This is a genomic window from Micromonospora rhizosphaerae (genome assembly GCF_900091465.1).
Lineage (GTDB): Bacteria > Actinomycetota > Actinomycetes > Mycobacteriales > Micromonosporaceae > Micromonospora > Micromonospora rhizosphaerae.
The window spans coordinates 2,814,493-2,869,771 of record NZ_FMHV01000002.1 but is presented as its reverse complement, the minus strand read 5'-3'; the positions used below and the strand labels follow the sequence as shown (position 1 = coordinate 2,869,771).

Sequence of the window (55,279 nt, the reverse complement as noted above, 5' to 3'; positions counted from 1 at the left end):
TAGCCGGCCAGCCTCCCGTCGCGTACCGCCCGGGCCAGGACGATCTCCTGCTCGGCCGGATGCCGGCGCGGGTCCCACCCGTTCCGGTGCGCGAAGACGTCGGCAAGTTGCCGCGCCGTCAACTCGCCCCGCCAGTGCGCCGCCATCGCGGCGTGGTGCAGCCACCGCTCCCGGGCCGCGTACTCGGCCGGGGTGCGCGGGGTACGTGGAGCGGGCAGCACGGCGGCGCCGGCGAGCCGCCGGACGGCATCCTCGGCCTCGTCGTACGCCTGCCAGGCCCGGTCGACGTCCGCCTGGACGGCCAGCCACTGCTCCCGCCGTCGACGGGCGGTCTGCGCGGCGCCGGCGGCGGCCACCGCCACCTCGTCGGCGTACCGGCGCAGGTCGGCGAGCTGTGCCTCCTCCGCCGCAGCCGGGGCGGGCTCAGCGTCGGGTGGAGCCTCCCGCTCCGGGCGGGCCACCAGCCCGGCGAGCACGGCCACGGCCAGCACGAGCAGGCCCGACCAGATGAGGGCGGCCCGCGGGACCTCGATCAGAAACTGGTAGAGAACGGTCTGCATGATCGGCACCTCACGGAAGCGGATGTGGTGGAGTGGTCCGCACGACCCGACGGGGTGGGCGCGACCGGGCGCCGCGGGGCCGCCGTCGGCCGGGTGCGGGGTGAGGTCGGTGGTGAGTTGCGGGCCGTCGCCGCGGGCAGCAGGGCCGGGACGCCGCCGACCGGCGGTGTCGGTCAGCTGGCCGGCGCGGGAGCCGAGGGTGGCCGCGGTGTCGGTCAGCCGGCCGGCGGGGCGCGGGAGCCGAGGGTGGCCGGGGCGAGACCGACGAGGGCGCGGTGCCGGGTGACCGGGACCACGACCGGGCGGGCGATCGCGGGGACGGAGCTGCCGGCCGGAGGGGCCGACGCGTCGGTGGTGGCGGCGACGTCGACGGAGGCGTCCGACCGCGGCGTGGGCGCGGCGAGCCGGGAGGCCGGCGACGCGTGGTCGGCCGGCGCGTCGGCGACGGCCGGCCTGGCAGCGGCGGCCCGCTCGGCGTGCCCGGACGCCGCCGGGCCGACGGGCAGCGCGGTGGCGCCGAGGGAACAGGCGACGGCCACAGCCAGGCTGGTGAGCATGCGGGCGGTCCAGCGCGCCATCCACCACAAGGGACAGCTGAGCGCGACCGGGAGCACGCGTCCACGCTACCCCCGATACCGCCCGCGCCGCACCGCCTCCGGGCGTGTCGCGACGAGGGGATCGGCGGAGACCGACCATCGTGGACGGTCATCGGCCGAGTCGTCTGCGGCACCGACGTCACGGGGGCGCCTCGTTCGTTGACGGGGGGTACGGGGCGGCCCAGGCTCGCTCAGGCCCGATCGCGCCGTCCGGCGTACTCGATCGGCCGGGCCGCGCCGTCGCGCTCACCGACCGGTCCGGACGGCGTCCGTTGCGACGGCAGGATCGGCGGTGTCCGCTCGCCGGCCCGGCGAGGCGGTCCCAGCCGGCGCATCATCGGCGTCTCGACGTACCGGTGCATGGCCGCGGCGAGCAGCAGGTTCACCAGCAGGAAGCCGAGCACGGCGAGCGGGCCCCACCAACCGGGCAGCCCGACGCCGCGGTGGCCGGTCAGCCGCAACACGGTGACCATCACGAAGACGTGCACCAGGTAGAACGCGAAGGAGACCTCACCGAGCCAGACCATCGGGCGCGACCGCCACGGCGTCCGCCGGCCACGCACGTCGGCGTCCGCCGCGGCCGTGATGACCAGGAGGTACGCCACCGCCAGCAGACCCGCCCAGAGCTCCGCCCGGATCCACTGCGCGGCCACCACCCAGGTGGCGACGAAGATCAGGCTGGCCGCGGTCAGGCCCGGCCCCCGCCAGCGGCCCCGACGCATGAGCTCGGCCGCGGCCACCCCCATCCAGAACTCCAGCGACCGCACGAGCGGGAAGATCTGGGTGAACCACCAGCGGCTCTCCTCGGGGACCAGGTGCTGGGCCGGCCAGAGCGCCACGATCAGCAGCGGCGCGGCGACCACCACCGTCCAGAGCGTGGCGGGCCGCAGCCGGCGCAGCACCGGCAGCGCGAAGGGCAGGCACAGGTAGAAGAACAGCTCACAGGAGAGCGACCAGCTCACCGTGTTGACGCTGTAGAAGTAGCCGGGAGTGGGGTTCCAGGCCTGGACCAGGAAGAGGTTGCCGAGCGCCGCCCAGAGGTTCACCGGGTCGGCGAACCAGAGCCCGACGAGCAGCACCACCGCCCACATCAGCAGGTGGTTCGGGTAGATCTTGGCCAGCCGTCGGCGCAGGAAGGTCCGTCGGCGCTCGCCCGACCGGTACGACCAGACCAGGACGAATCCACTGAGGATGAAGAAGAATTCCACGCCGGACAGGCCGAGGGCGAACAGCCGGTCCACGACCGCCTTGTAGTCGGGCTCGGCGACGATCCGCATGGTGGCGGCGTGGAAACCGAAGACCAGCAGGGCGGCGATCCAGCGCAGCCCGGTCAGCGAGGGCAGTCGGCTCGCCGGCACCGAGGTCCGGGCAGGGCGGGTGGTCGGGGCGCTCGTCATGCCGGGAACCCGACCGTCACCAGGGTCACCAGCATCTGCGTCTCCTCCTCGGCGGGTCGTCGACGGGCGGTCGCCGCGGCGGGCCCACGACGCGCCCCGATCACGCCGCCGCCGGGCACCCTACCGGTTGATATGCCCGGTCGCTCCCGAGCCGGAGTGGCGACCGGCAGGCGGGACCCGGGGCAAGGCAGGGTTGGCCCACGGGTGGACCTGGCTGGACCGACCATGACGTCCGCCGGACCGCGACGACGACGCTCGTACGCCTGTTCGAGGGAAAGGGTAGGATCGGTGTCGTGTCCGACGTCGCCTACCAGCCCTCGATGCTGGATTTCGCCGAGCAGGGCGCGACCCTGGGCCCGCTCGCCGGCCAGCTGCGCCGGCACGAGCTGAGCCGGGGCGCCTGGGTGGACCACCTGCCCGGCTGGGTGCGGGGCTCCGACACGGTGCTCGACACCCTGCTCCGCGACGTGCCCTGGCGGGCCGAGCGCCGCACGATGTACGACACCGAGGTCGACGTCCCGCGCCTGCTCTGCTGGTACGCCGGCGGCCGCCCGCTGCCCCACCCGGTGCTCACCGCGGCGCGCGAGGCGCTGACCCGGCACTACGCCGACGAGCTGGGCGAACCGTTCGTCACCGCCGGGATGTGCCTCTACCGGGACGGGCGGGACAGCGTCGCCTGGCACGGGGACACCCTCGGCCGCTCGGCGCACACCGACACCATGGTCGCCATCGTCTCGTTCGGCTCGCCGCGTCCGCTGCTGCTGCGCCCGCGCGGCGGCGGGGCGAGCCTGCGCTTCCCGCTCGGCCACGGCGACCTGGTGGTGATGGGCGGCTCCTGCCAGCGCACCTGGGAGCACGCCATCCCCAAGACCGCCCGGCCGGTCGGCCCCCGGGTCAGCGTCCAGTTCCGCCCCGCCGGTGTGGCCTGACCCCTCCCCCGGTCAGAGCAGGCCGGCGAGCTTGTAGAGCACCAGGGAGCCGGCGACCGCGACGTTGAGGCTGAGCCCGTGGCCGACCATCGGGATCTCCACCACCGCATGGAGAGCGTCCAGAGCCTCCGGCGGGATTCCGCTCGCCTCGTGACCGAGGACCATTACCGTCCGGCGCCGGGCGGCGGGCAGGTCACCGAGACGGATCGCCTCGTCGGCCAACTCCACGCCGAGAACCTGCGTGCCGGCCGCCCGCTCGGCAGCGAGCCAGCGCAGCGGGCTGCCGACCCGGTGCACGCAGCTTGGTCGGCGCAGCGTGTTGCCACGGGCGAGAGCCTCGTCGACCCAGCCGAACGGTGGGACGGCCAGGCAGGCGCCCACGGCGTCACAGGTACGCAGCAGGGTTCCGAGGTTGGCAGCGTGCATCGGCCAGAGCGGGGCGGCGATCAGGTGGCCCCAGCAGCGGTGAGCGCGGGTACGCCGGCTGGCGCGCAGCTCGCGACGCGGGCGCACCCGGATGGCGGGACTCACGCCGGTCCGGCGACTCCGCCGGAGAAGAGGAGGGACATGTGCGGGGGTGCTTCGCGGCGCACCCGGGCCATCGACGGTGACAAGCGGGTTGATTGTAGACCTGCCGGGGGCTCGATCGCCCCGGCCGGCGGCATGGTACAAACAACTCTCAGGGTCGATCACCGCCCCCGTCACCTGACGACGCGAAGGGCAGGCCATGACCCAGTCCCCCACCGAACCGCGTTCCCGCTGGTCGCCGTGGAGGGTGCACGGCGACGGCCGGTCGATCCGACCGGGCGACGTGGTCCACCCCGATGAGCGGCTCTCCTGGCCACGTACGGTCGGCGTCGGCGTGCAGCACGTCGTCGCGATGTTCGGCGCCACCTTCACCGTGCCGCTGATCACCGGCTTCCCGCCGGCCACCACGCTCTTCTTCTCCGGGCTGGGCACGCTGCTGTTCCTGCTGATCACCGGCAACCGGCTGCCGTCGTACCTCGGCTCGTCGTTCGCCTTCATCGCGCCGGTGCTGGCCGCGAAGGCCGGCGGCGACATCGGGCCCGCGCTCGGCGGCATCCTGGTGGCCGGCGCCGCGCTGGCGCTGGTCGGCGTGGTGGTGCAACTCGCCGGCGCCCGGTGGATCGACGCGCTGATGCCGCCGGTGGTCACCGGCGCGATCGTGGCGCTGATCGGTCTCAATCTCGCGCCGGTGGCCTGGGACGGTGGTGGCAACGGCGGGGTGCGGGCCCAGCCGCTGATCGCAGTGGTCACGCTGGTCGCGATCCTGCTCGCCACCGTGCTGTTCCGGGGCTTCCTGGCCCGGCTCTCCATCCTGCTCGGCGTCGTGGTCGGCTGGGTGCTCGCCGCCCTCCTCGGCCAGCTCGACCCCAAGGCGGTGACCGGGCTGAAGGAGGCGGACTGGTTCGGGCTGCCCGTGTTCCACACGCCCAGCTTCAGCTTCCGGGCGGTGGTGCTGGTGATCCCGGTGGTCCTGGTGCTGATCGCGGAGAACGCCGGGCACGTCAAGGCGGTGGCCGCGATGACCGGCCGCAACCTGGACAAGGACATGGGCCGGGCGTTCCTCGGCGACGGCATCGCGACCGTGCTGGCGGGCTCCGGCGGCGGCTCCGGCACCACCACGTACGCGGAGAACATCGGCGTGATGGCGGCGACCCGGGTCTACTCGACCGCGGCGTACTGGGTGGCCGGTGTGGCCGCGGTGCTGCTCGGGCTGAGCCCGAAGTTCGGCGCGCTCATCCTCACCGTGCCGGCCGGGGTGCTCGGCGGCGCGACCACGGCGCTCTACGGCCTGATCGCCGTCCTCGGCGCCCGGATCTGGATCGAGAACCGGGTCGACTTCCACGACCCGGTCAATCTGATGACCGCCGCCGTTGCAGTGATCATCGGCGCCGCCAACTACACGCTGACCGCCGGCGACCTCTCCTTCAACGGCATCGCCCTCGGCACCGGCGCAGCCCTGGTGATCTACCACGGCATGCGCCTGATCGCCCGCCTCCGCGGGACCACGCCGGAGACCCGCCGCGGCCCCGAACCCGAACTCTGACCCACCCCACCCCGAACCGCCCCGTTGATCATGAAGTTATTGCCCTGACACGCCGTGGAGGAGGGCAATAACTTCATGATCGACGCGCACGGCGCCCCGGACCGGTGGTCCGGGGCGCCGCGGGTGCGAGAGCGACCGGGGTCAGTCGCGTTGGACCAGGTGGCCGATGACCGTGGGGCCGAGCAGGACGGCGAAGCCGGAGCCGTCGCGGCGCGGATCCGCGGCCGGCAACTCCACCGGCTCGCCGTTGGCCGTGGCGCCCACCGGGCGGGGCCCCGCCCACGCGACCACCACGTCGGTCTCCCCCTTGAGGAACCGCTGCGCGCGCACCCCGCCGGTCGCCCGCCCCTTGGCCGGGTACGCGGCGAAGGGCGTCACCTTGACCGTGGCCCCGGTCGAGGTCACCACCATCGGCTCGCCGTGCCCCGGATCGTCGGTGCGGACCGCGCCGAAGAAGACCACGTGCGCCCCGGCCGGCAGGTTCATGCCGGCCATGCCGCCACCCTTGATGCCCTGCGGCCGGACCACGGACGCGGCGTAGCGCAGCAGGGACGCCTCCGAGGAGATGAAGGTCAGCGCCTCTGCGCCGTCGGTGAGCCAGGTCGCCCCGACCACCTCGTCCCCCTCGCGCAGGGAGATCACCTCGAACTCGTCGGAGCGGACCGGCCACTCGGGGGCGCAGACCTTGACCACGCCCTGCCGGGTGCCCAGCGCCAGGCCCGGGGAGCCCTCGGCGGACGGGCCGAGCGGCGCCAGGCCCACCACCGTCTCGCCCGGCTCCAGCGGCACCAGCTCGGCCGCCGACATCCCGCCGCGCAGCGAGACCGTGCCGGACTGTTCGGGCAGCACGGGCAGCGGCAGTACGTCGATCTTGAACGCCCGGCCGGCGCTGGTCACCAGAAGCACCCGGCCCCGGGCCGTCGAATGGACGACCGCGCGTACCGCGTCGTGCTTGACCCGGCCGCTGCGCCGACGCCCCTCGGCGGCCTCCTCGGACTCGGCCGCGGTCCGCGCGACCAGCCCGGTCGCGGAGAGGATCACCTGGCACGGGTCGTCGGCGACCTCCAGCGGCCCGGCCGGCGCGGAGGCGGCCAGCACCTCCTTGAGGTCGCCGTCGACCAGCGTGGTCCGGCGCGGGGTGGTGAACTGCTTGACCACGGCGGCCAGCTCGTCGGAGACCAGCTTCCGGAGCACCTTCTCGTCGTCGAGGATGGTGGAGAGTTCGGCGATCTCCTTGCGGAGCTTCTCCTGCTCGGCCTCCAACTCCAGCCGGTCGTACTTCGTCAGCCGACGCAGCGGGGTGTCCAGGATGTAGGTGGCCTGGATCTCGGAGAGCTTGAACCGCCGCATCAGGCCGTCCTTCGCGGCCTGGGCGTCCTCGCTGCCCCGGATCAGCTTGACCACCTTGTCGATGTCGAGCAGGGCGATCAGCAGGCCGTCGACCAGGTGCAGCCGCTCCTCGCGCTTGCGGCGGCGGTACGAGCTGCGCCGGGTCACCACCTCGTACCGGTGGGCGAGGAAGACCTCCAGCAGCGCCTTGAGCCCCAGGGTCTGCGGCTGGCCGTCGACCAGGACCAGGTTGTTGACGCCGAACGACTGCTCCAGCGGGGTGAGCCGGTAGAGGTCGGCCAGCAGCGCCTGCGGGTTGACCCCGACCTTGCACTCGATGACCAGCCGGGTGCCGTTCTCCCGGTCGGTCAGGTCCTTGACGTCGGCGATGCCGGTGAGCCGCTTGGTCTTGTTGACCTCGTTGGTGATCGCCGCGATCACCTTCTCCGCGCCGACGCCGTACGGCAGCTCGGTGACGGTGATGGCCTGCCGACCCCGGCTGCCCTCCAGCGGGCCGATCTCCACCCGGCCGCGCATCCGGACCACCCCGCGCCCGGTCTCGTACGCCCGGCGCACCTCGTCCAGGCCGAGCAGCAGCCCGCCGGTGGGCAGGTCCGGGCCGGGGACGAACTCCATCAGCTTGTCCAGCGTGGCGGTCGGGTGGTTGATCAGCCAGCGGGCGGCCTGGACGACCTCGCCGAGGTTGTGCGGGATCATGTTGGTCGCCATCCCGACCGCGATCCCGGACGCGCCGTTGACCAGCAGGTTGGGGAAGGCGGCCGGCAGCACGGTGGGCTGGGTCAGCGAGCCGTCGTAGTTGGGCTCGACGTCGACGGTCTCCTCGCCCAGCTCACCGACGAGCAGCATGGCCTCCCGGGACATCCGGGCCTCGGTGTAACGCGCGGCTGCCGGTCCATCGTCTGGGCTTCCAAAATTTCCATGCCCGTCGATGAGTGGCACGTTCAGCGAGAAGTCCTGAGCCATCCGGACCATCGCGTCGTAGATCGCGGCGTCGCCGTGCGGGTGGTAGCGACCCATCACGTCGCCGACCACGCGCGCCGACTTGACGTGCGACCGGTCGGGGCGGAAACCCGAGTCGTACATCGACCAGAGGATGCGCCGGTGCACCGGCTTGAGGCCGTCCCGGGCGTCGGGCAGGGCCCGGGAGTGGATGACCGAGAAGGCGTACTCCAGGTAGGAGTCGGAGACCTCGGCGACCAGCGAGTTGTCGATAACCCGAGCGCCGGCCTGGTCGAACGCGGAGTGGTCGACCTTCGTTTCCTTGCGGCGTGCCATCGCTCAGCGCTCCCCTCGAACGAACGTGTTCATGCGTCGATCGCCTCCCGGTCGACCAGGTCGGCCGAGTCGATCAGCCAGTTGCGGCGCGGCTCGACCTTCTCCCCCATCAGCAGGTCGAGGATCCGTTCCGCGGCATCGACATCGTCGAGGGTGATCCGGCGGACCGACCGGGTGGCCGGGTTCATCGTGGTCTCCCACAGCTCGTCGGCGTCCATCTCGCCGAGACCCTTGAATCGCGGGATCGGGGTGACGATCTGCTTGCCGGCCTTCTCCAGCTTGCGGACGGTCGCCGCCATCTCGGCCTGCGTGTAGGTGTAGAAGGTCTCCGGGTTGCGCCCCCTGGTGGTGATCTTGTGGAGGGGTGGCATCGCGGCGTAGAGCCGGCCGGCCTCGATCAGCGGCCGCATGTACCGGGCGAAGAGCGTGATCAGCAGCGTCCGGATGTGTGCGCCGTCCACGTCGGCGTCCGCCATGATGAGCACCCGGCCGTAGCGCATCGCCGACAGGTCGAAGGTGCGCCCCGAGCCGGCGCCGAGCACCTGCACGATCGCCGCGCACTCGGCGTTGTCCAGCACCTGCTGGAGGTTGGCTTTCTGCACGTTGAGGATCTTGCCCCGGATGGGCAGGAGCGCCTGGTACTCGGCGGACCGGGCCAGCCGCCCCGTGCCCAGGGCGCTGTCGCCCTCCACGATGAACAGCTCACTCCGGTCGATGCCGGCCGCGCGGCAGTCGACCAGCTTCGCCGGCATGGACGCCCCCTCCAGGGCGGTCTTGCGTCGGGCCGCGTCCTTCTGCTGCTTCTGGGTCAGCCGGACCCGGGCCGCGTCGACGATCTTCTGCAGCACCGTGCGGGCCTCGGCCCTGGTCTTCCGGTCCTCCAGCCAGCTCTTCAGGTGCTGCTCGACCAGACCCTGGATCACCTTGGTGATGCCGGCGGTGGAGAGCTCGTCCTTGGTCTGCGAGGTGAACTGCGGCTCCGGGATCCGCACGTGCACCACCGCGGTCATCCCCTCCAGGACGTCGTCCAGCGTGGGCGCGTCCTCCTTGGGCTTGAGCAGGCCGCGGGTGTTGCGGGCCGCCTCGGCCAGGGTGCGGACCAGGGCGCGCTCGAAGCCCTTGCGGTGGGTGCCGCCGTGCGCGTTGCGGATGGTGTTGGTGAAGCACTCCACGGTGCGCTCGTAGCCGGTGCCCCAGCGGAACGCGACCTCGACCTCGGCCCGGCGCTGCACGTTGGACTGCATCACACCGTTGGCGTCGGCGGCGTTCTCCCGGTAGGTGCCCTCGCCGGTGACCAGCAGGGTGCCGGAGACCGGTCGGTCGCCGGCCGGGGCGAGGAACTCCACCATGTCGGTGAGGCCGTTGGGGAAGTGGAAGGGCTCCTCGGTGGGCTCCTCCCCCGTCTCGTCGCGCAGCAGGTAGGCCACGCCGGGAACGAGGAACGCGGTGTTGCGGAGCTTGAGCCGGACCGCCTCGGTGTCCAGCCGGGCGCCGGTCTCGAAGTAGCGGGGGTCGTGCCACCACCGGATCGAGGTGCCGGTGCGCTGGCGGCGCTTCATCGCCCCGACGATCTGCAGGCCCGGACCGGCGGTGAAGGGCGCGTCGGGGCCGGGCCCGTCGAAGATCCCCGGTACGCCGTGCCGGAACGACATCGAGTGGATCTTGCCGCTGCGGCGGACCGTGACGTCGAACCGCCGGGAGAGCGCGTTGACCGCCGAGGCGCCCACGCCGTGCAGACCGCCGGAGGTCTTGTAGCCCGAGCCGCCGAACTTGCCGCCCGCGTGCAGCCGGGTCAGCACCAGCTCGACGCCGGAGATGCCGGACTTGGCGTGCACGTCCGTGGGGATGCCCCGACCGTCGTCGTCGACCTGCACCGAGCCGTCGGCGTGCAGAATCACCTCGATCTTGGCGGCGTGACCCGCGACACCCTCGTCCGTGGAGTTGTCGAGGATCTCGTTGACGAGGTGACCCACGCCACGGCTGTCGGTCGAGCCGATGTACATGCCGGGGCGCTTCCGGACGGCGTCCAGGCCCTCCAGGTGCGTCAGGTCGTCGGCCCCGTACAGGGTCTCAGGCTGTGCGGTCAACTGGTCGTACTCCCAGGTCTCGGCGGTGTGGTGCCGCTCACCATGATGATCACCACTCACTCGATCGCCACGCGCGCGCCGGAGCGAGCCTAGCCCGGCACTCCGACAGAGCTGTGGCACCCGGGCGGGTGTGCGTGGCGTTGCGCTGCCGGTCGTCCCGTATCCGGCCCCCGGGCGCGGAAGGGCGGACGGCGAGGGGGCGTCAGTGGACGACAACGATCCGACCCGGCGGTGTCTTCCCGATCGCTCGCCGCCGGCGACCCCACGGGGTGCTTCGAGCGGCTCCACGGGTGTCCCACCGATTGACGGTCGTCAGGCTGCCGGGCGGATCATGGCCGGACCGCGGTGCCGAGCACGTGCAGGGCGGCCGGGGCCGGGATCCGGGCCGGCGGCGGCCCGGGCGGCGGCCCGCAGCCGGGGTTCCGGCTCGACGGCCAGCACGGCGGCCAGGGTCGCCGGGTAGTGCGGGAACATCCGGCCGTTGCCGCACCTCGACCACCCGGCCACGCAGCCCCTCGACCAGGTGACGTCGGTGTTCCGCCGCGCCGGCGCGGTCCAGCGCCACGCTGGCCCGCGCGAAGAACCGCGCGAAGATCGGATGCGAGCCGGACATCGACTCCTCCCCATCCCGGGGCCAGCCCCGCAGCCTACCGACCGAAGTGGTCAGCGAGGGGCGGGCGGCGCGCCGAGGCTGAGCAGGAGGGGGCCGGCGGGGCCGTCGACCAGGTCGCCGAGGCGTACCCCGTCGAGCACGGCGAGGAAGGCGGCCTGGGCCCGGCGCAGCTCACCGCGCAGTCGGCAGCCGACGACCAGCGGGCAGGCCGGCTCCTCACAGGCGACCACCTCGTCGTCCCCCTCGAAGGCCCGGACGACGTGGCCGACGGTCAGCTCGCCGGCGTGCTCGGCGAAGGCCACCCCGCCGGAGCGACCGCGGATGGTCGCCAGGACGCCGATCCGCTGCAGCCGCTGGACGATCTTCGCCACGTGGCTGCGGGGCAGCGCGAGCCGGGTGGCCAGCTCGTCCACCGTCGTACGCACCGTGGACGCGGCGGTGAGCATGGCGATCCGCAGGGCCATGTCGGTGGACCGGTTGAGCTTCACGACACCGACCCTAAGCAGCGCGAACGCCCCGCGACACGGGCCGATGGTCCGGTGCCGGGTGTGATCCGGACGACGCCCGACCCGGGACCTTTGGCCTAGAAGAGGACTTTAAAACTCCTGTTCAGTGGAGCGCGTCCTACCCGACCTCGAAGGAGTAGTCGTGCTCTCGGAATCCTCAGCAGCAGTGGTGGCCGCGACCCTGCCCGCCGTGCAGGCCAACGGCGAGGCGATCACCGACCGGTTCTACCAGCGGATGTTCGACGCCCACCCGGAGCTGCTGAACATCTTCAACCGGAGCAACCAGGCCACCGGACAGCAGAAGGCGGCGCTGGCCGCGGCCGTGGTCGCGTACGCCGAGCAGCTGACCGGCGGCAGCAGCGTGCCCTGGGGGCCGATCCTGGACCGGATCGCGCACAAGCACGTCTCGCTGGGGATCACCGCCACCCAGTACACGATCGTCGGCCGGCACCTGATGGCCGCGGTCGGCGAGGTGCTCGGCGAGGCGGTCACCCCGGAGGTCGCGGCGGCCTGGGACGAGGTCTACTGGCTGCTGGCCTGCGAGCTGATCGCCCGCGAGGCGCGCCTCTACACCGAGGCCGGGGTACCGGAGAACGGCTCGGTGTGGCGCGACTGGCGGGTCACCGGCAAGGTGCGGGAGACCGCGGATGTGGTCTCGTTCACCCTGGTCCCGGCCGACGGTGGACCGGTGCCGGGCTTCACCCCCGGGCAGTACACCTCGGTGGCGGTGGACCTGGACGGCGGCCGCGGCCAGCAGATCCGGCAGTACAGCCTCTCCAACCGGCCCGGCGGGGACCACTGGCGGATCACCGTCAAGCGGGTACGCGGCGTCGACGGCGGGCCGGACGGGATGGTCTCCACCTTCCTGCACGAGCGGGTCGAGGTCGGCGACACGCTGCGGCTCAGCCCGCCCTTCGGCGAGGTCAGCGCGGTGCCCGGCGAGGGCCCGCTGGTGCTGGTCAGCGCCGGCATCGGGCTCACCCCGGCGATGGCGGCACTGGAGCACCTGGCCGTCACCGAGCCCGAGCGTCCGGTGGTGCTGGTGCACGCCGACCGGGCCGGCACCGCGCACGCCATGCGCGACGACCTGCCCCGGCTCCAGGAGAAGCTGCCCAACCTGCGGATGCGCCTCTGGTACGAGGACGTCACGGACAGCCAGCTGCTCGGGCTGACGGCCGAGGTCGCCAGCGGTCGGGTCGACCCGGAGCTGATCCCGGTGAACCCGGACGCGCACGTGCACCTCTGCGGGCCGGTGCCGTTCATGAACATCGTCCGGGGCGGGCTGCTGCGCCGGGGCGTGCCGAGCGAGCGGATCGCCTACGAGGTGTTCGGTCCGGGCATGCTCCGCGACGAGCGCGTCTGACCCTCCGACAGGAACCGGCGGCGCCCGATCTGGCGCCGCCGGTTCCTGCCGTTCAGGCCCAGTGCACCGCGATCGCCGCGAGCACCAGCAGCGAACCGACGATCTCGAGCACGCCCACCCGGAGCGGGCTGAGCCGCCGCCCGGGCAGCAGCGCGGCGCGGAGCAGCAGCAGCCCGAAGACCGCCGCCATCGCCGGGCCCCACGCGACGACCGCGACCAGCAGCACCGCCAGGTGGTACGCGACGGAGGCGCGCCGGTAACCGGCGCTCTCCCGCTCCCGGATCATCGTCTTGACGTAGAGAACCGTGGCGACCAGATACGCGAAGACGGCCGCCGCGACGCCGGCCAGCGCCCGGGGTGGCACCCCGGCGACGGTCGCCACGACGAACACCATCAGGGTGCTCTGCGTGACGGAGGCGAGGTCGTTGAGCACGGCCCGCTCCCGGCGACGCCGGGCGTACCAGACGTTCCCCCCGACCAGCAGGCCGTACAGCGGGGCGTAGCCGAGCACCGCCGGCCGGGCGAGCAGCACCGGGGCGGCGAGCAGCGCGGTCGCGCCCCCGTAGAGGAGAAGCTGCGGGCGTACCCGGTCGGGACGTCCGGTCTTCACCGCCTGCAGGGCGTAGTACGAAAGCAGGTAGCCGGCGAGCCAGGCGCCGAGCAGCGGCAGGTGCGGCCAGCGCGGCCCGGTGACGGTCAGCGCGGCGGCGTACGGGAGCAGCAGCATCGCCCACGCGCCGTGCTGCGGCGGCAGGAAGCGGTGTCGGCGGCCCCGCGCCGGCCGGGCTACCGTGCCGCTCGTCGGCGGGCGACCGGGCGAGGACGCGAACATGGGCACCTCCGGACGGCTCGCGAACGAGGCGGCTCCCCGCCGCGAAAGGGGAACCGCCTGCACCTCTTTGCCCAGCTTCGTCGGGCGATGGCCACGTCGCCAGGGACTTTGGTCACTCTTCGCGCCCCCGCGGCAGCCCTGCGCCGGCGATCTCCACAACCGACGATCGACTTCGTGGAGAAGTCGATGATCTACAGGTTAGGCGGCGGAGGCGGGGGTAGGAACACTGCTCATGCGCGTCCTTGGAATCAACGCGATCTTCCATGACCCCGCGGCCGCCCTGGTGGTGGACGGGAGGGTGGTGGCCGCCGCCGAGGAGGAACGGTTCAGCCGGCGCAAGCACGGCAAGCGACCCGTCCCGTTCTCCGCCTGGGAGCTGCCCGAGCTCTCCGCCGCCTGGTGTCTGGCCAGCGCGGCGATCGACGTTGACAGCCTCGACGCGGTCGCCTACTCGTTCGACCCCGGCCTGTGCCGGGACGCGGCCGGCCTCGGCCTCGCCGACCCCTGGGACTGGCTGCGCGTGGAGTACGCCCAGCGGGCCCCGCAGTTCCTCGCGGCCGCCCTGCCTGGGCTCGACCCGGAGAAGGTGCGGTTCGTGCCGCACCACGTCGCGCACGCCGCCTCGGCCGGGCTGGCCGCCCCGCCGGCCGGCGACGACTCCGCCGTGCTGGTGCTGGACGGGCGCGGAGAGGTCGCCAGCCATCTGGCCGGCGTCTACCGCGACGGTCAGTTGTCGCCCCTGTACGCGCAGGAGCTGCCGCACTCGCTCGGCCTGCTCTACGAGGACCTCACCCGGCACCTCGGCTTCCTGCACTCCAGCGACGAGTACAAGGTGATGGCCCTCGCCTCGTACGGCGAACCGAAGCACCTGGGCCTGCTCCGCGAGCTGGTCCGGGTCACGGATGACGGCGGCTTCCGCGTCGAGCGGATCGACTGGAGCGGCATGGCCAAGGCGCGCACCGCCGACGGCGAGCTGACCGACGACCACGCCGACCTCGCCGCCAGCGTGCAGACCCGGCTGGAGGAGGTCATCCTCGACCTGTCCCGCTGGCTGTACGACGCCTCCGGCGGGGCGTCCACCCTGGCCATGGCCGGCGGAGTGGCGCTGAACTGCGTGGCGAACGCCCGGATCGCCGCGGAGGGGCCGTACCGGGACGTCTGGGTTCAGCCGGCGGCCGGCGACGCGGGAACGGCGCTCGGCGCGGCCCTGCATGTAGCCGGCGCGCTGGGTGACCGATGCGCCCCGATGGCCGGGGCGGACCTGGGGCGCGGCTGGTCGGACGAGGAACTGGAGGCGGAGCTGCGTCGGGCGCGGCTGCCGTACCGCCGGCCGGCGTCGATCGCGGTCGAGGCGGCCCGGGTGCTCGCCGACAACGGCATCGTCGCCTGGTACCAGGGCCGCAGCGAGTACGGCCCGCGGGCGCTGGGCCACCGTTCGCTGCTCGCCCACCCGGGCGACCCGGCCACCACCGTTCGGATGAACGACGTCAAGGGCCGTGAGCAGTTCCGCCCGATCGCCCCGATGGTCCGGGCGGAACGCTTCGCGGAGATCTTCGAGGGGGTCTTCCCCAGCCCGTACATGCTCTTCGTGCACCACGTGAAGCCGGAGTGGCGGGACCGGATTCCGGCGGTCACCCACGTCGACGGCACCGCCCGGGTGCAGACCGTGCACACCGACACCGAGCCGCTGGTGGCCGAGCTGCTGGCCGAGTTCGAGCGGCTCACCGGCCTGCCGGTGGTGGTGAACACCTCGCTGAACACCGCCGGCCGGCCCATGGTGGACACCCCGCGCGAGGCGATGGAGCTGTTCGGCTCCGCGCCGGTGGACCTGCTCGCCATCGGCCCGTTCGCGGTGCACCGCCGGTCCCTGACCGGTGACCGGTGATCAGCATCGTGGTGCCGACGCTCGGCCGGCCGAGCGTCGCGGCACTGCTGGACGCCCTCACCGGTCAGGTCGGCGAGCTGCCCGACGTAGAGATCCTGCTGGTCGACGACCGTCGCGACGACACCGGGGAGCTGGCGGTGCCGGGCGCGCTGACCGCGTACACGAAGGTGCTGACCGGGCGCGGCGCGGGCCCGGCGGCGGCCCGCAACCTGGGGTGGCGGGCGGCCCGGGCGCCGTGGGTGGTCTTCCTGGACGACGACGTGGTGCCGGCCCCGGACTGGTGCCGGCGGCTGCGCGACGACCTGGCGGTGCCGGCGACGGTCGGCGGCGTGCAGGGCCGGGTCGAGGTGCCGCCGCCCGCCGGCCGCCGCCCGACCGACTGGGAGCGCGGCACCGCCGGCCTGGCCGAGGGGGCCTGGATCACCGCCGACATGGCCTACCGGCGGGCGGCGCTGGTCGCCGTCGGCGGGTTCGACGAGCGGTTCCCCCGGGCCTACCGGGAGGACGCCGAGCTGGCCCACCGGGTCCGGCTCACCGGCTGGGAGCTGGTCCGCGGCCGGCGGCGGGTCGCCCATCCGGTACGCCCCGAGGACCGCTGGGTCAGCCTGCGCACCCAGCGCGGCAACGCCGACGACGCGCTGCTGCGCCGACTGTACGGTCGGCGCTGGCGCAGCGATCTCGGCCTGCCCCCGGGCCGGCGGCCCCGGCACGTCGCGGTCACCGCGGCCGGCGCGCTGGCCCTGGCCGGCGCCGCGCTGGGCGCCCGGCTCCGCCCCGGTACGCCGGCCCGGCGGGCGCTCCGGCTCGCCACCGGCACCGCCGCGCTCGCCTGGGCGGCGGGCACCGCCGAGCTCGCCCGGGCCCGGATCGCACCCGGCCCGCGCACCGCCGACGAGGTCGCCACCATGCTGGTGACCAGCGCGCTGATCCCGCCGGTCGCCGTCGTCCACTGGGTACGCGGCTGGTGGCGCACCCGCCGGGTGCCCGCCGGAGCGGTGGTGGCGGCCGACCGGCCGGGGGCGAGGAGTTGATGTTTACTTCTCTTGCCCGGGGCAACTGGTCGGACATGGACCGCGTGCCGAGCCGTCATGCCCTCTTCGACGCGGTGCTGCTCGACCGGGACGGCACGCTGATCGAGGACGTGCCCTACAACGGTGACCCGGAGAAGGTGCGTCCGCTGCCCGGCGCCCGGGCGGCCCTCGACCGGCTGCGCGCCGCCGGTCTGCGGCTCGCCGTCGTGACCAACCAGTCCGGCCTGGCCCGGGGCTACTTCACGGCCGAGCAGATGCGGGCGGTCCACGACCGGGTCGAGGAGCTGCTCGGTCCCTTCGAGAGCTGGCAGATCTGCCCGCACGACGACACCGACGGCTGCGCCTGCCGCAAGCCGGCCCCGGGCCTGGTGCACGCCGCCGCCCGCGCGCTCGACACCACGCCCCGACGGTGCGTGCTGGTCGGCGACATCGGGCGGGACATGACCGCGGCGCTCGGCGCCGGCGCCACCGGAATCCTGGTGCCCACCCCGGTCACCCGGCCCGAGGATGTGGCCGCCGCGCCGACCGTGGCCCGGGACCTGCCGTCGGCGGTTGACGAGATCCTGCGCCGGGAGCGCGCGGTCCAGTCGGTCGTCCCCCGCACCGGGCGGGCCGGGACGGTCCTGGTGGCGCGCAGCGACGCGGCCGGGGACGTGCTGGTCACCGGCCCCGGCATCCGGGCGGTGGCGGCCGGCGCGCAACGGGTGGTGCTGCTCTGCGGCCCGCGTGGGCGGGCCGCCGCCGACCTGCTGCCCGGCGTCGACGAGGTCGTCGAGTGGCCGCTGCCCTGGATCGACGGCACACCCGCCCCGGTGGACCCGCACGACATGCGCCGGCTCACCGACCGCCTCGCCGAGGTCGGCGCCGACGAGGCGGTCATCTTCACCTCGTTCCACCAGTCGCCGCTGCCCCTGGCGCTGCTGCTGCGGATGGCCGGCGTGCACAGGATCAGCGCGATCAGCGACGACTACCCGGGTTCCCTGCTCGACGTCCGGCACCGCGTCCCGGCCGGCGTACCGGAACCGGAACGGGCGCTGTCGCTGGCCGCCGCCGCCGGCTTCCCGCTGCCGGCCGGCGACGAACCGGGGCTACGGCTGCGCGACGGCCTGGCCGCCACGACCAGACCGCATCGGGGGCAGGTTCCCGCCGACACCGAGCCGGCGGCCGGGGTCGCCGGATTGGCCGGCGACTACGTCGTCGTGCACCCCGGCTCGTCGGTGCCCGCGCGCGCCTGCCCGCCGGAGCGCTGCGCGGAGATCGTCGCCGCGCTGGCTGCCGACGGGCACCGGGTGGTGGTCACCGGCGGCCCCGACGAGCAGGAGCTGACCGCCCGCGTGGCCGCCGCCGGCGGGACCGACCTCGGCGGCCGGACGGACCTGGCGGGACTCGCCCGGGTGCTGTCCGGCGCCCGTTGCCTGGTGGTCGGCAACACCGGCCCCGCCCACCTGGCCGCGGCCGTCGGCACCCCGGTGGTCAGCCTCTTCGCCCCGACCGTCCCGTTCGGACAGTGGGGGCCGTACCGGGTGCCGACGGTCCGGCTCGGCGACTCCGGCGCGGCCTGCCGGGACACCCGGGCGGCGCGCTGCCCGGTCGCGGGGCACCCGTGCCTGACCGGCGTCGACCCGGCCGAGGTGGTCGCCGCCGTTCGCGTTCTCGCACCACCCCCACCCTCCTGAGCCCCTTGTCCGCCCCCGGCCAGTCGCGATTGGAGAGGCATGAAGGTTCTGCTCTGGCACGTGCACGGCTCCTGGACCACGTCGTTCGTGCACGGGAAGCACCGGTACCTGGTGCCGGTCACGCCGGACCGCGGCCCGTACGGGCTCGGTCGGGCGCGGACCTATCCGTGGCCGGAGCGCGCCGTCGAGGTGACCCCGCAGGAGCTGGGCCGCGCCGAGGTGGACCTGGTGATCCTCCAACGGCCGGAGGAGCTGGAGCTGGCCACACAGTGGCTTGGCCGCCGCCCCGGCCGGGACGTGCCGGCGATCTACGTCGAACACAACACCCCCAAGGGGGACGTGCCGAACACCCGGCACCCGATGGCCGACCGCGACGACCTGCTGATCGCCCACGTCACGCACTTCAACGAGCTGTTCTGGGACAACGGCGGCACCCGGACCGAGGTCATCGAGCACGGCATCGTGCCGCCCCGGGTGGAGTGGACCGGGGAACTCGACCGGCTGGCCGTGGTCACCAACGAACCGGTGCGCCGGTGGCGGGTCACCGGCACCGACCTGCTGCCCCGGTTCGCCGAGATCGCCCCGCTGGACATCTTCGGCATGGGCGTGGCCGGACTTCCGGAGGCCCTCGAGAGGACCGGCGTCTCCCTCGCCCACCCGATCACCGGCCACGACGACCTGCCGCAGGACCGGATGCACGAGGAGGTGGCCCGGCGACGGGCGTACCTGCACCTGTGCCGGTGGACCTCGCTCGGGCTGAGCCTGATCGAGGCCATGACTATCGGCATGCCGGTGGTGGCGCTCGCCACCACCGAGGCCGTGGACGCCGTGCCACCCGACGCGGGGGTGCTCTCCACCCGGGTGGACACGCTGGTCCAGGCGGCCCGCTGGTTGGCCGAGGACCGCGACGCGGCGCACCGGCTGGGGGCGCGGGCACGCGAGGTGACGAAGGAACGCTTCGGGCTCGACCGGTTTCTCGCCGACTGGGACCGGCTGATGGAGGAGGAAACATGCGCATCGCGATGATCTCGGAGCACGCCAGCCCGCTCGCCGTCCTCGGGGAGGAGGACGCCGGCGGGCAGAACACCCACGTGGCGGAGCTCGCGGCCGCGCTGGTCGGCGAGGGCCACGACGTCCGCGTCTACACCCGCCGCGACTCCACCAGCCTGCCCGAGTCGGTGTCCACCCCGGACGGTTACCAGGTCTGCCACGTGCCCGCCGGCCCGGCCTGCCGGGTACCGAAGGACCAACTGCTGGCGTACATGGGCGAGTTCGGCCGGTGGCTGGCGGACCGGTGGCGGCACGGCGACTGGCGGCCCGAGGTGGCGCACGCGCACTTCTGGATGAGCGGGCTGGCCACCGTGCACGCCGGTCGCCGCACCGGCGTCCCCGTGGTGCTGACGTACCACGCGCTCGGCACAGTGAAGCGGCGCCACCAGGGCGCCCGGGACACCAGCCCACCAGGGCGGGCCGGCTACGAACGCGCGCTGGGCCGCGCCGTCGACCGGGTCATCGTGCAGTGCGCGGACGAGGTCGGCGAACTGGTCCGGATGGGCGTGCCACGGTCCCGGATGGCGCTGGTTCCCTCCGGAGTCAACCAGGGGGTCTTCCGCCCGGACGGACCGGCCGCCCCGCGCGACCCGGCCCGGCCCCGCATCCTCACCGTGGGCCGGCTGGTGGAACGCAAGGGCTTCCTGGAGGTCGTCCGGGCGCTTCCGGCGGCGCCGGACGCCGAATGCGTGGTGGTCGGCGGCCCGCCGGCCGACCTGCTACCCGCCGACGCCTTCGCCCGCCGGTTGCGCGCCCTCGCCGAGTCGTGCGGGGTGGCCGACCGGGTCAGGCTGATCGGCGGGGTGCCGCGCGAGGAGATGAGCCGCTGGTACCGGTCCGCCGACGTCCTGGTCGCCGCGCCCTGGTACGAGCCGTTCGGGCTCACCCCGCTGGAGGCGATGGCCTGCGCCGTGCCGGTGATCGGCACGAACGTGGGCGGCATCGCCGACACCGTGGTGGACGGGCTGACCGGCGACCTGGTGCCACCGCGCGACCCGCGGGCGCTGGGCAGGGCGATCCGCCGACTGCTCGCCGACAAGCTCCGCCGGTTCGCGTACGCCACGGCGGCGCTGGACCGGATCCGCAGCCGCTACTCGTGGAAGCGCTGCGCTCAGCAGCTCGGCGCGGTCTACGCCGCGGTCGCCACGGCCGCCCGGCCGGCCCCGGCGGTGGCCTGATGAGAGTCTCCACCCTGGACGCCCACCTCTCCGGCCTGGCGGCGGCGCTGCTGCCGTACCGGCGGGAGGCCGAACGGCTCGCCGGCTGGGGCGCCGAGCTGGCCTGGACCCTCGCGCGGGGCGGCCGGCTGCTGGTGGCCGGCAACGGCGGCAGCGCCGCCGAGGCCCAGCACCTCACCGCCGAACTCGTCGGCAAACTCCGCGACGACCGCGAACCGCTGTCCGCCATCGCCCTGCACGCCGACACCTCCGCCCTGACCGCCATCGGCAACGACTACGGCTACCACGAGGTCTTCGCCCGCCAGGTCCGCGCCCACGGCCGAGCCGACGACATCCTCCTGCTCATGTCCACCAGCGGCACCAGCACCAACCTCCTCACCGCCGCCCACGCCGGCCGCGACACCGGCCTGCGCTGCTGGGCCTTCACCGGACCCACCCCCAACCCCCTCGCCGACCTCTGCGAGGAGGTGCTGGCCGTGCCGTCGCCGGACGGCCAGGTCGTGCAGGAACTCCACCTGGTATCCACGCATCTGCTCTGCGAGTACGTCGAGCAGGCGCTGCCGCTGGTCCGGCAACTGCCCACGACGACCGGGCCCGCGCCCACGACCACCGGCACCGCCCGGTGGCCCGGTGCGGGCAGCGACGGGCAGGCCGACGACGACCGGCGGACCCGCCCGGTGTCCGCCGGCTGGACGGGCCCGGTGCTGGCCGGGATCGGCGTGGCCCGGGCCACGCCCGGACGCAACGGCCACGGCTGGAACGGACCCGGGATCGACGGGCACGCCATGGACGGCCACGGCGTGGCCGGGCACGGGCACAACGGCCACGGCGTTGACGGGCACGCATTGAACGGCCACGGACGCAACGACCATGATGGCCACAGCGCAAGCGGGCACGGCACGAACGGAGACCCGCCCAACCGGCACGCGCGCGACGGCCGTCCGGCGAGCGGCGACAGGCCGCGGTCCACCGGCACCGGATGGGTGGAATCGTGAACGGGCCGCTCGTGGTGGTCGGCGACGCGCTGCTGGACCGGGACGTCACCGGGACGGTGAGCCGCGTCTGCCCGGACGCGCCCGTACCGGTGCTGGACGAGCGCTCGGGCATCGACCGGCCCGGTGGTGCCGGCCTGGCCGCCCTGCTCGCCGCCGCCCAGGGCACCGAGGTCGCGCTGGTCACCGCGCTCGCCGACGACGCCGGCGGGGCCCGGCTCGCCGAACTGCTCACCGCCGCCGGGGTGCAGCTCTTCCCGCTGCACCTGCCGGGCGCGACCGCCGAGAAGATCCGGCTACGGTCCGGCGGGCAGACGCTGCTCCGGCTGGACCGCGGCGGCGACCCGCAGCCACCCGGCGAGCCGCCCCAGGCGGCGCTGGAGGTGCTGGCGGGTGCCCGGGCCATCCTGGTCAGCGACTACGGCCGGGGGCTGGTCCGGCAGCCGACGCTGCGGGCGGCGCTGGCCGATTCCTCCGCCCCGGTGGTCTGGGACCCGCATCCGCGCGGCCCGGGGGCCGTGGCCGGGGCCCGGCTGACCACCCCGAACCTCGCGGAGCTCCGGCAGCTCACCGGGGACGCGGGCGCCGGCTCGCCGCTCTCCACCGCCACCCGCGCCGGCCACGAGCTGCGCCGACGCTGGCGGGTCGGCGCCGTCGCGGTGACCATGGGCGCGGACGGCGCGGTGCTCTGCCACTCCGGCGGCACCCCGCTGGTCGTCCCGCCACCGTCCGCCCTGGACCGCGTCGAGGACGCCTGCGGTGCCGGCGACCGGTTCGCCGCCACCGCCGCGCTGACGCTCGGCGACGGCGCGCCGGTCGCCGAGGCGGTGGGGGAGGCGGTGGCGGCCGCGTCCGCGTACGTCGCGGCGGGCGGGGCGGCCGGCCTGCACCGGGAGCGGAAGCGGCGGCCCGCCCTGGCGCCGGCGCGCACCGCCGAGGGTCTCGTGGCCGAGGTACGCGCCGACGGCGGCACCGTGGTCGCCACCGGCGGCTGCTTCGACATCCTGCACGCCGGGCACGTCGCCACCCTCCAGGCGGCCCGCCGCCTCGGCGACTGCCTGGTGGTCTGCCTCAACTCCGACCGGAGCGTGCGCGGCCTGAAGGGGCCGGAGCGACCGGTCAACCCGGAGGCCGACCGGGCCCGGCTGCTCACGGCGCTGGACTGCGTCGACGCGGTGGTGGTCTTCGACGAGCCGACCCCGCACCGGGTGCTGACCCGGCTGCGCCCCGACGTCTGGGTCAAGGGCGGCGACTACGCCGGAGCGGGCGGCCCCGAACTTCCCGAGGCGGAGCTGATCCACCGCTGGGGCGGGCGGGTCGTCACCGTCCCGTACCTGGCCGGCCGGTCCACCACCGGCACCATCAGCGCCGCGCGCCGGCGCGGCCTCCATCTCGTCAAGGGAGCGATATGAGCAGGGACATGAACGGATCGGCCGTCCTCGTCACCGGCGGGTCGAGCGGCCTCGGCGCGGCGGTGGTGACCGCGGTGACCAAGGCCGGCGGACGGCCGTACGTGCTGGACCGGCAGCCGCCGCCCGACGGGGTGCCGTGGGTCGAGTGCGACCTGGCCGACACCCGCGCCGCCGAGGCGGCCACCCGGCAACTCGCCGAGCAGGCCGGCGGGCTGGACGGCGTGGTCACCGCGGCCGGCATGGACGTGCCGGGCAGGCTGGCCGACGTCCCCGGCAAGACCTGGGACCGGATCGTGGCGATCAACCTGCTCGGCACCGCCGCGGTGATCCGGGCCGCGGTGCCGCACCTGGAGCGCTCGCACGGCACGGTGGTCACCGTCGCCTCCACGCTGGGCGTCAAGGCGGTCAGCGACGCCACCGCCTACTGCGCGGCGAAGTTCGGGGTGGTCGGCTTCACCCGGGCCCTCGCGGCCGAGCTGGCCGGAAAGGTCGGGGTGACGCTGCTGATCCCGGGCGGGATGCGGACGGCGTTCTTCGACGACCGGGACGAGCAGTACCAGCCCGGCCCGGACGCGATCCTCAACGACCCGGCCGACACCGCCGCCGCGATCATGTTCGCCCTCTCCCAGCCCGCCGGCTGCGCGGTACGGGAGCTGGTGGTCTGTGCCGAGCAGGAGTCGTCGTACCCGTGATCCTCGTCCTCCGCGCGCTCGGCGTCGGCGACCTCGTCACCGGGGTGCCGGCGCTGCGGGCGCTGCGCTCCGCGTACCCCGATCGGGAGCTGGCGCTGGTCGCGCCGCGCTGGTTGACCCCGCTGGTCGAGCTGGTCGGCGGGATCGACCGGCTGGTCGAGGCGGACGGGCTGGGCCACCTGGAGTGGACGGGACCGCCGCCGGAGCTGGCGGTCAACCTGCACGGGCGGGGCCCGCGGTCGCACCGGATGCTGGCCGCCGCCCGCCCGCGCCGGCTGCTCGCCTTCGCCAACGCCGAGGCCGGGCACCTCGACGGCCCGGACTGGCGGGCCGAGGAGCACGAGATCGACCGGTGGTGCCGACTGCTGGCCTGGTACGGCATTCCCGCCGACCGGACCGACCTGGCGCTACGCCGCCCCGAGCCGGGCCGGGTGCCGGCCGGGGTGAGCATCGTCCACCCGGGAGCGAAGGCCGCGCAGCGGCGCTGGCCGCCGGCCCGCTTCGCGGCGGTGGCCCGGGAGCTGGCCGGGCGGGGGCACCGGGTGGTGGTGACCGGCGCCCCCGGGGAGCGGGGCATCGCCGAGGAGGTGGCGCGCCGGGCCGAGCTGCCCGCCGCCGCGGTGCTGGCCGGGAAGACCGACCTCGGCGAGCTTGCCGAGCTGGTCGCCCACGCCCGCCTGGTGATCAGCGGCGACACCGGCATCGGGCACCTCGCCACCGCCTACGCCGTCCCGTCCGTGCTGCTCTTCGGGCCGGTCGCCCCGACGCGGTGGGGGCCGCCGCCGGACCGGCCGTGGCACCAGGCGCTCTGGGTAGGGCCACAGCGACCGGCCGACGCCGTGCCGCATCCGGCGCTCGCGGCGCTGGACGTGCCGACGGTGCTCGCCGCCGTCGACCGCAGCCTGAGCGGGACGGAACGGCCCCTTGACGCCTCCGCTAAAGCCGGGGCCCCTGTTAACACCCGTGCTACCCGCCGGTAGCTTTCAGCCTTAGGCTGAGCCGGTGAGCGGGAGCGTGGAGTACAGCCAGGAGTTCATCGACATCGACGGCGGCCGGATCGGGGTGCAGACGTACCCCGATCCGAACGGCGTGCCGGACGCGCCGATGGTGGTTATCTGGCCGGCGATGGGGGTCCGGGCCCGGTACTACCGGCCGTTCGCCGCCGCGCTGCGCGCCGCCGGCCTCGGCGTCGCCGTGGCCGACCTGCGCGGCACCGGCGAGAGCACCCCCGTCCCCGCCCGCTCCTGCCGGTACGGTTACGCCGAGCTCGCCGGCGACGTCGGCACCGTGCTCGAGGCGCTCAAGCCCCGGCTGGACGGGCGCACCCGGCTGCTGCTCGGGCACTCCCTCGGCGGGCAGGTCGCGCTGCTGCACCAGGGCCTGCACGATCGGGACGCGGTGGACGGACTGGCCCTCGTCGCCGTCGGCGTGCCGTTCTGGCGCGCCTACCCCGGCCCACGCCGGTACGGGGTGCTGCCGTACACCCAGGGCATCGCGGCCACCGCCCGGCTGCTCGGGGTCTGGCCGGGGTGGGGCTTCGGCGGCCGGCAGGCGCGCGGGGTGATCCGGGACTGGGCTTACACCGCGCGGACCGGCCGGTTCCCCATGCTCGACGGGGTGGACGCCGAGGCCGCCGTGCGCTCGGTCCGCACGCCGGTGCTGGCGATCAGCGTGGACGACGACCAGTACACGCCGCACGGCACCATGGACCACCTCTGCGGCAAGCTCACCGCCGCGCCGGTCACCCGGCACCGTTACACGGTGGCGGAGGCGGGCGCGCCGCTGGACCACTTCACCTGGGTCCGCGCCGCGACCGCGCTGGCCGCCCGGGTGGCCGCGTTCGCCGCGACGCTGCCTCGCCGCTGACCGGACCGGTCGGTCGGGCGGCGGCCGGCACCGCCCGACCGACCTGGGTCACTCCTCCTGCTTCACGGGGACCATCTGACCGTCCCGTTCGACCCGCGTCTCGCCCCGCTCCCGCGGCGGGGGCTCCTGCCCCGCATACCGGTGCGGGTCGTTGCCCGGGCGCATCAGCAACGCGTCCGTCTTGGCGGTCTTCTCGCGGTTCTCGTCGGCCTGCGTCATCCGGCTCTCCTCCCACTCGTGGTCCGTGCCCTCGGCCTACCCGCACCGCCCCCGTCGACTCCTTCCGACGACGGCGCGACCCGGACGCGCCGCCCGGAACCGGACGCGCAGCGCGCGCCGGCCAGCCCGACGCCCCGAAACCCGGGTGCGTACTCGCCCGGATGGCGGGTAAGCGGCAGCGCCCGAACACGGCGGAGGGGGATCAGATGTCCGAACGGCACACCGCACTACGCTCGATGCACGATCTGGGCCTGGCGGCCTGGTTCGGCGGCTCGCTGATGGGAGCGCTCGGCGTCAACGGCGCCGCGGCACGGGTCGACGATTCGACCCAACGGTTACCGGTCGCTTCGGCGGGCTGGGCCCGGTGGACCCCCGTGAACGCCGCCGCGATCGGCGCGCACCTCGCCGGCTCGGTGGGCGAGCTGGTCACCGAGAGCCCCCGGGTCGCCGCCCAGTCGGGGGTGGCGAAGATGAGCGCGATGAAGACCGGGCTGACCCTCGGCGCGCTCGCCGTCACCGGCTACAGCCGGCTGCTCGGCAAGCGGTTGGAGAAGGCGGGCGGCACGCCGGTCGATGGGACCACCGAGCCGAACCACCAGACCCCGTCGAACGTCGCCTCCTGCCAGCGGCAGCTGAAGCTGTTGCAGTGGGCGGTCCCGGCGTTGACCGGCGCGCTGGTGGTGGTGACGGCGTACATGAGCGAGCAGCAGAAGCCGGGCCAGGTGTTCCGGGGAATACTCGGCCGGGCCGGCGGCATGATGGCCGCGCCGATGGCGATCGGCAAGATGGCCGCGATGGGCGCACCGAAGGTCGGCAAGATGGGCGCGAAGGGCGCACCGATGCTCGGCAAGATGACCGTGAAGGGCGCACCGAAGCTCGGCAAGATGGGCGCGAAGGGCGCGAACAAGCGGCGGATGGCGATGGCCGGCTGACCCACCCACCCGTCGAGCGGGCCGGCGACCCGAAGGTGGCCGCCGGCCTCTCCGGCGTCGGGCGGCGGAGACAACGGGCCGCGGTCGGCGGCGCATGACCGGCGCGGTGACGGGCAATCAGCGCCCACAGGGGCGAACCGACCAGGCGAGGTGGCCATGACCAGCAAGGGCGGACGGGGCAGGGACGGCGAGCGAGGGCCGGAGTCGGCGGCGCCGTGGGGCACCACTGACGGGTTCGATGCCGACGCGCCGTGGGGCGCGGACCAGGACTCGCCGATGGACGAGGGAAGCGAGGACACCGCGGTGCCCGAGGGTCGGCGGGGCGAGCGCCGGGCCGGCGCCCCCGTCGCGGAACGGAGGCCGGCGGGGCGGCACGGCTTCGGGTCGGTCGAACCGACGCGCATGCAGGAGGCGGGGCCGGGCGGGGCGCCCGATCCCGCGCCGGCTCGCCGGTCCTTCCCGGACGAGCAGGTCGGCGAGGATCTGCCGGACAACGCGCTGGAGGAGGCGACCGGCATGCGCCCGGAGCGGGTCAGTCGGCGCGGGTGACCGGCGTAGCGGGCAGGTCGGTTGGCCTCATCAACGGCCGGTCGCGGCCCCGGGGCCCGGCAGAGCGGTGCCTCCGCACCGGCCGGTCGCGGCGCGGGCAGCGCGTGGCCTCCGCGTTTGGCGGCCGGCGACGCGGGCAGGAAGGGGCCATGGCCCGCGTCCGGAACCGCCACCTCGACGACACCCTGCGGCTGGTGCTGCAGGGGTACGCCTGGCTGCCGAACCGACTGCGCCGGGCGGACTCGGACGTGCTCACCACCCGCCTGGGCGGGCAGCGTGCGGTGGCGCTGCACGGGCCGGAGGCGGCCCGGTTCTTCTACGACGAGTGGCACATCCGCCGGCAGGACGCGATCCCGGGCCCGGTGCAGAGCACCCTGTTCGGCCACGGCGGGGTGCACAGCCTCGACGGCGAGGCCCACCGGGTACGCAAGGCGCTCTTCACGCGGCTGCTCATGGGCGGCGGCATCGACGGCCTGGTCGCCCGGGCCGAGCGCGCCTGGGACGAGGCCGCCCGGGGTTGGGCCGACCGCCCGACGGTGGTGCTCTTCGACGCCACGGCCGAGGTGCTGACCCGGGCGGTCTGCGACTGGACCGGCGTGCCGCTGGCCGAGCCGGAGGTGCCCGAGGTCGCCACCGACCTGGTCGCCCTGGTCGACGGTTTCGCCTCGGCCGGCCCCCGGCACTGGCGGGCGCGGCGGGCCAGGGCCCGGCGCGAGGCCTGGCTGGACGACCTGGTCCAGCGGGTGCGCCGGGGCGACGCAAGCGTCCCGGCCGGCTCGGCGGTCGAGGCCGTCGCCGCGCACCGGGACGCCGATGGCGGCCTCCTCGACCCGCGTACCGCCGCGGTGGAGTTGCTGAACATCGTCCGGCCGACCGTCGCGGTGACCTGGTTCGTCACGTTCGCCGGGCATGCGCTGCACCGGTGGCCGGCGCACCGCCGGCGACTGGCCGCGGCCGACCCGGCGTTCGCCGAGGCGTACGCGCACGAGATTCGGCGCTTCTACCCCTTCGCGCCCTTCGTCGGCGGGCGCGCGGTGACCGAGCTGAGTTGGGGCGGTGAGCGGATCCCAGCCGGCGCGATCGTGCTGCTGGACCTGTACGGGCAGAACCACGACCCGCGGAGCTGGCCGGATCCCTACCGCTTCGACCCGGACCGCTTCGTCGACCGGGAGATCGGCGAGTTCGAGCTGGTGCCGCAGGGCGGCGGCGATCCGCGCACCGGGCACCGGTGCCCGGGGGAGATGATCACCGTGGCGTTGCTGCGGGCGCTCGCGGTCCGGCTGGCCCGACTGGATCATCGGCTGCCGGAGCAGGATCTCGACATCCCGCTGCACCGGATGCCGACCCGTCCGGCCAGCGGAGTGATCATCGAGGTCGCCCCCGGCACCTGACGACGCCGTCCACGCGCGGGTCAGGATCCGGCCGCGGCCCGCTCCCGGCTCGGGTCGACGCCGAGCAGTCCGGCGAGCCGGGTCGCGTCGCGCTGGGCCTGATCGCCGCAGCAGTTGTTCATCAGCACGTGCAGCTCGGCGCTCTGCCCGGCCAGCTCGGTCAGCAGCACGGACCAGCGGCGCAGCTCCTCCTCGCCGTAGGCGTACCGGAACTTGTCCTGCTTGTCGCCGCTCTCCCAGGCGGTGCCGTGCCCGTGGAACCGGACCACGGCGAGGTCGGCGGTGGCGACCAGGATGGGCGGCACCGACGAGGCATGCCCCTGCGGCATGTCGACGCAGACATAGGTCAGGTCGTGTTCGCGCAGGAAGGTCACGGTGTCCACGACCTCGTCGTCGGCGAACCAGGAGGCGTGCCGCAGCTCCACGCCGACCCGCCAGGGCCGACACCGCCGGGCCAGCTCGACGATCCGCCGCTTCGCCGCCGCGCCGCAGGCCAGCCACGGCGGGAACTGGAGGAGCACGGCGCCGAGCCGGTCGGCCGCCGCGATCGGCGCCAGCGCCGCCCGGAACCGGTCCCAGAGCTCGTCGTACGCCTCGACGGGCAGGTCCCGCCAGCGGATCCGGGCGGGGCCGCCGGTCGGCCGCAGGTCCCGGGGCAGCGCCGCCACCGGGGTGTGGTGCCCGGTGAAGAGGCGGAACGCCTTGACGTCGAAGGTGAAACCCGGCGGTGTCGCCGCGACCCAGCCCTCGACGGTCTCCGGCAGCGGGATCGCGTAGTAGGAGGTGTCCACCTCGACCAGCCGGAACCGCTCGGCGTAGTAACCGAGCCGGCCGGTCGGGGTGTTGACCTGGCGGGGATACCAGCCGGAGCGGACCAGCAGCTGATCCGCCCAGGACGAGGTGCCGACCTTGATTACACCCATGTAATTCAGTTCACCGCCATTTGGGCGGATCGGCAACCGGTGGGCAGCCCGCGCGGGGCGCCCGGCGGGATATCTCCGCCGTGGAGGCCGGAACTGTGTGTGGACGGTCCTACCGTGGTCGTAGTCGTCACCGAAGGGCGGGCATCATGAGTATTTCCCAGCAGGTCCTCACCGGTGAGCGGGCAGATCTGCTCGCCACACTCCGCCGGCACCGCGGCTTCCTCCGGCAGACCGTCGACGGGCTGACCGACGAGCAGGCCGCGTTCCGCAGCACCGTGAGCGAGCTCTGCCTCGGCGGTCTGATCAAGCACGTGGCGCTGACCGAGGAGGGCTGGATGCGGTTCGCGGTGGGCGGCGCCGAGGCCATGCAGAGCCAGCCGGTCGACTGGGACGGCCAGTTCCGGATGCGGGAGGGCGAGACGCTGGCCGGCCTGCTCGATGAGTTCGACCGGGTGGCCCGGGCGACGGACGAGCTGGTCGCCACCCTGGACCTGGACGCCGCGCACCCGCTGCCGGTCGCCCCCTGGTTCGAGCCGGGGGCGAGCTGGTCCGTGCGCCGGGTGCTGCTCCACCTCATCGCCGAGACCTCCCAGCACGCCGGGCACGCGGACATCCTCCGCGAGTCGATCGACGGCGCGAAGACCATGGGCTGAGGCCATTCAGTCCATGGTCCCGACAGGTGGGTGATCGATCTCACCCGCGCGGGCGAGGGAGACCCAGCGTCCCGATGTGACGTCGCGGCCACCGACGGCGCTGAGGGACACGAGATGAACGCACACCGCATGGACCAGGAGACCGTCGAGCGACTGCTCGTCGGTCCAGTCGCCTACCCGCAGGACGGTCCGGAGGCGCTCGTCCAACTCCTCACCGCCGTCCGCGCCGCTCCCCGCCCGCACGAGCTCACCGGCGAGGGTGCCGCCCTGCAGGCGTTCCGCCTGGCGCGGGCGGGCGCCCTCTCCGCGGCGACATCCCGCCCCGAGCGGAGGGTGCTCGCCGGGCTGCTCCGCGCGAAGGTTGCCCTGGCGGCCCTGCTCGCCGCCGCCGCCACCGGTGGCGTCGCGCTGGCCGCCGCCACCGGTACCCTGCCCGGCCCGCTGGGTGGCGCCGACGGGGCCACGACGTCGCCGAGCGCGACCGCCAACGGGCGACCGTCGCCGACCACCGGCCCCGACGCCTCCCCCACCGCCGCCGGAGAGTCCGGTCTACCCCCCGCCACCCCGGCCCTGGTCGGGCTCTGCACCGCGTACCGGGCCGAGGAGGGCGAAGCCCGAGGCCGGGCGTTGGAGACGGCACGCTTCGCCGAACTGGTCTCGACCGCCGGGGGGCGGGAGAAGGTGCCCGGCTTCTGCGACCGCCTGCTCGCGGGTCGGGACGACCAGGGCGGCCCGGACGCCACCGCCCGACCCGGGCGGGACACCGGCCGACCGGGGAACGCACCGTCCACACCGGCCCATCGACCGAGCGACCCGCCGGTCCGTCGGTGAGCCGCCCGGGCCCGACCGGACCCCGCTGAGCCGGCGGTCGTCGTTGCGTGCGGGGTCACCCGCGACGACGCCGCCCGCCGCCGAAGGGGTGGCGGGATAGTCGACCGTTCCGACCCGAGCGGGCCGGAACGGTCGACGATCGACGGTCAGAAGGTGGCGACGTTGAGCAGCTTCTCCTGGATCCCGTCCGGGTCACCGGCGGGCCAGCTGTAGTTGGTCGTGCCCGCCGACTGGAGGGCCGACTTGACGGCGCTCGGGGTGGCCGTCGGGTGGGTCGCCTTGTACAGCGCCGCCCCACCTGCGACGTGCGGGCTGGCCATCGAGGTGCCCGAGATGGTGTTGTAGCCGCCGCCCTTCCAGGTGGAGTAGATGCAGACGCCCGGGGCCATCAGGTCCACGTCCGCACCGAAGTTGGAGAAGTCGGCGATGGTGTCGTCCACGTCGGTGCGGCAGGTGGGGGCCGCGCCGCCACCGGGCTGCCCGTTGAAGTCGGCCAGCGCGCTGACCGTGATGACCTCGTCGTACGCGGCCGGCACGTGGTTGGCGGCATTGTCGGTCTCGTTCCCGGCCGCCACCGCGTAGGTGACACCCGCGGCGACCGACCGGCAGATCGCCTCGTGCATGGCGTCCTTGTTGCTGCCGCAGGCGCTGTCGGAGCCGGAGCCACCGAGGCTCATGTTCGCGACCTCGATCTCGCCGGCGTGCGCGGTCACGTAGTCGATGCCGCAGATGATGTCCGAGAACGAGCCGCTGCCGGCGTTGTTGAGCACCCGTACCGGCCACACCCGGGCCCCCGGGGCCATGCCGACCACGCCGACGCCGTTGTCGAGCGCGCCGATGGTGCCGGCCACGTGCGAGCCGTGGCCGTTGCCGTCGTTGGCGCTGTTGCCGGTGGAGCAGTTCTTCGCGCCGGCGGTGTAGACGTTCAGGTCGGGGTGGGTGAGGTCGATGCCGGTGTCGATCACCGCGACGTCGACGTCGACCCGCTCGTCGACGCCGTTGATCTTCGCGGTCGGGCTCAGCTCGGCGTCGGCCCGGTTGATGCCGGTCGGCGTGGTCTGGGCGTCGGCCGTCGCCACCCCGTCGGGCTGGACGAAGAGCACCCGCGGGTCCCGGGCGATCCGGGCGGCGGCGGTGGCGCTCATCCGGGCGGAGTAGCCGCGCAGGGCGTACTCGTAGACGTGGCCCACGGTGGCGCCGTTGGCCCTGGCCTGCTCGGCCGCGACCGACGACGAGTTGGCGTCGGCGCGGAGGACGACGATGTAGCCGCTGTCCGCCTCGGCTCGGGGGGCGGCGGTGGCGCCGGTCGCCGAGGCGGCGACGACGATGCCGGTCAGCATCGCGACGCCCAGTGTCTTGCGCATGGGGGTTCCTCTCCACGTGCGGTAGGGGCGGTTGGCCCACGCCGAGGTTGTCGCAACCGGAGGAGCCCGGACCAGGGTGTGCAGACATTCGTTATTGGAAATATATAAATTTGGCCGAAAAGCCGCACAACGACTGACCCGGCGTCGACGACGTCAGGTCGGCGGGCCACTGGCCTCCTGCCGGGTTATCGCCGCGAGCCGTCGCGGTGTTTCATCCGTTTCCTCTCATGATGCTTTGGTAAGCATGTGATCGGATGTCCTGCCTTGCGGTGGGACGGTCCCGGTCTTGCCCGCTGTGGCGGTGCCGGGTTGACGTTTCACAGTCACCGGCCCCGCGAGTGGGGTCTTACGGTCGGCTCCGCGTCCGTTTCGCGTCTCCGGGCCACTCCCGGCGACGGTGACCGCCAGCGCGGCCAGGTTCCGTGCGGCGTTGACGTCCCGGTCCAGGACCAGACCACACAGGGTGCAGGTGTAGGTGCGCTCGGACAGGGCGAGTTTGGTTTTCACCGCGCCGCAGCCCGAGCAGGTCTTCGAGGACGGATACCAGCGGTCGGCCACCACCAGCCGCCCGCCATTCCACGCCGTCTTGTACCCGAGTTGCCGGCGTAGCTCGGCGAACCCGGCGTCGGCGATGCACCTGGCCAACCTGCGGTTGCGCAGCATCCCGGCCACGTTGAGGTCTTCCACCACAATGGTGCCGCAGGCGCGGGCGAGTCGGGTGGTCAGCTTGTGCAGGCCGTCACGGCGCAGGTTCGCCACGCGGGCGTGCGCCCGGCCGAGCGCGGCTTGCGCCCGTTCCCACCGCTTCGACGCACGGCGGCCGGTGCGCCGGTCGGGGCCGACCCGCCGGGACATGCGCCGGGCGAGGCGGCGCAACCGGCGGCCGGCGACGTCCAGGTGGCGCGGGTTGGGCTCCACCTCACCGGTGGACAGCACCGCCAGATGCCTCACACCCAGGTCCACGCCGACCACCGCTTGTGGCTGGTGTGGAGTGCGCGCGGCGCGGTCGACTTCGACGCAGAACGCCACGTGCCAGCGGCCGCCGTCGCGGCGCACCGTCGCGGACAAGATCCGGGCGGTGCCCGCGTCGAGGCGGCGGGCGAGTTTGCGGGCCGATTCGTGCAGCTTCAGCCGGCCGAGCCGGGGCAGCAACACATGCTTGCGGTCCGGCTCGACGCGGATGGCGCCGGTGGTGAACCGCACCGACGGGGTCGACCGGCGCCGGGACTTGAACCGGGGGAACCCGACCGGCCGGCCGGCGCGCTTGCCGCTGCGGGAGTCGGACCAGTTCTTCAACGCCCTAGCCAGTGCGTCCAGGCCGGTGTTGAACGCCTCCTTCGAGTAATCCCGCCACCACGGCGCCACCACAGGCTTCGCCTGATTCCACGCTCTACGCAGCGCGGGCAGGGGCCAGCCCTGGGTCGGGGTCAGGTCCGCCTCGTCGATGCCGTAGGTGCGTTCGGCGGCCCGCTGATCCATGACCGCCTTGACCCGGGCCAGCGCCCAGTTGTGCGCCAGCCGAGCCGCCCCCGCATGAGCCAACACCACCCGCTCCTGCCGGGGCGTCAGGTCCAACGCGAACCGGTATGCCTGCACGACACTCACCCGCTCCCGGTGCGCCACGCCCAGCACCATAAACACCCGATACGACAGTCACCCGCAACCACCAACGCCACACCCCCACGGCACCCTCTTGGCGGTACGGCGGACGACAGCTACCGTCGACCCAGCCACAGCGGGAAGGGCCTCGTTGACCTGATGGACACACCGGATCCCGACGTCGTGCGTCGGGCCGTCGCAGGCGATCCCGTGGCCGTGACCCAGGTGCTGACGCAGATCAGGCCGATCGTCGTGCGGTACAGCCTCGCCCGGTTGGGTCACGTGGGCGCCGGCGGCGCGACCGCGGAGGACGTCGCCCAGGAGGTCTGCCTGGCGGTGCTCCGGGCGCTGCCCCGGTTCTCCGAGCAGGGCCGGCCCTTCCTCGCCTTCGTCTATGGCATCGCCGCCCGCAAGGTCGCCGACGCCTGCCGCGCGGCGAGCCGGGACCGCACCGAGAGCGTCGCCGACGTGCCCGACACGGCCGATCCCACGCCCGGGCCGGAGCCGCAGGCCCTCGCCGCCGACCTGGGCGCCCGCCTCGCCGGGCTGCTGGCCCAGCTGCCGGCGACCCATCGCGAGATTCTGGTGCTGCGGCTGGCGGTCGGCATGACCGCGGACGAGGTCGGTACCGTGCTCGGTATGACCGGGGGTGCGGTACGACTGGCGCAGCACCGCGCGCTCACCCGGCTGCGTGCCCTCGCCGACGACACCCTGGCCACGGTGATCCGGTGACCCCCGGCGACCGGACTCCCCCGCCCGGCGACCCGGTGCTGCGGGACGACGAACTGCTAGAGGCGATCGGTCATGGCGAAGCGCCCCCTGCGGACGACCCGGTCGCCGCGCTGCTGGCCGACTGGCGGGCCAGGGTGGTGGCCCGGGCCGCAGCGCTCGACGCCGGGCCGTCGGATGCCGCTGCGCCGGAGGACCAGCCGCGGGGCGGGGCGGCGCGGACCGGACGGCCTGGGCGCGGCGTCGCCGTACCGGCCGGGGTGCGCCGATCCAGGCCGGCGGAGCGACGCCACCCTGACGCCACGGGCCGGCCCCACCGACGCAACGGCGCCGTCGCCGGCGCGACGCTCGCCCTGGTGGCGCTGACCGGTGGCCTCTGGCTCGGCTCGGCCCGGGCCGAGCCGGGCGGTCCGCTCTGGCCGGTCACCGAAGTGCTCTGGACCGAGCGGGCCGAGTCGCTCGTCACCGAACGGGAGATCGGCCGGACGCTGGAGCAGGCCCGCCGCGACCTCACCGCCGCCCGGTACGCCGACGCCCGCGCCCACCTCGAGCGGGCGGCGGCGCTGCTCGCCGACTTGGGCGACGACGAGCGCCGGGCCCGCCTCCGGTGCGACATCGACGACCTGTGGCGCCGGTTGCCGCCCTCGCCCGCACCGGACAGGCGCACCGTCGCGGCGACCGCCCCGCCACCGTCCACCCCCGACACCGACGGCGAGGACGCCCCGGAGTCGGCGCTGACCAGCCCGTCCGCCGTGGAACCCGCGCCGGGACAGACCGCACCATCGGCGGCGCGGCCCGACCGTCCGCTCCGGCCGACACCGACCACGCCAGGGGCCGACCCCGGCGCCGCCACACCGATCACGGCTCGGCCGGAACCGCCGGCCCGGCGGCGACCGGACGCTCCGGCCGCGGTTTCCCCTGCCACGCTGGGCGAGGCGGCTCATCCGCGCCGGCCGGCCGCCTCCCGAGCGGGGGCCGACCAGGGCACCGCGGCCAGCAGAGGCGCCGGGGCCCGGCCGCGCCCGCGGGCGGACGCCGAAGCGGGTGGTGCCGGGAGAGCCGACGCGGGCGCAGGGTCCCGCCCGGCGGACGCGGGGACCGCAACCACCCGGACGGCCGCCCCGGACGGCGGCACGCGCCCCGTCTTCGCTGGCGACCGGCGTGGGCCGGGCTGATAGTCCGGGGCCCTCTCAACGCCGCTCGATCAGCCCCCGCACGTAGCCGGCCTGGCCGGCATGCTGGAGGTCGTCCGCCAGCACGCTGACCAGCCGGACGCCGAGGGTCACCGGCGGATCCCAGGCCTCGTCCACGACCCGGTCCAGGTCCGCCGGCCGCAGCCCGCGCAGGAACGCCCGGGTACGCTCCACCACCGCCCGGTGGTAGTCGACGAGCACCTCCGCGCTGTCCGGCCGGACCGCCGCGACCCGGGCCGGGGTGTGGCCGTAGCCGGTGTCGTCCGGATCGGCGGGCAACCCGAACCGGCCCGCCCAGTCCCCGGAGACCCAGACCTGCTCCTCGCCGAGCAGGTCGGCGACGTGGTGGTCCTGGATCCGGGTCAGGTGCCAGACCAGCCAGCCCACCGGGTTCGCGCCCGGCGCGGGAGCGCGCCGCAACTGCTCCGGGGTGAGCCCGTCGACCGCCGAGCCGACCAGCTCGGGGACCCGGTCGTACGCCTCGGTCAGGAGGTCGTTGACGTCCACTCGAACCACGCTCCTCCGCTATCGTGCCGAGTGGGCAGTACCGCCCACCGAGCCGGGCAAACCTCGACCTCTAGGGTGATCGTCGTGGTCGCGGCGCTGGAGCTCTACCTGGACACCGACGCCACCCGGCGGATCCGGGTGCTCTGGGACGCGCTCGAGTCCGAGGGCGTGCAGAGCATGCGGTCGCTGCTGGAGCAGCGGCACCGCCCGCACGTCTCGCTCGCGGTCGCCGCCCGCTTCGATCCCGAGCAGGTCGCCGACGCGCTGGCCGGGATGGTGGTCGCCGCGCCGCTGCGGCTGGAGTTCCAGCACGCCGGCCAGTTCGTCGGCCGGGTGCTCTGGCTCGGGCTGGCACCCACCGCCGAGCTGCTGGCCCACCACGCGCAGGTGCACCACCGGCTCGCCCAGGCCGGGATCACGCTGGTCGAGCACTACCAGCCGGGGCGCTGGGTGCCACACTGCACGCTGTCGATGCGGGTGCCGAACGTGCTGATGGCCGCGGCGGTCCGCCGCTGCCTGGAGATGCTGCCGCTGACCGCCACGGTGGTCGGCGCCGCCATCACCGACCACGCTCGGGGCATTTCGCACCCCCTGCCCTGACAGCCCCGCCCCGCCGCCGAGCCCCAGATCCCAGCTCAACTGCGCGCCGGGGACGACCGTCACGCGGTCGAGCCGGTCCCTGTCCTCGTCGATGAGCGTCAGGATCTCGTGACGCCATCACTTCCGCTTCTCGGGCCGCCAAGCCGCCCACATCGCTGCGACGGCGCAGAGCAGCAGCAGACAACTGAACCCGCCGCAGAGCAGCGCGCCGCCGGCGAAGAGACCCTCCATGCGCATGATCGTAGGTTCAGCGCAGCGCCTATGAAGCCCAGGAAGATCAGCTCGGGCCGCTCTGGGCCGTGTGGGCTGTCACCACCGGGCGCGAAAAAGCACCATCGCCGCAGCGAGGAGGCAGCCCAGGTGACAGATCGCCGTGCCAAGTGCGGGGCTGACGGGCCCGCGTCAGTGGACGCGGACCCGTCACCGTGTTGCCCGGACTGAGCCAAGCGGGCTGCTTGGCCGGCGGGTATCAGCGGTCGTTGACGTTGGCGGCCACGATCCGCGGGCTGAACTCGAACAGGTTCGGGTCGTTCGGGTCGATGGTCAGGGCCACCCAGTGGGTGTTGCCGTCGCCGAACGTCTCAACCCGGGTGAACTTCGCCACGACCTGGCCGTTGTCGTACCTGAACGGCTTGTCCTCCTTGAAGTAGTGGCTGTCGCCGTGGACGAGCGCCGACTGGCCGGGGAACGCGAGCACCTGCTTGCGCAGTTCCGGGAGGATCTCGTTGTAGCCGTCGTACTGCAGGGGCTGCAGCTTCTGCTCGTTGTTGAAGTTCGGGTCGGCCTGCCAGTCCACGAGCACGCCCTTGAGCCCGAGCCGGGTGGCCTCGGCGTACGAGTTCTGCAGCCAGTGGATGTTGGCCGCCTCCCGCTCCCGGTGCTCGGCGGCCATCCGCGCGATCTCGCTGTCCGGCCGGGTCTCGCCGTCAACGCCGGCGTGCGGCAGGTTGTCGTTGGAGCCCTGGACGTTGAGGCCGATGAACATCACTTGGCCCTCGATCCAGCGGACGTTCTCCCGGTACTTCTCGTATCCGATCTCCTCGCTCTCCCGCCGCACGGCCATTGTCGTACGCCCGAGGCTCTGGTCGGTCGGGTAGAAGACCTGCCGCTCGTGGTCGAGACGCTCAAGCGCGTCGAACCCTCCGGTGCCCGCGCCGTACCGTCCCCAGCAGTCCGTCCAGTCGTTGTCGCCGGGTAGCACGACGACCGGGCGGTCGAAGCTGTTGAACCAGTCGAGCGACTGGGTGTACAGCGCGTCCGTGCAGGCGCCGTCGCCGCCGGCCTTGAGGTCACCATCGAAGATCGAGAAGGCGAGGTTGGCGTCGTTCATGTCGGCGATCAGGCGCGGGTACTCGACCCGCCCCTTCGCGCCGTACGGCATGTCGCCGAAGAGGCCGACCGTGTACTTGCGGCCCTTGGCATGTCCGTCCTCGTGGTCGTCGTCACGGTTGGCGTAGGCACTGCTCGCGCCCATGATGCCGCTCAGGACTGCAGTGGTTACGGCCGCCGCGATCGCACCGCGCCAGAAGCTACGCATGTCTGAGGCTCTCCAATCGGTGCAGGGAAGAGATCAACGGCAGCCTCGTGGTCGCGCGTGCACAGCTCCGGCCCGATGCATTGCCGCAAGGTGTCGACTGCGCGAACGAGCTGGCATATCTCGCTGAGTGCGCCGACGACGCCTGGCGGGATCGATAACGTCTTGACAGGCCCATCGGAAAGTCTAGACTTACCGTTCGTGGCCACTTACCAAGGACGGATGCTCGACGCGCTGGGCGACCCGACCCGGCGCGCGGTCTTCGAGCTTCTCGCCGCCGGGCCACGCTCCGTCGCCGAGATCGCGGCCGACCTCCCGGTCAGCCGGCCGGCCGTGTCCCAGCACCTCAAGGTGCTCAAGGACGCCGCCCTGGTCTCCTCGACGGCCGTCGGCACCCGCCGCGTCTACGCGCTGGACCCGCAGGGGCTGGCGGCCGTACGCGGCTACTTCGACCAGTTCTGGCAGCAGGCCCTGGCGGCGTTCGCGCACGCCGCCGAGAACCCTCCCGAGGAGGAGCAGTGACCGCAGCAGAGACCGACCAGAGCGCGGCCGTACGCACCAGCGTGCAGGTCGCCGCCACGCCCGAGCACGCGTACGAGGTCTTCACCACCGGCATCGACCGGTGGTGGATCCGCTCGCACCACCTGCTCCCCGGCGAGCTCAAGCGGGTCGGGCTGGAGCCCCGCGTCGGCGGTGCGGTGTACGAGGAGAGCGAGTCCGGCGAGACCTGCACCTGGGGCCGGGTCCTCACCTGGGACCCGCCGCACACCTTCGCCTTCTCCTGGCTGATCGGCCCCGAGTGGCAGGTCCCCGCCGCCGACGCCGCCGGCAGCCGGGTCACGGTCACCTTCACCCCGGTGGAAGGGGGCACCCGGGTCGACCTGGTGCACGACCGGCTGGACGCCCACGGCGCAGGCTGGGAACGGGTCCGCGACGCGGTGGCCAGCGACGGCGGCTGGCCGGGCCTCCTCCGCCAGTACGCCGAGCAGGCCTGACCGCCCCCGCTCCGGTCCGTCGCGCCCACCCCGGAGTGGTGCATGGCGGGCCCGGGCGGCGCGGATCGGTCGCCGGGCGCCGGGGGACGCGTCGACTGGCCGATCCACCGGAGCACCATAGACTGGCGCCATGGGGATCCCGGCGTGACCAGCGACGCAACGCCGTCGGCGGACGGTCAGGTCTGCCTGGTGCACCTGCGCGACCGCGCCCGGCGGCACGGCGTCACCGATGTCCGGCGTACGTCCGCCGCCGCCCGCCGGGTGGAGCTGCTGGACCGCGCCGAGGTCCGGGGGGAGGCCGCCCGATGAGAACGGGCGCCGCCGCCGGCCACGTCGGCTACTACCACGAGGCCATCTTCTTCGACTCGGACGAGCACCTGCTCGCCGTGGTGCTGCCCTTCCTGCTCGGCGGCGTCGAGGCCGGCGAACCGACCGTGGTGGGCTTCGGCGAGCGCAACGCCGAGCTGGTCCGGCGGGCCCTGCCCGCCGGCTCGGGCGTGACGTTCCTGCCCGGCGGCGACGTGTACGCCCGGCCGACCGCCGCGATCCGCTCCTACCGCCGACTGCTCGCCTCGTACGTGGCGGACGGCGCCGAGCAGATCCGGATCGTCGGCGAGCTGCCCCCGGCCGTCCTCGGCTCGACCTGGGACTGGTGGGCCCGCTACGAGTCCGCGATCAACTACGCCTACGACGACTTCCCGCTCTGGAGCATGTGCGCGTACGACACCCGGATCGCCTCGGCCCGGGTGCTCGCGGACGTGGCGCGCACCCATCCCCGGGTCGCCATGCCGGACGGCACTCACGTCCCCTCCGGGGTGTACACCGAGCCGAGGAGCTACCTGACCGAGCCACGGCCGATTCTGCTCGACCCGGTGCAGCGGACGGCACCCACGGCCGAGCTGACCGACCCGACGCCGGCGCAGGCTCGCGCCGCGGTGCACGCGGCCCACCGGGGCCAGCTCCCCGCCGACGACGTCGAGGACCTGGTCGTCGCGGTCAGCGAGACGGTGACCAACGCCCTGCGCCACGGCCTTCCGCCGGTGCGGATGGTGCTGTGGAGCGGCGCGGACCGGATCGTGGTCACGGTGAGCGACGCCGGCGACGGACCGAAGGACCCGTACGCCGGGCTGCTCCCGGCCAACAACGGCTCGGCCGGCGGTCTCGGGCTCTGGATCACCTACCAGTCCTGCAACCACGTGGCGATGCACCGCGGCCCCGACGGCTTCACAATGCGGCTGACGGCCGGCAGCCCGTACTTCCCGCTCTGATCCGCGCCCGACGGCTCACTCGTCGGTGACGATGACGTGCAGGCGGCGTGGGCCGTGCACCCCCTCCACCCGGTTCAGTTCGATGTCGCTGGTGGCCGACGGGCCGCTGATCCAGGTCAGCGGACGGCCCGGGGTGAGCCGGGCGACGGCCTCCGGCACGGTGGCCACCACCTGGTCCGGGCGGACCACGCAGACGTGCAGGTCGGGCAGGAGGCTGATCACCCGCCGGCCCTGGTCCGCGGCGGCGTCGAGCACGATCGTGCCGGTCTCGGCGACGGCGACCGCAGCGGCGGTGACCACGCCGTCCAGCTCCGCCAGCCGGTCGGCGGGCAGGTCGTCGTCGACCACCACCTCGACCGAGCCGGGCCGCCACCCGGCCGGCAGACCCGGCGGCACCACGACGGCCGCGCCACCGGTGCTGGCGAGGATGTCGGCCACGGCGTCGGCGACCGCCGCCTCGGCCACCCGGTGCACCTCGGCCCGGTAGTCGGTCAGCCGCCGTGCCAGCAGGTCGACCAGCTCCGGATGCCCCGGCGGCAGCTCGCCCTGGCGGCGGTGTCCGGGCGCCGGGGCGGGCACGGCGGGTGGGGCCCCCGCCAGGGCGGCCCGCAGCCGGGCCAGGACGGTGTCGCGCGCGTTCATGACTCGCTCCGGTTCTCCGACCACCACTGCCGAAAGGTCTGCGGCGGCGCGGCCGGCACGTCCCGGCTCGCGGTCCACCCGCTCAGCGGCGGGGGCAGGGTGCGACCGGCGACCCGACCCAGGCCCGCGGCGCGCTGCGCGGCCGCGTACAGCCGCGGATGGTCCATCGTGTACGCGGCCGCGGCCATCGCCACCGCCTCGCTGCGCGGGTGGGGGGCCCGGCTGCGCAGGTGCACCAGTAGCTCCGGAATGTTGATCTTCACGGGGCAGGCGTCGTAGCAGGCGCCGCAGAGCGACGACGCGTACGGCAGGGAGGCATTCTCCTCCACCCCGGTGAGCTGGGGTGACAGCACCGCCCCGATCGGCCCTGGATAGACCGACCCGTAGGCGTGCCCGCCGGTGCGCTCGTACACCGGGCAGACGTTGAGGCAGGCGGAGCAGCGGATGCAGTGCAACGCCTGCCGGCCGACGGCGTCGGCGAGCACCGCGCTGCGGCCGTTGTCGAGCAGCACCAGGTGCACCTGCTGCGGCCCGTCGCCCGGGGTGACCCCCGTCCACATCGAGGTGTACGGGTTCATCCGCTCCCCGGTCGACGCCCGGGGCAGCAGTTGCAGGAACACCCCGAGGTCGTCCCAGGTCGGGATGACCTTCTCGACGCCCATCACGGTGATCAGGGTCTCCGGCAGCGTCAGGCACATCCGCCCGTTGCCCTCAGACTCGACCACGGCGAGGGTGCCGGTCTCGGCCACCGCGAAGTTCGCCCCGGAGAGGGCCACCCGGGTGCTGAGGAAGGTCCGCCGCAGGTGCTGGCGGGCCGCCGCGGCGAGCGCCGCCGGCTCGTCGGTCAGCGCCGGGTCGACGCCGGGCATCTCGCGCAGGAACACCTCGCGGATCTCCGCCCGGTTGCGGTGGATCGCCGGCACCAGGATGTGGCTCGGCCGGTCCCGTCCGAGCTGGACGATCAGCTCGGCCAGGTCGGTCTCGACCGGTTCGATCCCGGCGGCTTCGAGGGCCTCGTTGAGGCCGATCTCCTGGGTGGCCATCGACTTGACCTTCATCACCCGGTCGGCGCCGGTGGCCCGGACCAGGTCGGTGACGATCTGGTTCGCCTCGACCGCGTCGGCCGCCCAGTGCACCGTGCCGCCGGCCGCGGTGACCGCCGCCTCCAACTGTTCGAGGAGTTCGGGCAGGCGGGCCATGGTGTCGGCCTTGATCGCGGAACCGGCCGCCCGCAGCTCCTGCCAGTCCGGCACCTCGCCGATCACCGCGCCGGACTTGGCGCGGATCGTCGTGGTGGCGTGGCGCAGGTTGCGGCGCAGCTGGGCGTCGGCCAGCGCCCGGCGGGCCGCGGCCGGGAACGGCTCGTCACCACGCAGGTGCCCGACGTCGGGCGGCGCGGTCGCCGGCATGCCGAGGAAGGTCCGGGTCATGCTGTTCACCCCCTCGCCGCGCCGACGGTCTCCGTGCTGGCCAGGATCTCGGCCAGATGGACGGTACGCACGCCCGCTCTCAGCCGGGACAGCCCGCCGCCGATGTGCATCAGGCAGGAGGCGTCTCCCGCGGTGCAGACGTCGGCCCGGGTGGCCAGCACGTTGCGCATCTTGTCGGCCAGCATCGCGGTGGAGGTGTCCGCGTTCTTCACCGCGAACGTGCCGCCGAAGCCGCAGCACTGCTCGGCCTGCGGCAGCTCCACCAGGTCGAGGCCGCGGACCTCGCGCAGCAGCCGCAGCGGCCGGTCGCCCACCCGGATCATCCGCAGCGAGTGACAGGTCGGGTGGTACGTCACCCGGTGCGGGTAGTACGCCCCCACGTCGGTCACCCCGAGCACGTCGACGAGCAGCTCGGAGAGCTCGTACGTGCGCCCGGCGACCTCTTCGGCCCGGCTGGCCAGCCGCTCGTCGCCCGCCCGCCGGGCCACCATGGCGTGCTGGTGGCGCACCGACCCGACGCACGAACCCGAGGGGGCGACCACCACGTCGTACGGGGCGAAGACCCGCACGTGCCGGCGTACCAGCCGCAGCGCGTCGTCCGGGTAGCCGGTGTTGACGTGCATCTGCCCGCAGCAGGTCTGGTCCTCGGGGAAGACGACCTCGTGGCCGAGGCGCTCCAACAGCCGTACGGTCGCCTTGGCCGCCTCCGGGAAGAGGGTATCGGCGAGGCAGGTGACGAACAGGGCGATCCGCATGCTCAGCCCTCCCAGGTCGCGTCCCGGCGGCCCGCAGCGGGGCCGGCCGATCCGTCGAGTCTCCCCGAGTGGGGGCCGCCGCGCCAGCGTCGGCGGACTAGTCTCGGGCAGATGAGCGGCGGTCCCGACTCGGCTCCCCTGCGGCGGGACCGCTCCTTCGTGACGTACTGGATAGCGCAGACCGTCTCGGTGGCCGGGGACTCCTTCGCCTACATCGCGGTGCCGTTGCTGGTGTTGCACGCCACCGGGTCGGTGGCGCGGATGGGTCTGCTCACCGCCGTGGCCGGCGCGGCGTCGGTTGGTGCGGGCGTGTTCGGCGGGGTGCTGGTCGACCGGTTCGACCGGCGGCGCCTGATGATCGTCGCCGACCTGGTCCGGCTGGTGCTCTACGCCCTGATCCCGCTCGCCTGGCTCGCCGGCCCGCAGGTCTGGCTGCTCTTCGTCGTGCTGCCGGTCTGCGAGGCCGTCGGAATGGTGTTCCAGGTCGCCTCGGTGACCGCGGTACGCAATCTCGTCCACAAGGACCACATCACGGAGGCCAACGGGCGGCTGCACGCGACCTGGGCGGCCACCGCCGTGGTCGGGCCGGTGCTGGCCGGCCTGGTGTCGGCCCGGTTCGGGCCCGCCGCGGCCGTCGGCATCAACGCGGCGAGCTTCGCGCTCTCCGCCGCGGGCCTCTGGCTCGTCCGGCTCCGGAGCCCGGACACGGACGAGGCCGCTCCGAGGCGGGAGAAGGCGCTGGTCGAGTTCCTGGCCGGCGCCCGATTCCTCTGGCGGCAGCCGGTGCTGCGGTCGCTGACCGTCCTGCTGTCGGTCTTCGTCTTCCTGACGTTCGGTCTCACCGACGTGCTCATCTACCACGTACGACACGACCTCGGCGGCTCCGACCGGACGGTCGGCACGGTGCTCGGCCTCGCCACCCTCGGCACGGTAGCGGGGGCGCTGCTGGTGGCCCCGCTGCGGCGTCGCCGCGGGTTCGGCGTCACCTGGATCGGCGCCCACGCGGTCTGCGGCGTCGCCATCGCCGGCCTCGGGCTGACCGGCAGCGTGCCAGCCGTCACCGTCGTGGCCGCCGGCTACCTCTGCTGCGTCAGCATCGGTGGGATCTGCTCCATGTCGCTGCGCCAGGAGATCACTCCCGATCACCTGCTGGGCCGGGTCACCTCCGCCTTCTGGAGCACCCACTTCTCCCTCGGCCCGGCCGGCGCCGCGGCGCTGACCTGGGCGGCCGGCCGGTACGGCGTCAGCACGGTCTGCCTGGTCGCCGGCGCGGGTTGCCTGCTGGTGGCCGTCGGCGGGCTGTGCACCCCGATCCGGCGGGCGGCACCGGCGGCGGTCGACGACGAACCGACCCTGCAACCGGCCACGACCTGACCCGACGGGCGTCGGCCGCCCATGCCGATCGAAACCGCGCCGGGAGGGTGGTGGGGCAGGCCAACGGGCCGTTCCGGAGGGCGGTACCGTTGCGCCTCATCATGCCCTGCGGGCCGGTCATCCGCCGGCCTGGCGCTGGCGATCCGACGGAGGATGGCGCATGTCCAACGGCGAGGAACCGTTCGCACCACACGACGACGTCTCCGCACGGCCGCATTTCGAGCTCGCGCTGCGCGGCTACGACAAGCGGCAGGTGGACCGGCACGTCGACCAGATGGACGGCGAGCTGTCGGCGCTGACGGCCGACCGGGACCGGGCGTACGCCCAGGTCCAGGAGCTGACCAGGCAGGTCCAGCGGCTGCAGGCCGAGGTGGCCGAGCTGCGGCAGCGTCCGGCGCAGGTGGACCGGGCGTCCTTCCGCGACCTCGGTCCGATGGTCGACCAGATCCTGGACCTGGCCGAAAAGCAGGCTGGCACGATCGCCGAGGCCGCGACCAAGCGGGCCGCCGACCTGCAGGCCCAGGCGGAGAAGATGCTCACCGCCGCGCGGGAGGAGGCCGCCCGGGAGCTGCGTGAGCTCGACGAGGAGCTGTCCGCGCGCCGTGCGGAGGAGGAGAAGGCGGACGAGGAGCAACGGGCCGCCGCGCAGGCCGAGCTCGCCGGGATCCGCGAGACGGCGGAGAAGCTGCGGGCCGAGGGTCAGGCCGTCCACGAGCGCGCTCAGCAGGAGGCGAAGCGGATCGCCGAGCAGAGCGCCCAGCAGGTCGAGCAGGCTCGCTCCGCGTCCGAGGCGCTGGTGAAGGCGGCGCGCACCCAGATTCAGCAGGAGGTGCAGGCGAACCGGAGCAAGGCCCAGCAGGAACTGGCCAAGTGGCAGGCCACCATGGCCCGCGAGCTGGAGGAGCGGCGGAGCGCCGCCGAGCAGGAGCTGGCCGACCGAGCCGCGGCTGCCGAGCGGGACATTGCCGCGCTGGTCGCCGAGGCTCAGCAGTACGCCACCGAGGTGCGCGAGCGCGCCGACGAGCAGGCGACCGCGAACCAGGAGCAGCTGGCCACCGTGCAGCAGGAGATCCAGCAGCGGCAGGAGGCGCTGGCCCAGCTCCGGTCCGAACTGGAGACCGCCGGCCAGCAGCTCGACCGGACGCGGCAGGAGTTCTCCGCAATCGAGCAGGAGGGCGCCGACCTGGAGGAGCGTCTCCTCCAGGTCCGCCGAGACCTGACCGCCGAGACGAACCGGCTGAGCGAGGCGCGCCGGGCTGCCGACTCCGCCGAGCAGCACGCCAAGGAGGTCCGCGCCCGGGTGCGGCGGGAGGCGAAGCGGGTTGCCGACCTCGCCGCCGCGGCGGTGATGGCGGCCGCCGCGGGCGGCGTGGAGACCGCCGAGTACCCGCAGGTGACCCCGCGGCCCGCCGCCGAGTTCTCCCCCGACGACCCTTCCTCCGCCGACCCGGTGCCCCCGGAGCTCGCGACCTTCGACGCGTTCGCCGCGCGGACGTCCACGGAGGATGCGGCCGAGGAGGAGGCGGCCGTCGAAGGGGCGGCCGGGGAGCCGGCGGACCAGCCCGGCGAGGAGGTACGGGCCACCGCCTGACGGACCGGCGGGCGGATGTGCGGCGGACGCCGGCCGCCACCGAGGTCCGCGCGCCCGGCCTGCCCATGCCGTCGCGCCGACGGCCTGAGAGTTCCTCCGGCGGTCGCACTGGCCGGCTCGCCCCGCTGGATGGCGATTCAGGTCTCGGAGCAGCCCCGCCGGGAACTAACGTCTATCATCTACGGCCCGCGCACCGGCGGGCTTTCCGGCACAGGGACGACCAGATGAGCGACGACCAGCACCTCACCGGCGCGATGACCTTCATCTTCGAAGCCGGCGTGCTCAAGCGAGCAGCCCGGACCGGGTGGTGGTTCGCGGGAGTCAAGCACCCGGAGTCGATCGCGGAGCACTCGTTCCGGACCGCGCTGATCGGCATGATGCTGGCCGCCATGGAAGGCGCCGATCCCGCCCGGGTGTCGATGATGTGCGTGCTGCATGACACGCAGGAAACCCGGGTCACCGACATCCCACACATCGCCAAGCACTATCTGACGGCCGCACCGAACACGGCCGTCACCGCCGATCAGGTGGCTGCCTGCCCCCCGGCGGTGGCTGAGGTCATCACCGCCGCTGTCGCCGAGTACGAGGCGGGCGAGACCCGGGAAGCCGTCGTCGCCCGGGACGCCGACAAGCTGGAGTGCCTGGTTCAGGCAGTGGAGTACCGCCACCAGGGCGTGGACAACGTTCAGCGGTGGATCGATAGCTCATGTGCCGCTCTCCAGACCCGGTCCGCCCAGCGCCTCGCCGACGCCGCACTGTCCGGCCAGCCGCTCGCCTGGCTCCAGACGCCCAGTCGGACGACGTAGGGGCGGCGCCGGGCCCTCCTCAGCCCTGGCGGGCCTTCTGCCGCGGGTTGGCCTTGTTGATCACGAAGACCTTGCCCCTTCGGCGTACCACCATCGAGTTCATCTTCCGCTTCAGCCCTCGCAGCGAGCTTCGGACCTTCATCGCAAGCCATCCCTTCTGGTCGCAGGCAGTTCAGCCGTGACGATCGGTACCGAACCGTGGTGGGCTGGCCCGGGCGGCGACGGCGTACCGCGTTCTCCCGGCTGGAGCCTTCGCGTACTGCGGGCCCGCCTACCCGACGAAACACCAGTCATTCGTCGAGTCCTGGTGCCAGACGGCGAGCCATCCATCCTTTCGGATCTTCCCGCGCAGTGCGAGTTGCTAACGGCTGACGCTGCGCTCGGAGTCCGGCTCGTGCGCTGTGAGGTTGTCTTCCAGTTGGTGCACGATGCGGAGCGCATCGCGTTGTTCGTCCGGGGCCATCCGGCCGACCGTACGGCGTTCGAGGTCTGCCCAGATGCGTTCGACCTGCTTGCGGAGGACAAGGCTGGCCGGGGTGGGTTCCACGCGGGTTGCGCGGCGGTCGTCGGGGTCCGGGACGCGGCGTACGTAGCCGGCCCGTTCGAGGCGCTGCACGGTGCGGGTCATGCTGGCCGAGTCGGTGTCGAACTCGTCGGCGAGATCGGTCTGACGCTGCGGCCCTGACTCCCACAGTCGCATCATCAGCAGTTCCTGGCCGGGGTGGAGCCCGACCTCGCGGAGCAGTTGTCCGGCGGTCATTCTGTGGATCCGGGCCAGCCGGAAGATCGCGTGGCTGATCGGCCCGCCCGCGGCGGCGCCGGGTCGCCGTCGCTCGATCGGCACATCCGCTGCGCTCATGCCCAGCAGATTAGCTGTTCCGATCAGCTGTGTCGCCAGTCACCTACCCTTGCAGAAATATCTGCCAGGCGCCGAGCATTTACCTGTCCGCGACAGCGATCCGATGGACGAGAGTTGAGACATGTAGGCACCACATACCTTGCAGCCCCCTCGGAAAGGTATCGCAATGTCACTGCACGTCCCTCAACAACAGGATCCCGGTGATCCGCGCTACAAGCTGGCGGACGCCCGGCGGCCGGCTGAGGCGCCGCGGGTCGACGTGCTTTCCCCGCGGGAGGTACCCCTGGGCGGGCTGCGGGCGATGTCCGTGCGGCGGACGCTGCCGCAGCGGGCCCGTACGTTGATCGGAGCCTGGTGCTTCGCTGATCACTACGGTCCCGACGACGTCACCGCGACCGGTGGCATGGAGGTCCCCCCGCATCCGCACACCGGCCTGCAGACGGTGAGCTGGCTGTTCAGCGGGGAGATCGAGCACCGCGACAGTCTGGGCAGTCACGCCTTCATCCGGCCCGGTGAGCTGAACCTCATGACGGGCGGGTACGGCATCGCCCACTCGGAGGTCTCCACTCCGCACGCCACCATCATCCACGGCGTCCAGTTGTGGGTGGCCCTGCCCGAAGAGCACCGCAACGCTGCCCGGGACTTTCAGCACTACGTACCCGTACCCGTGCAGGTCGACGGGGCCGAGATCAGGGTATTCCTGGGCTCGCTCGCCGAGGACGCTTCCCCGGTGCGGACGTTCACACCGCTGCTCGGCGCCGAGATCACCCTCGAACCGCGTGCGGCGATCACACTCGCCGTGGAGACCAGCTTCGAGCACGGCCTTCTCGTGGACAGCGGGCACGTACGCGTGGCCGACACCCTGCTACGCCCGGCGGAACTGGGCTATGTCGGCCCCGGCGCCGGCACCCTGGCGCTGGCGAACATGTCGGACGGCCCGGCGCGGACGATCCTGCTCGGCGGCACTCCGTTCGAGGAGGAGATCGTCATGTGGTGGAACTTCATCGGCCGCACCCACGAGGACATCGTCCAGGCCCGAGCAGACTGGGAGGCGTCCTCCGACCGCTTCGGCGTCGTCAAGGGATATCCGGGGGACCGCCTTCGGGCGCCCGCCCTGCCTAATGCCACCATCATGCCGCGCCGGAATCCTCCGCGCCGGCTCCGTTCGAAAGGAACCCCATGAGCCAGCCGTCTGCCGCTGCGATCGTCGAGCGGGTCGATGCCAAGCATCGGTACGAGATCCTGGTCGACGGTAAGCGCGCCGGCCTGACCGCGTACCGCGACCGCGGTCAGCAACGGGTCTTCTTCCACACCGAAGTCGACGACGCCTTCGCCGGCCAGGGCCTGGCCGCTCAGCTGGTCCAGGAGGCGCTCACCGACGTGCGCGCCTCCGGGAAGCGGATCGTGCCCGTCTGCCCCTACGTGGCCAAGTTCCTGAAGAAACATGACGAGTTCGCCGATATTACCGACCCGGTGACCTCCGATGTCCTGCAATGGCTGGAGGGCGAACTGGGCTGACGCCGGGTGTCGGGCCGCCCCCTCGCTGGAAACACGTACTGTCGGGGGATCTATGCCGTTCCCTCTACAGTGGTGCTGGTGGGGAGCGGGGCTGCGCCAGGGCGGCGAGGTTCGGCGGTAAGCAGGCCTGGTGAGATCGGCTCATCGTCCGCCGGTCGCGCGACTACCGCAGCAGGTACTTGATGAAGCGAGCGGATCTCTCACAGACATCCTCATATCCCAGGCTGCGGTAGAACCGATGAGCCTGGACGCGCCGACGGCTGCTAGCGATCTCCATGTACCGACATCCCATCTCTCGGGCTCGGGTTTCGGCAGCCTCCACCAGGCTTCGTCCGACGCCCTTGCCCCGGTACCTCTCGTCGACAACCAACGCGGCGAGACGGGCCCACCTGCCCGTGGCTTCCAGCATCGGAATGACGTGCAGGGCGGCAACGCCGGCAAGGTCGCCACGGACGTCGGCTCCGATGAGGAGGCTCGCGGGGTCTCCGAACCAGTAGGTCAATCGTTCAGTCACCTCGGGTTCCTGGACCGGGTAGCCGAGCTGGGTCAGCAGTGCGGCCAAGCGAGCTGCATCGTCCGAGCGCACAACCCTCAGCTCCACGTCCATATCGGCAGTCTGGACCAGCCGTCCAGGGATTGAGGGGCCTGAACCTCAGGGGGAAGCCCAACCCCGCAATTTCCGGATCATTCGCACGATGCCTTGATGGACCAACACGCCTACGCCGGTGTTGGCGATGGCCAGCCCGGATGCGCCGAGCAACCCCGGCTCGACATCCATCACGTCGGCAGCGACGAGCAAGCCTGGCCATGCCAGAGCGGCGGCGATGATTGACAGCCGCCACCAGCGTCCGAATACCAGGCCGAACACGATCAGTATCGGGATCACGGCATCCCCTCAGCGCCGCTCCCAACATACGCTCAGCGGCGACGAGCCCGAGTCTCAAGATCGACCAGGATGCGAAGCGGACTCCGGGGCCAGCGAGGACAGCGCGTCTTCTCTCTCCTGGAAGGGGTGGGGGCGGCCGGCGACGGACGCCGGCCGCCCGGTGATCGTTGAATTGGGGCGCCCGTCAGTCCACGTCGACCCAGTCGAGGGTGCGCTGGACCGCCTTCTTCCATCGGGCGTAGCCGTTCTCGCGCTGCTCCGGCGACCAGGCCGGCTGCCAGCGCCGGCTCTCGTTCCAGTTCTCGCGCAGCTCGTCGGTGTTCTTCCAGAGCCCGACGGCGAGGCCGGCGGCGTACGCCGCGCCGAGCGCGGTGGTCTCGGCGACCACCGGCCGGCTGACCGGCACGCCGAGGATGTCCGCCTGCATCTGCATGCACAGGTCGTTGACGGTGACGCCGCCGTCGACCTTGAGACACTCCAGGTGCACCCCGGAGTCCTGCTCCATGGCCTCGGCCACGTCGCGGCTCTGGTAGCAGATGGACTCGAGGGTTGCCCGGGCGATGTGGGCGTCGGTGTTGAACCGGGAGAGGCCGACGATCGCGCCGCGGGCGTCGGAGCGCCAGTACGGGGCGAACAGGCCGGAGAACGCAGGCACGAAGTACACCCCGCCGTTGTCCTCCACCTGGCTGGCCAGGATCTCGCTCTGGGCGGCGCTGCTGATGATCTTTAGCTGGTCGCGCAGCCACTGCACGGCCGAGCCGGTGACCGCGATCGAGCCTTCGAGCGCGTACACCGGCGCCTCCGCGCCGAACTGGTAGCACACCGTGGTGAGCAGCCCCGCCTTCGACCGCACGATCTCCGTACCGGTGTTGAGGAGCATGAAGTTGCCCGTGCCATAGGTGTTCTTCCCCTCGCCGGGGGCGAAGCAGACCTGCCCGACCGTAGCGGCCTGCTGGTCACCCAGGTCGCCGGTGAGCGGGACCGGGCCGGTGAACGGGCCGTGCGGCGCCGTGCTCCCGTACGAGCGCGGGTCGGACGACGGCCGGATCTGCGGCAGCATGGCGCGGGGGATGTTGAAGAACGACAGCAATTCGTCGTCCCAGTCCAGCGTCTCCAGGTTCATGAGCATGGTGCGGCTGGCGTTGGTGGGGTCGGTGACGTGCACCCCGCCCTCGATGCCGCCGGTGAGGTTCCACAGCAGCCAGGTGTCGGTGTTGCCGAAGACCGCCTCGCCGCGCTCGGCGGCCTCGCGCACCCCGTCGACGTTCTCGAGGATCCACTGGATCTTCCCGGCGGAGAAGTACGTCGCCGGCGGGAGGCCGGCTTTGCGCCGGATGACGTCGCCCTTGCCCTCGCGTTCGAGGGCCGCAGCGATGCGGTCGGTGCGGGTGTCCTGCCAGACGATGGCGTTGTAGTAGGGCCGGCCGGTCCGGCGGTTCCACACCACAGTGGTCTCGCGCTGGTTGGTGATGCCGAGCGCGGCGAGGTCGGAGGCGGCCAGGCCGCGGGCGTTCATCGCGGTCTGAATGACCGTCTGGGTCCGCTCCCAGATCTCCAGGGGATTGTGCTCCACCCAGCCGGCCTGCGCCAGGATCTGCTGGTGTTCGAGCTGGTGGCGGCCGACCTCGTTGCCGCCGTGATCAAAGATCATGAAGCGCGTGCTGGTGGTGCCCTGGTCTACGGCGCCGACGAAGTCAGCCATGCGAGGTGTCTCCTTCTTTGTTCGTCGCGAGGATGCAAGTCGGCGGATGTCAGACGCAGGCGAACTCGGACCTGGCCGAAACCGTCTCGGTAGCCAGGTTGCCCGGCTCCGGCTCGTCCTCGCTAGTCGGTGTCTACTAACGTTCGCGCCGAGGAACGGGAGACCTGGCAGCGCGCGGTGGAGCGCACCTTCGGCTGGATCAAGCCGGAGGCCCGAGCGACCAACCGGTGACCGAGCGTGGCGGGATGCGCTACAGGAACGTACCGACCGGACAGGGTTGCCGACTCGGGTATTGACTGTGAACTAATGCGCAACATTCAATGTCGAAGTGGCAAAGTGCCACGTCGGAGCGGCCTCGGCACGGACCACCGACATCGCCACTTCGACCGACTTTCGCTCTTACGTCACCTGGAGCCGTCGTCAGGGGTGCAGTGGTGCGAAGGACAATCGGGTGAACGAGCGCCGCCGCAGGATGCAGCTCGGCGCGGCCTTGCACGTCGTCTCGCACGGGGTCGGCGTCATCTACTGCCTCATGACGCTCCGCCAGCCGAACCGGGACCTCATGCTCGCGGCCTACGGCTGCGGAATGGGGGCTGGCACCGCGGGCTTGTGGGCAGCGAGGACGGTGACCACGAAGGCGGCCGGCTACCGCGTCTCGTTCGCCATCCTGCTGGTCACGCTCATCGTGGCCTCGTCGAGCGTGCACTGGGACGGCGGCGCCGCCTCACCCGCCGCCCTGGGCTTCGTGACCACCGCCGTGTTCGTCGCCAGCTACATGCCACACCTGCGCCTGATGATCGCGCTCGAGGCGCTCACTGTCGGGTCCTACCTTGCCGTGGCCGTCACCGGAGAACCGACTCGGCCCGGTCACCTCTTCATCTACGTCGCCGCCATGGTCGTGCTGATCTCGGTCTGCTCCACGCAGGCGCGGAAACTGGCACGGCAACGTTCACAGCTACGTTCTCTCGCGACACTGGACCCGCTCACCGGCGCCCTGAACCGGCGCGGCCTGGCCGAGTTCACTGAGCCGCTGTTCCGGAGAAGGTGTCGCCCCGGACCGTCCATCCTCTGCCTGGACCTGGACGACTTCAAGCTCGTCAACGACCGCCTCGGGCATGCCGCCGGCGACGAACTGCTGCGGTGGATCGTGGCGGCGACGCGCGAGGTGCTGCGCGCCGAGGACGCGATCGCACGGGTCGGCGGTGACGAGTTCGTCGTCGTCCTGGTCGACGCGGACGAGGCCACCGCCCGGACCGTCATGACCCGAATCGACGCGGCGGTGCGCGCGCGTGCCGGTGTGAGCATCGGCGCGGCCAGTGCTCCCCGGGACGGGGGCACCCTTCAGACCCTGATGCAGGTGGCTGACCAGCGCCTTTATCGTGTGAAACAGGAACGTCGCCGGGCCGCGAACCCGCCGCCGGGAGACCGCAACGGCCTGCTGGTCAACCGCCCGGGCACCCTCGGCGTGCCGTAGCCGACCAGTTGCTGAGGCCGTGCTGCTGCATCTGCTTCCGTGCGGCAGGCCTTTCACCAAGCCACACTCCAGGTGACCATCCGATCACGCTAAGATGCCGTCGACGTCGGAGTAGGTGGTTGCCCTGAGCACGATGGATCCCTCCGCCACACCGGTGGCGACGCCGGACCCCGCCGCACCGGCCGAGCCAGACCACCTGTCACCCCCTGACGGCGCGACCCATCCGCCGCTGCGGCGGGTGGGGGACGAGCCGATCGACTCGGTCAGCGCGCTCCTCGTGGTTCTGATCCTCATCGCCGTCCTGCACCGGCAGATCGGCGACCTGCTCGCCGGACCGCGCGTCCAGACCTGGCTGACGGTGTTCGTGTCCGTGCTGGTGCAGGCCGTGCCGTTCCTCGTCTTCGGCGTGGTTCTCTCGGCCGTCATCGCGGTGTTCGTACCGCGGTCGTTCTGGACCCGGGCCCTGCCTCGACACCCGGCGCTCGCGGTCCCCGTGGCCGGCGTCGCCGGCGTCGTGCTTCCCGGCTGCGAGTGCGGGTCAGTGCCGATCGCCGGCTCGCTCATCCGTAGCGGGGTCACCCCCGCCGCCGCCCTGGCGTTCCTGCTCGCTGCGCCGGCGATCAATCCGATCGTGCTCACCGCCACGGCCGTGGCCTTTCCGAAGAACCCGGAGATGGTGGCGGCTCGCGGCGGAGCCAGCCTGACGGTAGCGGTGCTCATGGGCTGGCTCTGGCTTCGGCTGGGCCACGCCGAGTGGATCCGCCTGCCGCACCGTCCCCATCTCGACGGCCTACCCCGAATCGAGGCGTTCTGGGCGGCCTGCCGGCACGACATCGTCCATGCCGGCGGCTTCCTCGTCGTCGGGGCGATGGCGGCCGCCACCATCAACGTGGCGGTCCCCCCGTCCGTGCTACACAACCTGGCGGCCCAACCGCTGCTCTCCGTGCTCGCTCTGGCCGTGCTCGCCTTGCTGCTGTCCATCTGCTCGGAGGCCGACGCGTTCGTCGCCGCGTCGCTGTCCCAGTTCTCCCTGACCGCGCGGCTGGCGTTCCTCGTCGTCGGCCCGATGATCGACCTGAAACTGATCTCCATGCAGACCGGCATCCTCGGCCGGCGCTTCGCCGCCCGCTTCGCGCCGGCGACGTTCGCCCTCGCCGTGCTGGTCGCGACCGGACTCGGGACGGTGCTCTGGTGAACCGACCGGCCCAGGCCGTGGTCATGCTGCTTCTCGGCGGCGCCATCCTCCGTGCCACCTGGACCGACGCGTACCTGCGCTACGTCAAGCAGGGGCTGCGACCACTCCTGATCGCCGCCGCCCTGCTCCTGGTCGCCGCCGCCGTCATGACCCTGCGCTACGAACTACGCGACCAGCCGGGCGATCGGTCGGAGCGCGACGACGACCACCACCATGGCCGCTCCGGCCACAAGGTCGGCTGGCTGCTCCGGCTGCCGGCTCTCGGGCTGCTCATGATCGCCCCGCCCGCCCTCGGCGCGGACACCGTCGCCCGCGCGGGCTCCGCGCTGACCCGCACTGAGGAGATCGCCTACCCGCCACTGCGCCCAGGAGATCCGGCGAAGCTCACCCTGCTCGAGT

The 55,279-nt window shown here is 73.3% G+C and carries 55 protein-coding genes and 1 pseudogene (2 of these 56 running past the window's edge); 33 read left to right on the top strand and 23 right to left on the bottom strand.

Going from position 1 to position 55,279, the window contains the following annotated elements; genetic code table 11:
- From GA0070624_RS13865 to GA0070624_RS13855, 3 genes are all read right to left on the bottom strand, one after another.
- Positions 1–563 carry the 5' portion of a hypothetical protein gene (locus GA0070624_RS13865; protein WP_091348792.1) on the bottom strand. 211 nt of this gene lie to the left of the window's left edge, so only the first 563 of its 774 coding nucleotides appear in the window; it begins with the start codon at positions 561–563; its stop codon lies off the left edge, out of view.
- A gap of 212 nt (positions 564–775) precedes the next feature.
- Positions 776–1,138 (bottom strand): hypothetical protein, encoded by a 363-nt coding sequence (locus GA0070624_RS13860; protein WP_176731527.1) that lies wholly within the window; start codon positions 1,136–1,138, stop codon positions 776–778.
- A 209-nt stretch (positions 1,139–1,347) separates the two neighbouring features.
- A complete protein-coding gene (locus tag GA0070624_RS13855) occupies positions 1,348–2,553 on the bottom strand; it encodes an acyltransferase family protein (protein ID WP_091341107.1) in 1,206 nt (401 codons plus the stop codon).
- Positions 2,554–2,846: 293 nt separating this feature from the next.
- Between GA0070624_RS13855 and GA0070624_RS13850 the strand changes: the two genes are divergently transcribed.
- Positions 2,847–3,482 (top strand): alpha-ketoglutarate-dependent dioxygenase AlkB, encoded by a 636-nt coding sequence (locus GA0070624_RS13850; protein ID WP_091341105.1) that lies wholly within the window; start codon positions 2,847–2,849, stop codon positions 3,480–3,482.
- A 12-nt stretch (positions 3,483–3,494) separates the two neighbouring features.
- On the opposite strand, the gene GA0070624_RS13845 is transcribed toward GA0070624_RS13850, so the two are convergent.
- A complete protein-coding gene (locus GA0070624_RS13845; protein WP_176731690.1) occupies positions 3,495–4,013 on the bottom strand; it encodes a TrmH family RNA methyltransferase in 519 nt (172 codons plus the stop codon).
- Positions 4,014–4,209: 196 nt separating this feature from the next.
- Here GA0070624_RS13845 and GA0070624_RS13840 point away from each other — a divergent pair, with 196 nt between their 5' ends.
- A complete protein-coding gene (locus GA0070624_RS13840) occupies positions 4,210–5,553 on the top strand; it encodes a uracil-xanthine permease family protein (protein ID WP_091341101.1) in 1,344 nt (447 codons plus the stop codon).
- 141 nt (positions 5,554–5,694) lie between these two features.
- On the opposite strand, the gene GA0070624_RS13835 is transcribed toward GA0070624_RS13840, so the two are convergent.
- The 4 genes from GA0070624_RS13835 to GA0070624_RS13820 all read right to left on the bottom strand — a co-directional run bounded on the left by GA0070624_RS13835 (position 5,695) and on the right by GA0070624_RS13820 (position 11,366).
- On the bottom strand, positions 5,695–8,178 hold the full coding sequence (locus GA0070624_RS13835; protein ID WP_091341099.1) for a DNA gyrase/topoisomerase IV subunit A: 2,484 nt from the start codon (positions 8,176–8,178) through the stop codon (positions 5,695–5,697).
- Positions 8,179–8,207: 29 nt separating this feature from the next.
- Positions 8,208–10,265, bottom strand: coding sequence for a DNA gyrase/topoisomerase IV subunit B (locus GA0070624_RS13830; RefSeq protein WP_091348789.1), 2,058 nt, complete (start codon positions 10,263–10,265; stop codon positions 8,208–8,210).
- Positions 10,266–10,577: 312 nt separating this feature from the next.
- Positions 10,578–10,739, bottom strand: coding sequence for a hypothetical protein (locus GA0070624_RS35725; RefSeq protein WP_245718779.1), 162 nt, complete (start codon positions 10,737–10,739; stop codon positions 10,578–10,580).
- A gap of 189 nt (positions 10,740–10,928) precedes the next feature.
- Positions 10,929–11,366 carry an RrF2 family transcriptional regulator gene (locus GA0070624_RS13820; protein WP_091341097.1) on the bottom strand — a complete coding sequence of 146 codons (438 nt, stop codon included), beginning with the start codon at positions 11,364–11,366 and terminating at the stop codon, positions 10,929–10,931.
- A gap of 160 nt (positions 11,367–11,526) precedes the next feature.
- Here GA0070624_RS13820 and GA0070624_RS13815 point away from each other — a divergent pair, with 160 nt between their 5' ends.
- Positions 11,527–12,747, top strand: a complete 1,221-nt coding sequence (locus GA0070624_RS13815) for a globin domain-containing protein (protein ID WP_245718778.1) — start codon at positions 11,527–11,529, stop codon at positions 12,745–12,747.
- A gap of 52 nt (positions 12,748–12,799) precedes the next feature.
- On the opposite strand, the gene GA0070624_RS13810 is transcribed toward GA0070624_RS13815, so the two are convergent.
- Positions 12,800–13,579 carry a YwiC-like family protein gene (locus tag GA0070624_RS13810; protein WP_091341093.1) on the bottom strand — a complete coding sequence of 260 codons (780 nt, stop codon included), beginning with the start codon at positions 13,577–13,579 and terminating at the stop codon, positions 12,800–12,802.
- 232 nt (positions 13,580–13,811) lie between these two features.
- Between GA0070624_RS13810 and GA0070624_RS13805 the strand changes: the two genes are divergently transcribed.
- The 10 genes and pseudogenes from GA0070624_RS13805 (at position 13,812) to GA0070624_RS13760 (ending at position 25,361) form a co-directional block, all read left to right on the top strand.
- Complete coding sequence (locus GA0070624_RS13805) at positions 13,812–15,464, top strand: carbamoyltransferase family protein (protein ID WP_091341091.1); 1,653 nt, start codon at positions 13,812–13,814, stop codon at positions 15,462–15,464.
- Positions 15,461–16,495: a glycosyltransferase family 2 protein gene (locus tag GA0070624_RS13800; RefSeq protein ID WP_091341090.1), complete on the top strand. Its 1,035-nt coding sequence runs from the start codon at positions 15,461–15,463 to the stop codon at positions 16,493–16,495. The genes GA0070624_RS13805 and GA0070624_RS13800 overlap by 4 nt, the downstream gene beginning before the upstream one ends.
- 35 nt (positions 16,496–16,530) lie before the next feature.
- Positions 16,531–18,171, top strand: coding sequence for an HAD-IIIA family hydrolase (locus GA0070624_RS13795; RefSeq protein WP_245719153.1), 1,641 nt, complete (start codon positions 16,531–16,533; stop codon positions 18,169–18,171).
- A gap of 39 nt (positions 18,172–18,210) precedes the next feature.
- Positions 18,211–19,197 carry a glycosyltransferase gene (locus GA0070624_RS13790; protein ID WP_091341088.1) on the top strand — a complete coding sequence of 329 codons (987 nt, stop codon included), beginning with the start codon at positions 18,211–18,213 and terminating at the stop codon, positions 19,195–19,197.
- On the top strand, positions 19,182–20,399 hold the full coding sequence (locus GA0070624_RS13785) for a glycosyltransferase (RefSeq protein ID WP_091341086.1): 1,218 nt from the start codon (positions 19,182–19,184) through the stop codon (positions 20,397–20,399). The genes GA0070624_RS13790 and GA0070624_RS13785 overlap by 16 nt, the downstream gene beginning before the upstream one ends.
- A pseudogene (locus GA0070624_RS35720) lies at positions 20,399–20,968 on the top strand (D-sedoheptulose-7-phosphate isomerase); the annotation flags it as partial. The gene GA0070624_RS13785 and the pseudogene GA0070624_RS35720, both read left to right, overlap by 1 nt.
- A 437-nt stretch (positions 20,969–21,405) precedes the next feature.
- On the top strand, positions 21,406–22,803 hold the full coding sequence (locus GA0070624_RS13775; RefSeq protein ID WP_176732017.1) for a PfkB family carbohydrate kinase: 1,398 nt from the start codon (positions 21,406–21,408) through the stop codon (positions 22,801–22,803).
- Complete coding sequence (locus tag GA0070624_RS13770; RefSeq protein ID WP_425413504.1) at positions 22,800–23,495, top strand: SDR family oxidoreductase; 696 nt, start codon at positions 22,800–22,802, stop codon at positions 23,493–23,495. Before GA0070624_RS13775 ends, GA0070624_RS13770 begins: the two co-directional genes overlap by 4 nt.
- Positions 23,492–24,475, top strand: a complete 984-nt coding sequence (locus tag GA0070624_RS13765) for a glycosyltransferase family 9 protein (protein WP_091341079.1) — start codon at positions 23,492–23,494, stop codon at positions 24,473–24,475. Before GA0070624_RS13770 ends, GA0070624_RS13765 begins: the two co-directional genes overlap by 4 nt.
- Before the next feature lie 22 nt (positions 24,476–24,497).
- On the top strand, positions 24,498–25,361 hold the full coding sequence (locus GA0070624_RS13760; RefSeq protein WP_091341077.1) for an alpha/beta hydrolase family protein: 864 nt from the start codon (positions 24,498–24,500) through the stop codon (positions 25,359–25,361).
- A 48-nt stretch (positions 25,362–25,409) separates the two neighbouring features.
- Here the strand turns inward: GA0070624_RS13760 and GA0070624_RS34715 are convergent, their stop codons facing one another.
- Positions 25,410–25,580, bottom strand: coding sequence for a hypothetical protein (locus GA0070624_RS34715; RefSeq protein WP_176731688.1), 171 nt, complete (start codon positions 25,578–25,580; stop codon positions 25,410–25,412).
- Positions 25,581–25,786: 206 nt separating this feature from the next.
- Between GA0070624_RS34715 and GA0070624_RS13755 the strand changes: the two genes are divergently transcribed.
- The 3 genes from GA0070624_RS13755 to GA0070624_RS13745 all read left to right on the top strand — a co-directional run bounded on the left by GA0070624_RS13755 (position 25,787) and on the right by GA0070624_RS13745 (position 28,452).
- Positions 25,787–26,512 carry a hypothetical protein gene (locus GA0070624_RS13755; protein WP_245718777.1) on the top strand — a complete coding sequence of 242 codons (726 nt, stop codon included), beginning with the start codon at positions 25,787–25,789 and terminating at the stop codon, positions 26,510–26,512.
- Positions 26,513–26,668: 156 nt separating this feature from the next.
- Entirely contained in the window at positions 26,669–27,061 is a 393-nt protein-coding gene (locus GA0070624_RS13750) for a hypothetical protein (protein WP_091341076.1), read from the top strand.
- A gap of 149 nt (positions 27,062–27,210) precedes the next feature.
- A complete protein-coding gene (locus tag GA0070624_RS13745; protein WP_091341074.1) occupies positions 27,211–28,452 on the top strand; it encodes a cytochrome P450 in 1,242 nt (413 codons plus the stop codon).
- A 20-nt stretch (positions 28,453–28,472) separates the two neighbouring features.
- Here the strand turns inward: GA0070624_RS13745 and GA0070624_RS13740 are convergent, their stop codons facing one another.
- Positions 28,473–29,375 carry a DUF72 domain-containing protein gene (locus GA0070624_RS13740; protein ID WP_091341072.1) on the bottom strand — a complete coding sequence of 301 codons (903 nt, stop codon included), beginning with the start codon at positions 29,373–29,375 and terminating at the stop codon, positions 28,473–28,475.
- 146 nt (positions 29,376–29,521) lie between these two features.
- On the opposite strand from GA0070624_RS13740, the gene GA0070624_RS13735 reads away from it, so the two are divergent.
- Together GA0070624_RS13735 and GA0070624_RS36390 are read left to right on the top strand one after the other, a co-directional pair.
- A complete protein-coding gene (locus tag GA0070624_RS13735) occupies positions 29,522–30,028 on the top strand; it encodes a DinB family protein (RefSeq protein WP_091341070.1) in 507 nt (168 codons plus the stop codon).
- A 114-nt stretch (positions 30,029–30,142) separates the two neighbouring features.
- Entirely contained in the window at positions 30,143–30,859 is a 717-nt protein-coding gene (locus tag GA0070624_RS36390) for a hypothetical protein (RefSeq protein ID WP_141715008.1), read from the top strand.
- A 146-nt stretch (positions 30,860–31,005) separates the two neighbouring features.
- On the opposite strand, the gene GA0070624_RS13725 is transcribed toward GA0070624_RS36390, so the two are convergent.
- Both GA0070624_RS13725 and tnpB read right to left on the bottom strand, forming a co-directional pair.
- The gene (locus GA0070624_RS13725) at positions 31,006–32,223 is read right to left on the bottom strand and encodes a S8 family peptidase (protein WP_091341066.1); all 1,218 of its coding nucleotides are present in this window, start codon (positions 32,221–32,223) and stop codon (positions 31,006–31,008) included.
- A 225-nt stretch (positions 32,224–32,448) separates the two neighbouring features.
- Positions 32,449–33,846, bottom strand: coding sequence for an IS607 family element RNA-guided endonuclease TnpB (gene tnpB, locus GA0070624_RS13720; RefSeq protein ID WP_245718776.1), 1,398 nt, complete (start codon positions 33,844–33,846; stop codon positions 32,449–32,451).
- A gap of 135 nt (positions 33,847–33,981) precedes the next feature.
- Here tnpB and shbA point away from each other — a divergent pair, with 135 nt between their 5' ends.
- Positions 33,982–34,554 (top strand): RNA polymerase sigma factor ShbA, encoded by a 573-nt coding sequence (shbA, locus tag GA0070624_RS13715; protein ID WP_091341061.1) that lies wholly within the window; start codon positions 33,982–33,984, stop codon positions 34,552–34,554.
- Positions 34,551–35,726, top strand: coding sequence for a hypothetical protein (locus GA0070624_RS13710; RefSeq protein WP_091341058.1), 1,176 nt, complete (start codon positions 34,551–34,553; stop codon positions 35,724–35,726). The genes shbA and GA0070624_RS13710 overlap by 4 nt, the downstream gene beginning before the upstream one ends.
- Before the next feature lie 15 nt (positions 35,727–35,741).
- Here the strand turns inward: GA0070624_RS13710 and GA0070624_RS13705 are convergent, their stop codons facing one another.
- The gene (locus GA0070624_RS13705) at positions 35,742–36,251 is read right to left on the bottom strand and encodes a mycothiol transferase (RefSeq protein WP_091341055.1); all 510 of its coding nucleotides are present in this window, start codon (positions 36,249–36,251) and stop codon (positions 35,742–35,744) included.
- Positions 36,252–36,335: 84 nt separating this feature from the next.
- On the opposite strand from GA0070624_RS13705, the gene GA0070624_RS13700 reads away from it, so the two are divergent.
- On the top strand, positions 36,336–36,851 hold the full coding sequence (locus GA0070624_RS13700) for a 2'-5' RNA ligase family protein (protein ID WP_091348782.1): 516 nt from the start codon (positions 36,336–36,338) through the stop codon (positions 36,849–36,851).
- Between the two features lie 469 nt (positions 36,852–37,320).
- Here GA0070624_RS13700 and GA0070624_RS13695 read toward each other — a convergent pair whose 3' ends face one another.
- Positions 37,321–38,388 (bottom strand): hypothetical protein, encoded by a 1,068-nt coding sequence (locus GA0070624_RS13695; protein ID WP_091341053.1) that lies wholly within the window; start codon positions 38,386–38,388, stop codon positions 37,321–37,323.
- Between the two features lie 198 nt (positions 38,389–38,586).
- Here GA0070624_RS13695 and GA0070624_RS13690 point away from each other — a divergent pair, with 198 nt between their 5' ends.
- From GA0070624_RS13690 to GA0070624_RS13680, 4 genes are all read left to right on the top strand, one after another.
- Positions 38,587–38,907 carry an ArsR/SmtB family transcription factor gene (locus tag GA0070624_RS13690; RefSeq protein ID WP_176731687.1) on the top strand — a complete coding sequence of 107 codons (321 nt, stop codon included), beginning with the start codon at positions 38,587–38,589 and terminating at the stop codon, positions 38,905–38,907.
- A complete protein-coding gene (locus GA0070624_RS13685) occupies positions 38,904–39,380 on the top strand; it encodes an SRPBCC family protein (protein WP_176731686.1) in 477 nt (158 codons plus the stop codon). Before GA0070624_RS13690 ends, GA0070624_RS13685 begins: the two co-directional genes overlap by 4 nt.
- 144 nt (positions 39,381–39,524) lie before the next feature.
- A complete protein-coding gene (locus GA0070624_RS34710; RefSeq protein ID WP_176731685.1) occupies positions 39,525–39,689 on the top strand; it encodes a hypothetical protein in 165 nt (54 codons plus the stop codon).
- Positions 39,686–40,648, top strand: a complete 963-nt coding sequence (locus GA0070624_RS13680) for an anti-sigma factor RsbA family regulatory protein (RefSeq protein WP_091341047.1) — start codon at positions 39,686–39,688, stop codon at positions 40,646–40,648. The genes GA0070624_RS34710 and GA0070624_RS13680 overlap by 4 nt, the downstream gene beginning before the upstream one ends.
- Before the next feature lie 15 nt (positions 40,649–40,663).
- Here GA0070624_RS13680 and GA0070624_RS13675 read toward each other — a convergent pair whose 3' ends face one another.
- The 3 genes from GA0070624_RS13675 to GA0070624_RS13665 are packed head-to-tail and all read right to left on the bottom strand — an operon-like array spanning position 40,664 to position 43,475.
- Positions 40,664–41,290, bottom strand: a complete 627-nt coding sequence (locus GA0070624_RS13675) for a LutC/YkgG family protein (protein WP_091341044.1) — start codon at positions 41,288–41,290, stop codon at positions 40,664–40,666.
- Positions 41,287–42,720, bottom strand: a complete 1,434-nt coding sequence (locus tag GA0070624_RS13670; RefSeq protein WP_091348778.1) for a lactate utilization protein B — start codon at positions 42,718–42,720, stop codon at positions 41,287–41,289. Before GA0070624_RS13670 ends, GA0070624_RS13675 begins: the two co-directional genes overlap by 4 nt.
- Positions 42,721–42,725: 5 nt before the next feature.
- Entirely contained in the window at positions 42,726–43,475 is a 750-nt protein-coding gene (locus GA0070624_RS13665; protein WP_091341041.1) for a (Fe-S)-binding protein, read from the bottom strand.
- A 111-nt stretch (positions 43,476–43,586) separates the two neighbouring features.
- On the opposite strand from GA0070624_RS13665, the gene GA0070624_RS13660 reads away from it, so the two are divergent.
- From GA0070624_RS13660 to GA0070624_RS13650, 3 genes are all read left to right on the top strand, one after another.
- Positions 43,587–44,849, top strand: a complete 1,263-nt coding sequence (locus tag GA0070624_RS13660; RefSeq protein ID WP_091341039.1) for an MFS transporter — start codon at positions 43,587–43,589, stop codon at positions 44,847–44,849.
- Positions 44,850–45,009: 160 nt separating this feature from the next.
- Positions 45,010–46,440, top strand: coding sequence for a hypothetical protein (locus GA0070624_RS13655; protein ID WP_245718774.1), 1,431 nt, complete (start codon positions 45,010–45,012; stop codon positions 46,438–46,440).
- 224 nt (positions 46,441–46,664) lie between these two features.
- Positions 46,665–47,246, top strand: coding sequence for an HD domain-containing protein (locus tag GA0070624_RS13650; protein ID WP_091341037.1), 582 nt, complete (start codon positions 46,665–46,667; stop codon positions 47,244–47,246).
- A 19-nt stretch (positions 47,247–47,265) separates the two neighbouring features.
- Here GA0070624_RS13650 and GA0070624_RS13645 read toward each other — a convergent pair whose 3' ends face one another.
- Complete coding sequence (locus tag GA0070624_RS13645; protein ID WP_091341035.1) at positions 47,266–47,388, bottom strand: 50S ribosomal protein L36; 123 nt, start codon at positions 47,386–47,388, stop codon at positions 47,266–47,268.
- Between the two features lie 219 nt (positions 47,389–47,607).
- Positions 47,608–48,105, bottom strand: coding sequence for a MarR family winged helix-turn-helix transcriptional regulator (locus GA0070624_RS13640; protein WP_091341032.1), 498 nt, complete (start codon positions 48,103–48,105; stop codon positions 47,608–47,610).
- Between the two features lie 166 nt (positions 48,106–48,271).
- Between GA0070624_RS13640 and GA0070624_RS13635 the strand changes: the two genes are divergently transcribed.
- Together GA0070624_RS13635 and GA0070624_RS13630 are read left to right on the top strand one after the other, a co-directional pair.
- Positions 48,272–49,288 carry a pirin family protein gene (locus GA0070624_RS13635; RefSeq protein WP_091341029.1) on the top strand — a complete coding sequence of 339 codons (1,017 nt, stop codon included), beginning with the start codon at positions 48,272–48,274 and terminating at the stop codon, positions 49,286–49,288.
- Complete coding sequence (locus tag GA0070624_RS13630; RefSeq protein WP_091341026.1) at positions 49,285–49,623, top strand: GNAT family N-acetyltransferase; 339 nt, start codon at positions 49,285–49,287, stop codon at positions 49,621–49,623. Before GA0070624_RS13635 ends, GA0070624_RS13630 begins: the two co-directional genes overlap by 4 nt.
- Before the next feature lie 163 nt (positions 49,624–49,786).
- Here the strand turns inward: GA0070624_RS13630 and GA0070624_RS13625 are convergent, their stop codons facing one another.
- The 3 genes from GA0070624_RS13625 to glpK form a co-directional block, all read right to left on the bottom strand.
- A complete protein-coding gene (locus GA0070624_RS13625; RefSeq protein WP_091341024.1) occupies positions 49,787–50,230 on the bottom strand; it encodes a GNAT family N-acetyltransferase in 444 nt (147 codons plus the stop codon).
- 45 nt (positions 50,231–50,275) lie between these two features.
- On the bottom strand, positions 50,276–50,509 hold the full coding sequence (locus GA0070624_RS13620; RefSeq protein ID WP_091341021.1) for a hypothetical protein: 234 nt from the start codon (positions 50,507–50,509) through the stop codon (positions 50,276–50,278).
- 184 nt (positions 50,510–50,693) lie between these two features.
- Positions 50,694–52,211, bottom strand: a complete 1,518-nt coding sequence (glpK, locus tag GA0070624_RS13615) for a glycerol kinase GlpK (protein ID WP_091341020.1) — start codon at positions 52,209–52,211, stop codon at positions 50,694–50,696.
- 451 nt (positions 52,212–52,662) lie between these two features.
- Between glpK and GA0070624_RS13610 the strand changes: the two genes are divergently transcribed.
- The 3 genes from GA0070624_RS13610 to GA0070624_RS13600 all read left to right on the top strand — a co-directional run.
- Positions 52,663–53,685: a GGDEF domain-containing protein gene (locus GA0070624_RS13610; RefSeq protein WP_141715007.1), complete on the top strand. Its 1,023-nt coding sequence runs from the start codon at positions 52,663–52,665 to the stop codon at positions 53,683–53,685.
- A gap of 133 nt (positions 53,686–53,818) precedes the next feature.
- Positions 53,819–54,880 carry a permease gene (locus GA0070624_RS13605; protein WP_091341016.1) on the top strand — a complete coding sequence of 354 codons (1,062 nt, stop codon included), beginning with the start codon at positions 53,819–53,821 and terminating at the stop codon, positions 54,878–54,880.
- Positions 54,877–55,279 carry the 5' portion of a TIGR03943 family putative permease subunit gene (locus GA0070624_RS13600; protein ID WP_091341014.1) on the top strand. 317 nt of this gene lie beyond the right edge of the window, so only the first 403 of its 720 coding nucleotides appear in the window; its start codon is at positions 54,877–54,879; its stop codon lies beyond the right edge, outside the window. Before GA0070624_RS13605 ends, GA0070624_RS13600 begins: the two co-directional genes overlap by 4 nt.

Bases quoted from the DNA above. Each gene is read 5' to 3' on its own strand.
- GA0070624_RS13670 (WP_091348778.1), bottom strand. From the start codon at position 42,720: ATGACCCGGACCTTCCTCGGCATGCCGGCGACCGCGCCGCCCGACGTC.
- GA0070624_RS13695 (WP_091341053.1), bottom strand. From the start codon at position 38,388: ATGCGTAGCTTCTGGCGCGGTGCGATCGCGGCGGCCGTAACCACTGCA.
- GA0070624_RS13755 (WP_245718777.1), top strand. From the start codon at position 25,787: ATGTCCGAACGGCACACCGCACTACGCTCGATGCACGATCTGGGCCTG.
- GA0070624_RS13735 (WP_091341070.1), top strand. From the start codon at position 29,522: ATGAGTATTTCCCAGCAGGTCCTCACCGGTGAGCGGGCAGATCTGCTC.
- GA0070624_RS13835 (WP_091341099.1), bottom strand. From the start codon at position 8,178: ATGGCACGCCGCAAGGAAACGAAGGTCGACCACTCCGCGTTCGACCAG.
- GA0070624_RS13740 (WP_091341072.1), bottom strand. From the start codon at position 29,375: ATGGGTGTAATCAAGGTCGGCACCTCGTCCTGGGCGGATCAGCTGCTG.
- GA0070624_RS35725 (WP_245718779.1), bottom strand. From the start codon at position 10,739: ATGTTCCCGCACTACCCGGCGACCCTGGCCGCCGTGCTGGCCGTCGAG.
- GA0070624_RS13680 (WP_091341047.1), top strand. From the start codon at position 39,686: ATGAGAACGGGCGCCGCCGCCGGCCACGTCGGCTACTACCACGAGGCC.
- GA0070624_RS13770 (WP_425413504.1), top strand. From the start codon at position 22,800: ATGAGCAGGGACATGAACGGATCGGCCGTCCTCGTCACCGGCGGGTCG.
- GA0070624_RS13635 (WP_091341029.1), top strand. From the start codon at position 48,272: ATGTCACTGCACGTCCCTCAACAACAGGATCCCGGTGATCCGCGCTAC.
- GA0070624_RS13745 (WP_091341074.1), top strand. From the start codon at position 27,211: ATGGCCCGCGTCCGGAACCGCCACCTCGACGACACCCTGCGGCTGGTG.
- GA0070624_RS13805 (WP_091341091.1), top strand. From the start codon at position 13,812: ATGCGCGTCCTTGGAATCAACGCGATCTTCCATGACCCCGCGGCCGCC.
- GA0070624_RS13625 (WP_091341024.1), bottom strand. From the start codon at position 50,230: ATGGACGTGGAGCTGAGGGTTGTGCGCTCGGACGATGCAGCTCGCTTG.
- GA0070624_RS13660 (WP_091341039.1), top strand. From the start codon at position 43,587: ATGAGCGGCGGTCCCGACTCGGCTCCCCTGCGGCGGGACCGCTCCTTC.
- shbA (WP_091341061.1), top strand. From the start codon at position 33,982: ATGGACACACCGGATCCCGACGTCGTGCGTCGGGCCGTCGCAGGCGAT.
- GA0070624_RS36390 (WP_141715008.1), top strand. From the start codon at position 30,143: ATGAACGCACACCGCATGGACCAGGAGACCGTCGAGCGACTGCTCGTC.
- GA0070624_RS13840 (WP_091341101.1), top strand. From the start codon at position 4,210: ATGACCCAGTCCCCCACCGAACCGCGTTCCCGCTGGTCGCCGTGGAGG.
- GA0070624_RS13675 (WP_091341044.1), bottom strand. From the start codon at position 41,290: ATGAACGCGCGCGACACCGTCCTGGCCCGGCTGCGGGCCGCCCTGGCG.
- GA0070624_RS13640 (WP_091341032.1), bottom strand. From the start codon at position 48,105: ATGAGCGCAGCGGATGTGCCGATCGAGCGACGGCGACCCGGCGCCGCC.
- GA0070624_RS13725 (WP_091341066.1), bottom strand. From the start codon at position 32,223: ATGCGCAAGACACTGGGCGTCGCGATGCTGACCGGCATCGTCGTCGCC.
- GA0070624_RS13750 (WP_091341076.1), top strand. From the start codon at position 26,669: ATGACCAGCAAGGGCGGACGGGGCAGGGACGGCGAGCGAGGGCCGGAG.
- GA0070624_RS13665 (WP_091341041.1), bottom strand. From the start codon at position 43,475: ATGCGGATCGCCCTGTTCGTCACCTGCCTCGCCGATACCCTCTTCCCG.
- GA0070624_RS13650 (WP_091341037.1), top strand. From the start codon at position 46,665: ATGAGCGACGACCAGCACCTCACCGGCGCGATGACCTTCATCTTCGAA.
- GA0070624_RS13855 (WP_091341107.1), bottom strand. From the start codon at position 2,553: ATGACGAGCGCCCCGACCACCCGCCCTGCCCGGACCTCGGTGCCGGCG.
- glpK (WP_091341020.1), bottom strand. From the start codon at position 52,211: ATGGCTGACTTCGTCGGCGCCGTAGACCAGGGCACCACCAGCACGCGC.
- GA0070624_RS13790 (WP_091341088.1), top strand. From the start codon at position 18,211: ATGAAGGTTCTGCTCTGGCACGTGCACGGCTCCTGGACCACGTCGTTC.
- GA0070624_RS13630 (WP_091341026.1), top strand. From the start codon at position 49,285: ATGAGCCAGCCGTCTGCCGCTGCGATCGTCGAGCGGGTCGATGCCAAG.
- GA0070624_RS13795 (WP_245719153.1), top strand. From the start codon at position 16,531: ATGGACCGCGTGCCGAGCCGTCATGCCCTCTTCGACGCGGTGCTGCTC.
- GA0070624_RS13645 (WP_091341035.1), bottom strand. From the start codon at position 47,388: ATGAAGGTCCGAAGCTCGCTGCGAGGGCTGAAGCGGAAGATGAACTCG.
- GA0070624_RS13655 (WP_245718774.1), top strand. From the start codon at position 45,010: ATGTCCAACGGCGAGGAACCGTTCGCACCACACGACGACGTCTCCGCA.
- GA0070624_RS13860 (WP_176731527.1), bottom strand. From the start codon at position 1,138: ATGGCGCGCTGGACCGCCCGCATGCTCACCAGCCTGGCTGTGGCCGTC.
- GA0070624_RS13785 (WP_091341086.1), top strand. From the start codon at position 19,182: ATGCGCATCGCGATGATCTCGGAGCACGCCAGCCCGCTCGCCGTCCTC.
- GA0070624_RS13810 (WP_091341093.1), bottom strand. From the start codon at position 13,579: ATGTTCGCGTCCTCGCCCGGTCGCCCGCCGACGAGCGGCACGGTAGCC.
- GA0070624_RS34715 (WP_176731688.1), bottom strand. From the start codon at position 25,580: ATGACGCAGGCCGACGAGAACCGCGAGAAGACCGCCAAGACGGACGCG.
- GA0070624_RS13605 (WP_091341016.1), top strand. From the start codon at position 53,819: ATGGATCCCTCCGCCACACCGGTGGCGACGCCGGACCCCGCCGCACCG.